Below are 54,287 nucleotides of genomic sequence, written 5' to 3' on the forward strand. Positions count from 1 at the left end.
GCTGCGGGTGGCGAACACCCTAAGCCGCAAGCAGCACCACGACTACTCCCACGAAGTTTATGACGCTATGGCGGGCTGTTTGGCGTGTAAATCCTGCGCGGGGCAGTGCCCGGTCAAGGTCAACGTCCCTCAGTTCCGTTCACAGTTCTTGGAGGTCTACCACGGCCGCTACCTGCGCCCGCTGCGTGACTACGTGATTGGCGGCACTGAATTTATGCTGCCCACCCTGGCCAAAGCCGCACCGCTGTATAACGCCGTGATTGGCCAGCGCTGGGTAGAGCAACTAATGCGCCGCACGCTGGGCATGAGCGATTCCCCTCCGTTTTCCCGGGCCAGTGTTAAAAAGCAGCTCAACGCCTGGGGCGTTGCCGAGGCGACGCCGCTCTCACTGGCCCTGTTAACCGAGCAGCAGCGCGCCAACAGCGTGATTATCGTGCAGGACGCCTTCACCACTCACTTTGAAGCCAAGCTGGTCATGGACGTTGTGGAACTGCTATCGCGTCTCAATCTACGCGTGTTCGTGATGCCCTATTCGGCTAACGGCAAACCGCTCCAGGTGCAGGGCTTTCTGGGTGCCTTCGAGCGCACCGCCGCCAAGCAAGCCGAACGGCTACGCACCTTGGCCCGCTTTGATATCCCCATGGTGGGCATCGACCCGGCGATGACGCTCACCTATCGCCAGGAGTACATCAAAGCGCTAGGCAATGAGGCGGTGCCGGAGGTGCTGATGCTACAGGAGTGGCTGGCGACCCGGATAAACACGCTTGCGCCCAACCAGCTTAAGCTAACCGACCCAGGGTTTAAGCTGCTCTCCCACTGCACCGAGAAAACCAACGCGCCGGGTAGCCCTAAAGCATGGCAGCAGGTGTTCGCGGCGTTTGGGTTAGAGCTTGAGCTGATGGCCACCGGCTGCTGCGGCATGTCGGGCACCTACGGCCACGAAACCCGCAATGCCGCTACGTCAAAAACGATCTACGCCCAGTCCTGGCAGCCCCAGGTGGAAGCCGAAAACAACGCAGGTAAGTTACTGGCCACCGGTTACTCCTGCCGCAGCCAGGTGAAGCGCTACTCTGAACAAGTTCTGCTACATCCTTTGCAGGCGCTGCTCATTGCCCTAAAGCGCAGCTAAAGTTTGTACAAACACTAAACCTTGTATAACGTTGAGGTAGCTAACGGCGTACAGCGCAAAAAGCTGTCACGCTGTTCATTGACTGTTATTTTTCAGGAGCTGCCTTGTTATCTCTACTTCCCTCTCTGACTCGTCTAGGCGCAGGCGCTGTTTTAACCCTGAGCCTAGCGGCCATGGCGGTCGCTCAGGAAAACCGTGTTGAGACGCAGGTAGTGGCGGACTCTCCTCGGATAGAGGTGTTGCCGTTGACCGGCAGCGTTAGCGCCCCACAAACCTCACAGCTGTCTAGCGCTGAAGCGGGTCAGGTCAGCGAGCTAACGGTTGAAATGGGCGACACAGTTACTCAGGGCCAGCCCCTTTTATCACTTGATACTCGCGATATTAGCCTGGAAAGCCAGCGGGCCCGCGCGGATCTTGCCCAGGCAGAAGCCGAGCGCGACGAAGCGCAGCGCTTAGTGAGCGAAGCCAATCAGCTCTCGGCGCAAAACTTTGCCGCCAGTGAACGACGCCAGCGTGAAAGCGCTTTGGCGGCGGCCCAGGCCACCCTTGAAGCGCGTCGAGCCGACTATAGTTTGGCCCAGCTGCAGCTTGAGCGTCACCAGATACGCGCGCCCTTTGACGGCATGGTCACCCACCGTGAGAGCAATATCGGTGAGTGGGTAAACCCTGGCGATACCCTGCTTACCCTGGTCGATTTAGCTTCCCTTCGCTTGGATTTCTCGGTGCCGCTCTCCGTCTATCAGCGCTTTGAAGGCTCTCAATTAGAGGTGCGCTTAGAAGGCAGCGATCAATGGCACCCGGCGCGCACCCTCGCGCGTATTCCTCTTGATGCCAGCTCAAGGCAGTTCCTGCTTCGCGCGGCGCCGGAAACACCACTTGAAATGCTACCGGGTATGGCGGTGGAAGGCCGTTTGCAGCTTAACGGCGAAAGCGGGCCCAGCGTGCCGCGGGATGCCCTCATTCGCCGTCCGGATGGCAGCGTTAGCGTTTGGTTAGCCCGCCAGAGCGAGGATACTTGGCAGGCGTTCGAGCAGCGGGTTGAGATCGGCAGCAGCTACCAAGGAGAGGTCGCTGTGAATGAGGGCCTGTCAGCGGGAGACCGCGTTATTGTCGTCGGAAATGAGCGGCTTGAAGAGGGACAAGAAGTGTCCCTGAGCGACGACTAAGGAGCGATACCCGCATATGTTTGCCGCTATTATTCGTCACGGCATCTTGGTGAGCGTTATTACGCTGATCCTGCTGATTCTGGGGATAGCTGCGATTTGGCGCATCCCGGTACAGATGATCCCCGACCTTGAAACCCGTGTGGTGGGCATCGAGACCCAGTGGCCGGGTGCCACGCCGCAGGATATTGAAAAGGATATCTTGATCGAGCAGGAGGAGTTCCTGCGTAATGTGCCCAATTTGCAGCGCATGGAGTCCACCGCCAGCAGCGGCAGCGCCGAAATCGAGCTGGAGTTCCCGTTTGGCGTAGACCTTACCGAAACCTTGATTCGGGTTAACAACGCGCTAAGCCAGGTACCCTCCTACCCCAACAATGTCGACCAGCCGCGCATTGTCGCTAACTCTTTTTCCGCTAACGCCTTTATGTACTTTAACGTTGGCCCACGGGAGGATAATCCGCGCCAGCTCGATATGCCGGCCATGCGCGATTACCTGGAAGATAACGTCCGCCCGCGCCTGGAGAGCGTTGCGGGCGTATCGGAAGTCACTGTTTCCGGTGGTGCAGAGCGGCAAATGCAGCTACTGATCGACCCCGAAGCGCTGGTCGCCCGTGAACTGAGTATCGCTGACATTCAGGACGCCCTTCAGGCCCGCAACCAGGATGTCTCCGGCGGCAACCTCGAGAGCGGCAAACGCCGCTACCTGCTGCGTACCGTGGGCCGTTTTGAGGATGTGGAGAGCCTTGAAGCGCTGATCCTCATCCGCGACGGCGACGCGGTCACCCGGCTAAGCGATGTGGCTGAAGTACGCCAATCCTACGCCGAACTCACTTCTCGCGCTTACAGCTCGGATGGACAGCCGGTATTGAGCGTGCAGGTGCGCCGGGAGCCGGGCGCCAATGTGATCGATATTAAGCGCGCCATGCTCGACGAAGTCGCAGCGCTTAATGAAGGTCTGCTAGCCGAGCAGGGCATGCGTATGACGCTCTCCAGCGACGACGTGCGCTACGTGGAGTCGTCGATTGCCAATATCTGGGTCAACCTGGGGCTGGGCGCGCTGTTTGCCACCTTGGTGATGTACGCTTTCCTGCGCTCTGCCCGAGCAACCCTGGCTGGGGTGATTGGCATCCCTATCTGTACCATTGCTGCCTTTCTAGGCCTGCTGCTAGCGGGCCGCACGCTCAACGTTATTTCGCTGGCGGGTGTTGCTTTCGCCATTGGCATGACCATCGACAACACCATCGTCGTGCTGGAGAGCATTGAGACCCAACGCCGCCGTGGGCTGGCGCGTTTTGAAGCGGCTCTCGAGGGCGTCAAGCAAGTATGGCCCGCGGTGCTCGCCTCAACGCTGACCACTATTCTAGTCTTTGTGCCGATCTTCTTTATTCAGCAGGAAGCCGGGCAGCTCTACTCCGATATTGCGGTGGCCATCTCGACCTCGATTATTGTCTCCATGGTGGTCGCCATTACCGTTATTCCCACTCTGGGCGCGCACATCGATTTTCGTGGCAAGGAGAGCACCTCAACCACATCGCCACGCTGGGTACGCGGTTGCCTGTGGGTGGTTGATGGCATGATCCGTACGACCTCCCGACGTTTTCTCGCTATCCTGCTGGGCATCGTGGGTGGTATCGGCATTTTTGTCTGGCTGACGCCCCCGGCTGAGTACCTGCCCGAAGGCGAAGAGGCCAAAACCTTTGCCAGTATGAACGCCCCTGCGAGTTACAACCTGGCCACCATGGATGCGATTGCCCAAACCCTGCAGCAAGAACTGGAACCCCATGTAGGCGCTGATCCAGAGGACTTCGAGCGCGGCGATACCGACATCCCGCCGATTCGCACCATGGGCATTCAAGCCGAAGCCCAAAGCCTACGGATCATTGCGGAAACCATCGACCCCACCCATATTGAAGCGTTAATGGACGCCCTCACCCTGCGCTTTGAAAGATACCCAGACATGCGCGCCTTTGCCGCTCGCGGCTCGATTATCTCCAGCAATGACGGCGGAACGCGCAGTATCACTTTGGATATTGCCGGTAACGATCTCAACGAGCTTTACACCACCGCCAATGCGATTTACCAACGTGCGCAAGACGTTTTCGATAACCCGCGCATCCAGTCACGCCCCTCCGCGCTGGATCTTGGCCAGCCGCTGATTGAGGTATATCCCAATTGGGAGCGCGCCGCAGAAGTCGGCCTTGATACCAGTGCCCTTGGCACCACCGTCGCGGTGCTCACCAACGGCGCCTACCTGGATGACTTTTATCTCGACGACGAGAAAATCGACCTTTACGGCTATGGCCCCGAGGCGGGCGATATCGACCTGGACGCCCTCGCCACCCTGCCCATCTATACGCCCTCAGGGATAAGCGTTCCGCTCAACACCCTCGCCGAAATTCGCGAAACCGTGGGAACGGCTACGTTGCGACGGGTAGACGGTCGCCGCAGCGTGACGCTGGACGTTATTCCACCGCGCAGCGTGGCGCTGGAAGCCGGTATCGAGCGGATGCAGCGCGAGGTGATCGACCCACTGCGCGATGAGGGCGTCATACCCGCCAACATTAATGTCAGCGTGACCGGCGCGGGGGATCAATTAGACGCCACCCGCCAAGCGCTTACCGGCAATGCGTTAATCGCGTTGGCGATTGTGTATCTGCTGCTGGTGGCGATTTTTGCCCACTGGGGTTACCCGCTACTTATCCTCGCCACTATTCCGTTAGGCGCCGCTGGGGGGATTGTGGGGCTATGGCTGATGAATACCGTGGGCGCTCAGCTGCCGAAAATTGGCTTGAATGCCATCAGTCAGCCGTTTGATATGATCACTATGCTGGGCTTTTTGATTCTGATGGGGACGGTGGTCAACAATCCGATACTGGTGGTTCATCAGGCGAGGGAGAATCTACGCACGGCGTCGATGGGCATTCGTGAAGCCGTTCAACAGGCGGTGGAGAGCCGTTTAAGGCCTATCGCCATGACGACTCTTACCACCCTGTGCGGCCTTTCACCGCTGGTGTTTCTACCCGGGGAAGGCACCGAGCTTTACCGCGGCGTCGGTGCCATTGTGCTATTTGGGCTGCTCGGCACGGCAATTGTCACCGTCACCTTCTTGCCAGCCCTTACCGTTGCCGTGCTCAGTTGGAGAACCCAACGGTCGGCGAACTAAAAACGGGTGGCGTTAGAAAAACAGCCTTTTCAGCGCCAATCCCGGATCACTTTCGCGCATAAAGGCTTCGCCGACCAGAAAGCCGTTAACGTTATGGTCGCGCATCAGCTCCACGTCATCGCGGGTATGAATACCCGATTCGGTAATCACCGTGACGCCCTCAGGAATGCGCGGCAGCAGATCCAAAGTGGTATTCAGGCTGGTTTCAAAGGTATGTAGGTTGCGATTATTGATGCCGACCAGCTTTAGATCCAGCGCCAGGGCGCGCTCAAGCTCCTCGGCGTCGTGCACCTCGACTAGCACATCCATACCCAGCTGATTGGCTTGCTGGTGCAAATCGCGAAGCTGTGCGTCATCCAGGGCAGCAACAATCAGCAGAATACAGTCCGAACCAATCGCCCGCGCTTCACACACCTGGTAGCCGTGGGTGATAAAGTCCTTGCGAATCACCGGCAGCGTGCAGACATCCCGAGCGGCAATGAGATAGTCTTCATGGCCTTGGAAAAAATCGGCGTCGGTAAGCACGGAGAGACAGGCAGCGCCGCCCTGGGCGTAGCTTTTGGCGATATCCGAGGGGTGAAACTCTTCACGAATAACACCCTTTGAAGGCGAGGCTTTTTTCACTTCGGCGATAATCGCCGGATCACCTGTTGCAATGCGCGTATTAAGCGCCTCAATAAAGCCACGCGGGGCGCTCTGCTGCTCCCCGAGGGTGAGCAGATCCGCCTCTGAAACGGCCTGACGGCGCTCAGCCACTTCTTGGTCTTTGCGAGCAAGAATGCGCGTTAAAATAGTCGGCGTTGCCTGTTGAGTCATGGTGGTCTCTTTTTTTAAAGCTTATCTTGTTTAAGCACCTACTGCTTAAAAACGCTGGTGAAGTGCGAAAGCTCTTTGAGTTTTTCGAGCGGCAGCTGAGAGGCCTGCGCGTCCTGAGCTACCATCACCCCCTCTTTTAAGGTATCCGCAACCCCCGAACAGTAGAGCGCGGCCCCAGCGTTTAGTGCGACCATATCGGCAGCGGCACCTTCACCGGAAAGCGCGGCCTTGACCAAGCGCAGACTGTCTTCGGCACTGGCGGCTTTCAGCGTTGAGAGGCTCTGGCGCTCAATGCCCAGCTCCTCTGAGGTAATGGTGTACTGGGTAATCTCACCCTCTTTTAGCTCAGCGACCAGAGTAGGGCTAGCCAGGGAGATTTCATCCAGGCCGTCCTCTGAGTGGACGACCATCACGTGGCGGCTGCCCAGCGTTTTCAGCACTTCCGCCATTAATGGCACTAATTCTGGGGCGTAAACACCCAGCACCTGGTTCGGTGCGCCAGCAGGGTTGGTCAGCGGGCCCAAAATATTAAACAGCGTGCGCACGCCCATTTCCCGGCGCGGGCCAATGGCATAGCGCATGGCCGGGTGGTGGTTGGGTGCAAACATAAAGCCTACGCCCACCTGCTCAATACAGCGCGCTACCTGATCAGGCTTGAGATCCAGGTAGATACCCGCCACATCGAACAGATCCGCACTGCCCGACGACGACGAAACGCTGCGATTACCGTGTTTGGCTACATGGGCTCCAGCGGCCGCGGCGACAAAACTGGCGGCGGTGGAAACGTTAAACAGGTTGGCGCCATCGCCACCGGTGCCGACAATATCCACAACGTTGTCAGCACTCAGCTCAACGCGCTTCATCAACTCACGCATTACCTGGGCAGCGGCGCTAATTTCCGCGGCGCTTTCGCCTTTCATGGCGAGGCCTACCAGCAGGCCGCCAATTTGCGCATCGCTTGCATCGCCGGTCATGATCTGACGCATTAAAGCGTGCATGGCATCGAAAGTGAGGTCTTCGCGGCGCATCACCGCATTAATCGCATCTCGCATTTGCATGAGCAGAGGGGCCCCTAAAAGCGTGTGAAACCGGCCATTAGCCGCGTTTTAAAAAGTTGGCCAACAGCTCATGGCCTTGGCGGGTAAGAATTGACTCGGGGTGAAACTGCACCCCTTCTATATCCAGTTCGCGGTGACGAAACCCCATAACTAAACCGGGGGTTACATCGTCATCGCCTGTCCAGGCAGTCACTTGCAAACAGTCGGGCAGGCTCGCTTTATCGACCACCAGGGAGTGATAGCGGGTAACCTCAACCGGGTTATCCAGCCCTTCAAACACGCCTTGGTTAGCGTGCAGCACGGCTGAGGTTTTGCCGTGCATCACCTGCGGCGCGCGCACGACCTTGCCACCATACACTTGACCAATCGCCTGATGCCCCAGGCAGACGCCTAAGATAGGCAGCTTGCCTGCAAAGTGTTTGATGGCGGCCATGGAAATTCCCGCCTCGTTGGGCGTGCAGGGACCGGGCGACACCACCAGGTGCGTCGGCGCGTGCGCTTCAATTTGCTCAATGGTGATGTCGTCATTGAGATGAGTGATCACTTCCGCACCCAGCTCACCCAGGTACTGTACGATATTAAACGTAAAGCTATCGTAATTATCCAGCATCATCACTCTAGCGCTAATAACTGGCTGATTAGTATCAACATCACGCATATCTTGTCTCGTCGTTACCCAGCCTGTTACCCAGGTGTGCTATCGGTTGAGCTTTTTTCTCGATTCTGAATTGTATCGTCTGAGCGTTGATGTCGCCATTCTAATCAGGCGCAAGGGATTATGAGTGCAAAGCGGTATCCACCAGGGTCGCGCCTGCCATGCGGTCTTGCGCATAACAAGCGGCTTTATCGCCTTCCTATGCTTACATTATCTATAATGGTTGCAGTCAGTCAGCAACCAAACAGCAACCACCAATTGCCGAAAGGATTTCAAGATGTCTATACAAGCGCGACTGGAAGGCGGGCCGTGGGATGGTAAGAGCCTAAAGCTTACCGCTGAGGTTCCATATCTCAATATGCCTGAGCCAGTGAAAATGCCTGAAATTGTGGGCCACGACAGCTTTGACAGCATTGAGAATATTTACCAGTACCGGCTTTATCAGCGTATGCCTGATGGCATGGTGGTATATCGAATAGCTTAAGAGCACGGCGGATTTTGAATCCGCGCAGCTATACTTTTGAGGCCGCGCTTGCACAAGGCTTTATAATAAAAACAGCATCTTACGGATTTACTATATTTACATACAGCACATTGGTCGCGCTGGTTCTGCGACCAAACTGCGACCAGTGGATTGCTACGCCGGATTAATCAGCTCCTCCCCCTGCCCTTCAGCCGGTTTATTAACCGCGGTACTCACCGCCCAGTGCTCGACCAGATTGGCATTGATATGCCGCACCAAACTGCGAATGGTCTCCCGATCCGTGATGTCAGGTGCCAGCCAGTGCTTAAGGCTATCGTCATCCAGTATCAACGGCATTCGATCATGCACTTCGGCAGCACGGCCCCGCCCGGGCTCAGTGACGATGGCACAACCCATGCTGCCATCATCACGCTCAGCGAATAACCCAGCGAAGAACAGCGGCTCTCGATCCTTACGGCAAATGTAATGCGGCTGCTTTGGCTTCGAATCTTTAATCCACTCATACCAACCGTCTGCCGGTATCAAACAACGGTGCTTTGAAAAAGCAGATTTGAAATAGGCGTTGGTGGCCACCGTTTCCACCCGGGCATTAATCGGTTGGCTGCCCGTGCTCTTGGCCCAGCGCGGCCTGTACCCCCACCACATCTCATCAATAATCGGCTGCTCGTTTTCTGAAGCCTGGTACATGACTGCGATCCAGGTACCAGGTGCCACGTTATAACGCGGACGCAAATTGCTGTCAGGCACACTTGCACCGACCTGCGCGGCCAGTCGCTCTAACGGGGTGAATAACGCGAATCGTCCACACATGCTTGAATCATAGTCGATGAACGGCGCTTCGCAGCCGCCCTTTCATATCAGCGCTTGCAGTCAACGATGATCTTCGCTTATCGTCTCCCCTAAATACTGTATATATCACCAGCATTCTAGGAGGCGCTTATGTCTAAATCATACGAGCAGCTAGTCAAGCGAGTGCAGAAACAGATCGGTAGTCCTAAAGCGCAATCTGAGCACTGCGTAGAACTGCAACGCCAGCCCGACGAAGCCCCGGAAGATTGGGCGCGCATGCTTGAAGACCTGGGAACCGTCGAGAACGTGACCATGATCCCACTGGATGACGCTGCAGAGCACATCCGCTTGCGCTGGAACCCAGAGGAGTCGATGGCATGAGCATGCACTTATCCATCCTCGGGCGAGTCGATACCACCGCCCCACCGCTTAAGCTGCCCCTAGCCGCTGGCGAAGTGCGCACAGGCTTCCCATCGCCAGCGGATGATTACCTTGAAGCCGAGCTGGATCTAGTCGCCCATCTCATTCAGCACCCTAGCGCGACGTACTACCTAAGGGCCAAAGGGACATCGATGACAGGCGCGGGGATCTATGACGGTGACCTACTGATTGTCGATCGCTCACTTGAGCCTAAGTCTGGCCATATCGTCATAATGAGCGTTGACGGTGAGCTCACGTGCAAAAAACTGGGGTCGATCGGCAACCGCCCATACCTCTTTGCCGCAAACCCTGAGTTTCGACCAATGCCATTAGAAGGCCGAGAGTGCCAATTGTGGGGCGTCGTCACACACAATATCCACTCGCTGGCCCCTGGGTTCGCCGTATGATCGCCCTAGTCGACTGTAATAATTTCTACGTCAGTTGCGAACGCGTATTCAATCCCAAGCTGGAAGGCAAGCCCGTTGGTGTGATGTCGAACAATGATGGTTGCGTGGTCGCCCGATCAACCGAGATCAAAGCACTGGGTGTCGCGATGGGCATGCCCGCACACCAGATCGACCCGCACATTCGCCGCCAGTGCATTCTGCTGAGCTCTAACTACGCCCTATACGGAGACATGAGCCGCCGCGTTACTGACGTTCTCAGCCAGCACACACCTCACGTTGACGTTTACTCAATCGATGAATCCTTCCTATCGTTTGAAGGTTTCGAGCCGGAAACGCTTGCGGAGCGGTGCCAGACAATGCGCCACCAGGTGCGCCGTGATACCGGCATTCCGGTTAGCGTTGGGCTGAGCACATCCAAAACGCTGGCGAAGATCGCTAACCATCGGGCGAAGAAAGAGCCGCACTTTAACGGCGTGGCCATCATGCATCCAGATAGTGAAGACACTCGTGCTTTCCTTGAGCATCTACCTGTTACTGAGATATGGGGCGTAGCTGGGCGTAGCGCTGTGAGATTGCACACGCTGGGCATTGAGAACGCGTGGCAGCTGCGCGAAGCCAGTCCAAAGCATTTACGTAAGCATTTTTCGGTGGTGATGGAGCGGATCGTCTGGGAACTGCGCGGCGTCGACTGTATCCATCTGGACGACATGACTCAGCCTAAAAAGCAGATCATGGTCAGCCGCAGCTTTGGGCGCCTAACTAGCAATAAGGCAGATCTGCATGAGGCGGTTCGCGTGCATTCCTCCCGTGCAGGCGAGAAGCTACGCAAGCAGTCAGGCTTAGCCCAGGCCATCATGGTGTTTGTGCGCACGAATAGATTCCGAGATGATCTGCCGAGCTACAGTAAAAGCCTGGTAATACCGTTGCCCCACCCCACTGACGACAGCCGTGAGTTGGTACGTGCTGCAATAGCCGGACTGGAAAGGATATTCAAGGAAGGTATCTGGTATCAGAAGTGTGGCGTGATGCTGATGGATCTGTGCGACCACGATAATGAACAGCTCGGGTTACTGGCTGAGCCGGTGAGTGATGAGCAGCGGGAAAGGAATGAGAAATTAATGGCGACGCTGGACAAGCTCAATAGAGAGCATGGCAAAAATACGGTGAGGCTGGGGATGCCGAGAAAGATCAATGCGTGGGAGCTTCGGTGCGAACATAGAACACCACGCTACACTACGAAATGGGATGAGCTAGCAGTCGCTAAATCATAGAGTATGCCATCCCTGGCAATAAACTGAGTCCCTTCTACATACACAAAACATCCGTGTCGTGACGCGTCCGACATGCTAAAAGCGGCGTTCCTGGCGTCACAACCCCCAGTATAGACACGATTTAAGCCCCTGTATGTAAGAGATCAACGACAGTTCTGTAAGAGATCTCTTACAACAGGCACAAAAAAACCGCTCAATGGCGGCGGGGTTTGGTGCGCGGGCGGGGGCTTACCAGCTAATCAGCTCAATCTCTTCCACTGCCTCAGCCGCCCGCACGGCTTTAACCAACCGCTGCCGCTTCCCGGTGAGCTGCTGAGCCTGGGTAAACACATCGGCATTCTCAAGCACCGCTAGGCTCAGATCGCGCAACGTTTCGGTGCCGTCTTCGCCGTTACGACCCAGCAGGATATTGTCTAGCACCGGCGTTGCCGGGGCGCCGCCCTGGTGGTTATCGTGCCACGCCAGGTAAGCGCGGGCTTCACTCTCCTGAGCCAGCCAGGTCGCTTGCTCGATTTCCGGATACTCTTTGACTAGCGGCGTTATCGTGGCAACATACGCGGCGTTGATCTCCTGAATTTTCCGCGCTTTAACATCGTTGAGAATTTCAGCTGCCGTGGGTTTTAGCTCCCAAAACTGCGCTGCTTCGCTCATTCCACCACCTCGTCTATCGGCTGTTCCTCGCCCGCTTCGGGCTCTTCCGGCTCTTCAACCACCGGCACGGTCACCGTCCAGCCGTCATCGCGCTTTTCATAGCTCGCGTTATCGGGGGCGGCGGTGGCCACGATGTAGCATTGCTCATTGTCAAAAGTGGCGGCGTCGATCCATTGGCCGGTACCAAACCAGTCATGGCTCCCGTTGACCGGCGTGCACTCATACAGCAAGCCTCGCTGGCCCAGCGTGACATGCAGCTCGCCCTCGATGCGCTCGACGTTATGAATGCCCGCCGCTGCGGTGTCAGCGTTGCCTTTGAACGTTGCATCAGCCGGAAAAACCGACAGGTCGATACCGTTAATCACCTCCCCGCTTATCGTGTAATCGTGGTGCGCGGGTTGGTCTACTATCAGCAGTTTCATGATGGCCTCCTATTTCCAGCGCGTCTCAATACTGACGCGAACATTCGAGAGGGAAGCGCTAAGGTCAAAGCCACGCCCCTCCTGCCTTACAAGCGTAAAAGAAACGCTGCTGGTACCACTGCCCCCATTGTCAAAAACGTTTGATATATCAAGCGGCTGACACAAGGTGTAATAAGTTGTTTGGACGGGGAGGCTGACAGACGCCACTATTGGAGCAGAAGCCAATCTGGGATAAGGAAGCGTCGCTGAGCACTCCATCACGATATTGTTACTCGCTGTGAATGTCAGTGGATTTAAGACAAGAACAAGCCGACCATCTGGGTAGAGATAATATCGGCCATTGCTGTTTGAGCCGGTGATCACGTCAACGCCCAGAGCAGCGCGCACCTGCGCAGGCGTTGAGGGGCGCATAAAATCAGTGCCGTCGGCTTCCCTCGCCGTGTAAATAACAGCGATATTGCTGTTTGTGGGCGTGTACGTTGAGCGGAAAAGCCTGGCTCTAATATCGCCAGAAGAATCCCGACCAGCAATCGAATTGGCATCGTCGTTAACGCTGCGAGACTGGCCGTTAAGCTGCGAAGCATTGACGTTAGTTAAGCCGCTACCGTTGCCATAAAACCCGCTTTGGGAGTGAAGATCCCCGTAAAAGTAGTGCTTCCCTGCCGAACTTGTGTAGTGCGTATAGCTAGTGTTTCGGTTACCAATTACAACAGACCCCGCCGAACGGGTTATCTGGAGCCCATCAGTCACCCCTCGAAGCGTGACGCCATTAAGTATGTCTAACCCATCCGCAGTTAACACACCGTCGAACTCAACGCCGCCTGCGGTGACGGTTATATCTAGGTTTTCAGTTGTCCAAAGTTCAGCGGGCGGTGACCAAACGCCGCCATGATTGCCACCAATCCATGCTCGGTTAGCCGTGTTTTGCCGAATAAACAAGTATTTATTGTAGTCGTCACTACTATAACTAGACCAAAAATAATGGCCGTTACTGCCATCAGGGGCGTTTGCAGCGCTCAAGCCGTAGTAAAAACCCGAAGCCCTACCCAGGTTCGTATCGTCTCGAATAGTGGGAGAGCGCCCACCCGCTTGTAGGGCAAACACCGAGGCTGCCACATCGGTGCCGCTAGGGCCCACTAAATCCATATTAGTGACTGCTTTTCGCCCGGTAACGTCAGCATTTCGAACACTTACGTTGCGCAGTTCTGCGCCGCCCATATCGAGCTGGCCAGCGTTATGGTTCCACCAAACTCGAAGCTGCCCTTCACCGTACGTTGCGGTGCTATAGCTGCCGATGTACATATACCCGCTGTTATGCGTCAGCCGGGCTTTTAGATCGTTGCTCCCTAGATCGGCACCGGTGCGGGGTACGTAGCCCTCAAGCTTTTCATCAATATCAACATTCGCATCTTGCGCGGCTTGCGTAGCTATTCCCGCTTGCTCAGTCGCTATCGCTGCCGATGATTCAGCCAAGCCCGCCTGCTCGCCAGCCGTTTGCGCGGCCTGCTGCGATTGCGTTTTCGCCGTGTTCACGGCGTCCAGGTCTTGATATAGATCTTGCGCGGCCTGCCTTGATTGCTCGGCCTGCCCCGCTGACTCGCCCGCCGCCTGGGCAGAGTCGGCGGCAGCTTGCTTGTCATCCGCCACCAGCTGGCGGTCATCGGCCACCTGCTGGGCGTGGTCGCTCACCTGCCCGGCGGTGGTGTCGATGGCTTGCTTTTGCTGATCAATGTGGATTTTAGTCTGATCAATTGACGTTTTAGCCTGCGTCACCGCCAACCTATCATCCGCCACTAGGCCCGCTTTCTGGGTAATATCGATGCGGGTATCTTCAACGTACTGAAATTCAATATTCAGCTCGTCACACATCGCCGCTAGCTGCACTGAAAAGTTATAGCGGTATTCGTTTAAAGCGTTTTGCTTGAATATCATTTCCTCTTGGTCTTCATATTCATAATCCCATTGGCGGGGATCTACTACTGTCGGCGCGGTGACCATGCTTTAAACCTCCACATAAGTAAGCGGTAATTTTCTATTTCTGGCTCTATCGTGCGTATAGCCGTAGCCGTCTTGACGCATAGCCGCAAAAGAGTGGATCGCCTCAATAACACCGCCCTTTTCGGGATAAACACTAATATAAACTTCGGTAGTGTCGTCGGTTTTATTCATTTCTTTTACAAAGTTTTCAAACTCATCATCTTCCAAATGATCAAACGAGAACGTCACTTCCCGCCAACTACCTTTACCAATCGCAATCAGCGAACCGCCTTCGGTGCGCTCTTTACGCGTAGCCGTTTTGTTCTGCACGTTAACGCCAAAACTGATATTCATATCCTTGGGCGGTGACCATGGCGCGCCCGCAAAAACACGCCCTATCTCTAAATAGCTTTTATCGTTAGTCGGGTCTTTAAGTGTAATGCGGTAAGCATTGGCAATTGTGGGATCAAACCTCGCTTCAAAACCAACAGTTGATAACCCGCTTAAATCGTGCCCGCCCCATGGGTCAATACCCACTCTAAAACGGCCTAATGGTATTAACTCTGCAACACCTTTAAAGCCTGTTTCCGCAACCGCATCGCCGTTCAATAAAAGCTCAACGTTAATCGTGCCCGCCGGGCTTAAGTTGTGCCCATATATAACCACCTTCGTCATATATAAGGCACTTCCTAAATCAGCGGTTAACGTTTCATTTTCTATACCCAGCGTTCTAAACAAGTAGCTGCCGCCACTTACTTGGGTATATTCGGGGGGTGACTGTTGGCTACTTGCTGTTAATGTGGCGGCATCGTGTTTATTATCAAACAATATTTCTATTGGATTCATACCCAAAGCCCTAAACTGGTCACCGCTTTAGTCGGCGAACGGCTGACATTAATTAATCGCCCAAGCTTCCCTTGTAGACGGCCATGATCCACCGCCGCCACCTGCCCGGCGAATACCGGCGGGAACCGCGCTTCAATGCTCCATGTGTTGCGCTGCACGCTGCGCAGAGACAAGAGCCGGTTGCGTTCGGTTATGGCATCCGCTTCGTCTTGAATGATGCTATCCCGCGTTATGCGCTCGGCCATGGGGTAGTCGCTAACGTCCTGGCTGGCGTAACTTTCCCGCCATTCAGTGCGTAGCCGCGTGGCCTCAGCGGGGGAGTCCTCATCCAGCGAAGCAGCCACGTTTGAGAGTGGCGAGTAGTTGCGGCCCCAACGCAGCGTTAAGCTGCGCCAAGGCTGCTCGGTGTCAGATAGAACCAACTTGCCGTAGAAAATATCGTCACGAACGATGGTCACATCAGCAGTAGTGGGCGCTTTATGCTGCCGCATCACTAACTCATTGAGTTCGTTTAGATACCAGTACGCACCAAGCCCCTCTTTTACCGCGTTGAGAATCTGCCGCCCGGTTACCTCGCCGGTGTAGAAAAGCCCGACCCGGTACGGCGGCAGGTCAATGTCTCCGATGGTGATGCCGTAGTGCGCAGCCACCCATTCAACAATCTTTTGCGGTGTGTTGTGGGGCTCTTCAATGTCGCCGGTTATATCGCCGTACTGCGCGTTGAGTGTGACCGTGCCCGCTGCGGTGTCGGTGCTATGCGTGAGCATGGCACCGTTCGCTTTTGCGGCGATGCTGGTCACTGGCAAATACGAACCGCGATACGTGAGCGTTTGGGTGTCGATGCGGGTCAACGGCGCGTTGTAAACGCTACCCAGTGCCAACGGCACCGGGCCTGCGTCGTTGGGTAGTTGCCCGGTATCGATCACCTCATCTAATACGCTGCTCTCATCATCCATCCGCAGTGTCAGCGCGCCCCGGCGCGCTTCCTGCGGGCCGCCGTTACGGCCTTGGGCCAGCAACCTAAAATCATCGCGCGCCCAATCCGGCGCACCCAAGTAAAGTTTAATGGGGTGGCCATGCCACTTAAACGAATGCCAATCCGCCGCCAGCTGATCACCCGTTAACGTGATCTCGCCAAACGTGGTATTGCCATCCGTTCGCGTCGTTATATCCACCGCTTTTTTAATGCAAGCAATGTAGGGGCGGTTGGGGTCGGCGTCGCTGGGTAGCGACATAAACGGCCCTGTCGCTACGTACTCAACGCCGCCCGCATGATGCAGCTCAGCAAGCAGCAAACGGTCTACGTTGGTCTTAGCGAGCCACGCCAGGTATTGGCCGTCGCTTATGCTCATGTTGTACGTATCTCCGTTTTGCTGTGCCTGCTGATAGTTTCCAGCTCATCGAGCTGATCATCACGCTGCCGCTCACTGCGCGCTGCCGCTTCCTCAATGGCGTCCACCGTGTCGCCGGTATTCTCGCCAATCAGCTCTAGCAAGCGCTTGTTTTCCTTGCGGGTTTCTTGCAGCTCTTTACGCACATCGTTAAGCACCTGCAGCACGTCGTTATTGCCCAGCGCGGGGAACTGCGGCAGCGGGGGCATTTCAGGCATGGGTAGCTGCATCGGGCCATCGGGCAGGCGCATAAGCCCGCTGGCATCAATACCCAAACGACCACCGGCTCCGCGTGATAGCGGCATGATGGCTTCGGGGTCTTCTTCGCCCATTTCACCAATGTTAAAAAACGTGGAGCGGCTAACAATCGAGTTAGTCGCCGGGCGGCCAAGTTCATCACCGCCCGCGAACATGCCGCCGTTGGCAAACTTCCGCCCTTCGGCAATACCCAGGTTTTTAGCGTGCCAAATCCCAAATTCGGTGGCGTTCGCCGCGCCACTCTGACGCTGCCAGCGCTCTTTTTCCGTGTTCCACGCGTTACGCACATCGGCATAGCGATTGATGTAGGCCGCACCACGAATAAAATCGTTCGCGGTGCCCATGCTTTTGCCGTCGCTGAGCTGGCCTGTCCAATATTCAAGATCCGCAACGGTCGCGCTGCGGCTGTGCGAGTCTTGATAGATGCCCTGAAGCTGATTACCCCACTGCTGGACTTGTGAGGTTTGTGATGACAACCATGCGTCAACCGCACTCATTGACCCGCCGCCCGTGCTGCCACCGGTCGACCCCCCACCGCTGTTAGCGCCAGGGTCACGGCCAACGTGTTGATTGATCGAATCGGAAATGGTTTTCAGCGATGCACCGGCCAGGAATTCATCAATCCAATACTGAATCCCCGGCAGATCCGGCGCCCGGCCCAACGCGTTTTCATACATGCCGCTGATTTGGCTAATCGCACTCTGCACATCGCCCGGTTGCTGCGATGCCCACAAATCAACTAGCGTGCTACTGCTAGCGGCAATGGCTTCAAGCTGGCTTAACTGCCCATCGCCGTTAGTGTCGATCAAACCGAAAATCTCATTCAGCGTTGAATCGGTGGCCATGCCCTCAAAAGTTTTGTTGAACTCGCTGTAATCAATCCAGCCGCTGCCATCTATATCTATCTGATCAAACAACGGCGCAATCGACGTAGCGATACCGCCGCCAAGCGAGTCAATGCGGGCATTGGTCAATTCCTGCCGGGTTATCATGCCGTCGCCGTTTACGTCCACGCGGGCAATCAGCCGGGAAATTTCCGCGTCTGTCGCGTGCGGGCCAAGGGCTGCGCGCACTTCGGACTCAGTGAGTACCGTTGCGCCTAGCTGGGTCATTTCGTGATGCAGCACGTTATTGAGCTGCTGCGTCGCGTTCCACTCGGCAGCAATAGCGCGCTCAATCGCGGATACCGTGCCGTCCGCGTTGAGGTCTAAAACGTCCGATAGCGTGACGGTTTGATCTTCAATCACGCCGCGAAACTCGTCAGCCAGGAACTGCTCTGGTGTGAGCAATTCCGGCAGCTGTTCCATGGCGTCCCGAATTTCATTGACGCCGTTAACGCCGGGGTCACTGCTGGCATAAAACTCTTGAAGGTTGTCGATAGCGCGGTCAGCAAATTGGGTAATGCTTTGCCGTGCGTTGCGGTCACCCGCCAGTGCTTTCTCGTACTGCGCCCAAAAGTCTCCGCCGGAAGCCTCCAGCCGTTCGCGGGGCGTTCCCATGCCCTGCTCTGTCGCGTCAAACTGAGCAATCCAGCTGTCTATGCTGTTACCGAAACCGGCAAGCTCCGATTTAGCGCGGGCCATGGCGTCAGCTTCTTGCTTGATACCGCTAATCCGCTGCTGCTGCCGCTGCTCAATTTCAGATAACCATTTCTGCTCATCTTCAAACAGCCAGTTACGTTGCTGCAGGGCGCGGTTGCTGGGGTCTAGCTCGGCCAGCTCGCGGCGGCGTAGCTCGGCGGTGTCGCCGATCATACGCAGCCATTCAGTATCGATTGACTCGCGCTCACGCATCGCCGCTTCAACGCTAGCCATGCTATCCGCCGCGCCGTCTGCCGCCGCGCTGGTATCGCCCAGCATGCCTTGCAGCTGGCTAAACCCGCTGCTCAGCTGCAGCAGCTGCACATAGTTACGCCCACCCGCCTCGGTGTTCTGGTTTTGCGCTTCCACCAGGGCGCGGAAACCCGCTTCGTTATCGGGCAGCTCTAGGCCCATGGCCGCTAGCGACTCGGTGAGATCCGCCTGCAAGTGCGCGGCGCGCTCAGACTCAGCAAAATAGTTTTGGTAGTAGCTATCTTGCAGGCTCGCCAGTTGATCAACGCCACCCGCCCACTCTGCGATGCTGCTGGCTGAGGCGTACGCTCCCTCAGCGGTTGAGTCAAACTGCAGGTTCAGCCGTTCCATTCCGGTGGCCAGCACGCTATGCGCCTGCCGGGCAACCTGGGCTTGCTGCACCACTTCTTCAATGCCGCCCCCTAACCCGCGCACGAACTCGCCAAAATGGCCTTCAAGCGCTTCCAGCGCGGCGCGGGGCCGCTCGTTGAGGGCAAACTCAATCAGTTCACCGGCGTTACTGCTCGATGCCTCAAGCCCTTGCACTACCGATTGCATGCCCTCGATTTCAGCGGTAGTGGTTGCCAGCGATGCGACTAAGTTATCCCGTGCAACCGCCTCGGCGGTCAGCTCTTCCGCCCAGCCTTTATCCTCGCCCATCCCTGCGCGTTGCAGCCGTTCAGTGCCGCGATCTAGGAACCCGGTGTAGCCCAGGGCGCTTTGCCCGTAAAAATTAGTGCCGTCGTCTTGATGCTCGAAAACGCCATCTTTACCGCTGCTTGCGTATTCCGAGGGGTCGTTGGTACCGGTGGTGCCAAAGCGGCCACTGAATTTAGTCTCTTTATCGAGGCTGGCCAGCGCTGAACCAATGAACGAACCGGCAGCGGCACCCAGCGGGCCGCCGAAATAGGTGCCCACTAGCGCACCTGCGGTTTCCAGCGTGGCGTTGTTACGGCCTTCGCCGAACATCGAGCGTCCGGCATAGCTGCCCGCAAAGCCTGCACCGGCAGACGCTAGGCCGGTCATGCCGCTAAAGTTGGCGGTAGAGCCGCCCAAGTAGCTAGTACCTTGGCTAGCTACGTTCATGCCTGCTGTCGCGTTACCGGCAAAGCCACCGCTATAAGCGGTAGGCGCGCCTGTCCACGCTATATTGCTCACACCACTTTGCAGGGCGCCCCAGCCGTTTTTGAGTGAGCCCATGGAGCCAACATCAAAGCCGCCACTTCCACCTCCCGGCATGCCGGTGGTGTCCAGCCCCATCATGCCCGCGACTTCAAAAGTCAGCTTTTGCGTGGTGAGCATGTGGGCGATGTTGGCGAACGTCTGTTCGAAAGCACGCTCTACGGTATCCAGCGCACTGGTTGAGCCATCCACCAGACCTAGCCATGCATCACGCCCGGTGTCGTCAACGCTGCGTAACGTGTTGTCCGCGACCGTGCCCCAGGTGGTGAAGCTGTTGGCGATGCGCTGGCTGGCGTCTTCGGATGCCTGGGCGGTTTTGTCGGTTTCTCGCTGGGCTGCCTGGAAACTTTCTTGCAGCAGCCCCATCGCCTGCATGTACTGCACGGTGTTCATCCGGCCCGTGGCCAGCGCCAGGTTTAGCACGCCTACGTCTTGGGCATACTGGCGGGCCGCGCGGCGGTTGGGCTGGATGCGGTCTAATAGGTTTTCGTAGCTGTTGGCGAGGGTGGTGGTTTCTTTGGCGGCTTCGCGGGTAGCAGCCGTATTGGCCACCGTCACTACTGTTGTCTGCTTGATCGCCTCGGCACGCTCATTAATCAGGCGAATGGCTTCCGCGATGTGGGAGCTCGTCGCAGCGCCACTATCCGCTATCGTAAGTGCCGCGGTTAACGCAACGGTCGAAAGCTGAGTTTGCACACCTTTCATCAAATTACTGAGCGTTGCGGCGTTTTGCAGCTGCGCCTTCACCATCGCCTCGGCCTCGGCGTAACGCTGGGCACGCTGCAAATGCGCCTGGGCCTCTTCGGCATTTCCTGCCGCTATGGCCTGTCGATAATCATTCAGTGCGTTGGTTTGACCTACGACGGCTCCGGCATGCTCCGCATAAACCCCCGTGTAACCTTGCTGCATGGCGGCATACTGAGCCGCCTCGGCAGCGGTCATACCCATTACATCGCGGGCTGCTTGCAACTTGCCGATGTAATCGTCCCAGTCTTCTCCACCGGTGCCTAGCGTGTAATTCAATGCGTCGAATTGCGTGGATGCTCCGCCGGCAGACTCGCCGGTGTCGAATAGCCACTGATCGAGCGTACGGAAAATACTGACGCCCGAGACTTGGGATTCGAGAAGATCGCTCCAGGCTTGGTCGTATTTGCGCAATCCTTCTTCATTGGCGGCGATGACACGGTTTTGCTCTTGCAGCTCTGCCATTAGGCCAGAAAGCTGACCAGATGAGGCGCCTGGCCGCCCCTGGTACATAACGTTTTCTTGCTGGCTTTGCTCTTGAAGCGCTTCGATCTGATCCTGAAGTTTCGCGGCCTCAACGCGGGCTTCTGCTAAGTCTTGCACGATAGAAACGCGGTTGTTGCGGTATTGCGCTTCCGTGTAGTTGTCCATGCTCTCAACGAGCTGATCTATATCTTCTTTAGTCTCACGAGCAGCGGCAGACGCAAAGCCAAGCGAGTCCCGGAAATAGTAGACAGCGGCGCCAGCAATCACCGCCGCTCCCATTGTCCCGCCCACTAACGAGAGCGCAGCAGAACCTGCACGAGTAGCGCCAGCCATTGCCTGGGCCGCTATAGTGCCGCGGGCCATGGCCGCGTTATGAGCATTCTGCGCTACGGTGTGGCTGGCAGTCGCTGCAATAGAGCGTTCGCGGGCTAGGCGCAAGCGCGCCAAAGCAGCGGTATGTGCATCCGTGCCGCGCGCAGCCTGTTCATCTAAGCGCGCCGAGCTAAGCAGCATTAAAGCGGTCTGCTTTTCAGCGGCGGCTCTGCGCAAGGTCATTTGCAGCGAGCGCTTATCCGCTGCTGCAGACGCCCTACTGGCCGCGTTTCGCTCAATCATTCGCTTGGTGGATTCAGCCAGCGAACCAGCATAACGGCCCGCCATAACGACCGCCGTCAACGTGGCCACATCTTTTACTTCATTGAGAATGCGGGACGCACCACCCGCTTCTTGAATGAATGAGTTCGTTGCTTGTAAGCCTGCCGTCATCGAAGGCACCAGCTCAGCCGCCACGGTTTGGCTTAGCCCTTGCGCCGCAAACTTGAGCCTATCCACCTCGTCGTTATAGGTAGCCATAGCGTTGGCGGTGTCTTGAGTAATCGTCAAACCTAGCGCATCCGCCTCCGCCCGCATGGCAGCGATGGCATCGGTGCCCTGGTTGACGATCTGCACCAGCTTAACGCCTTCGCTATCCCACAGCTTTTGCGCCAGCGCTACACGTTCGCTGCTGCTTTCCACGTTCTGCATCGCCTCAGCAATGCGCTCGAATTGCTCTTCCGGTGCTAACTGGTTCAGCGCTTGCGCGCTCAAGCCGAGTCGGTCTAGCGCTTCCGACGCTACGCCCGTGCCTGCTGCTGCCTCCGCGATCCGGCGGGTTTGGCGCTGCCATGCGGTGGTTAGCTGGCCGAACTCAAAACCTGAAAGCTTGGCTACGTAGTTGTACTGGCTGAGCGATTCGGTACTGGCACCGATGCGTAGATTGGTTTTCTGTAGTTGGTCGCCCCAATCAATCTGATTCTGAATGGTATTGGCCGCAAACATGCTGGCCAGCGCGCCAGCGATGGGCGCCGCAGCACGGCGAAGGGTCTCAAGCCCTTTGGTGGCTACACCCGCGCCAGTGTCAATTTCTCGAAGCTGGTGGCCTGCGCGAGCGGCGTCCGCACCAAACTTTTTGGATTGGCGGGAGCTGCGCCCAAACCCCTCATCCAGGGTTTTTAGCTCTTTGCCAGTCTTCTGAATGGCACGAATGCCACCACTGGCATCGCCGGTAAGGATGAAGCCAGCCTGATAATCACGCTTAGCCATGGAACGAACCTCAAATAGCGGGCACAAAAAAGCCCGCACACGGCGGGCTTTGATTAAAGTCCCTGATAACTCCAGGGCTTAATAGCGACTAGACTTAACAGCCAATAGGGTTGACGTCTAAGCGATCAAATCGATTTAGAAAATATCAACCATATGACCCCCACCAAAATAATTGCACCTATTATTTTCCCAATATTTTCAGCGCTCTGATTTCGCTTTTCTGTATCCTCAAGAATTTTTTGGGTGCTTGCCTCTACTTCAGCGTTCAATGCATCGCTTTCTTGGGCGTACATCTCAAAAAAACGCGTCTCCTCTTCAAGAGTCATGCCCGCTGTATGTTGCTCTGCCAAAACATCTTGCTGATCCAGTGAGAATTGGTGGGCATTCTCGCCGCGCTTAATAGCTTCAACCAATTCTTCATGATTTTTCTTTACAAGCTCCCTTACGGCTTGCCTGCTTATAGATCGACCACTCATTCCTCACCCCCATCCCATTATTCGCCTAATTTCACCTAATATTTCAGGGTATCTTAGCCAGCTCCCCCTGAACCAAAAGAGGTTGACCTGGCTTAAGGTGGATCCATTTTGTGTCGCTTTCGCCCGCGGGCGATTGAAACTCAATCTTGTTGGGCCCCTTAATTATTCGCGCGCCCAAGTCATCCACACTTTCTACCGTTTCGTCGTTGAGCCTAGTTATTAGGCAGCCGGCATATAGCACTTTTTCTAGCGGCGACTGAGAAGAAACATTAGTCAAACGCACCCCGTTTTCCCCTGACCGTTGTTCGGAAGCTGCATCGCCACCTTCTCTGACCTCTGCATATGCAGTCGATTTGAGTTGGTCGCATGAATTCTTATAGATACTATTAATCATACTAAAGAGTGCTGCGAGCAGCGTTGCACTCACCGCCTGGCCAATAGCAACCGACCAAATAAATACGTTAGGCTCAGTGACTGTCTCCATCCGGCCAAAGCTGTTTGGCCGGGTCACTTCAATAAACCCCGCCATGCTAATGGCTGCGATTCCTCCAATAACGGCAATCGCTGCCAGTATCCAAGCCAGTGCTACCCAGCCGATCCAGCGGTCTCTATCTGGTAACGCTCTGTTCATTGCTACGCCCTTTTCTACCCGTCTGCCCTCATGATCAACGTCCACTATGTCTCCACAGCCTTCGCATAGCATCGTGGTGGTTTCGCCGCGCTTGCATAACCCGCCCGCGTACTTGGCTGTTTCTGGCCCTAAGTAGCGTATTGAGCAGTCTCTGCAATATTCAGCCACGACAAATCCCCCGTTGAGTCACCCCAACAGGGAACGTATCGCACTTAGTTAAGTTTGGCTAGCTTTCGCGAGGCGCTTTTAACGCGATCAGCCGCTCATCCGCCTGCGGGGCCCACTCATTATATTCAGCTATTGCCTGCATCAATTCGAGGTCAGTCGCTTCGAGGGCCTTAAGCTTTTTGTAGGCTTCATCGGCGTTAAACGTGATGACCGTTGATGACATGATGGGCGGACTTCCTGAGGCGGCGAGCTGGCCTCTGAGATCGGCAAAGGCCCTTTGCCGGGTCGCTTTCAGTGTCTCGATTTCTTGGCTCAGTTTTTTGCACCGGCCCAGGGCCTCGTAATTGGTTTCCATATACCTTCCTCTTGGTTACCGCGCCAGCGTGTTTTGCAGGCAGCCGGTGGTTTTGGCGAGCGAGGCGACCAGGCTTTCTAGGTGCGACAGCTTTTCCTGGGCGCCGCGCTTGTTGATGCCGTTCATCGAGCAAAGGTGTGTCAGCGCTTTGAACTCTTCGCGGACATTATCAATGCTGCCGACTTTGATAGTTGCACCCGTGCGCGACGCTTCGGCCAGCTGCGTTAGCAGGCGGCGAATGTCCGAGTGATACATGGCGTCCATGCCCACCAGTTGATGCTCTTGCCAATCTTGCCACTTCCGCGTTAGCGGGTAGTCGATGGTTACCGCTACGGGTGCGGGCAGTGTTTGCTTGCCCAGGTAGTCGCCTTCTAGTGTCATGCGGTGAACGTACTCGACCGCTTCGGGCAATTGCTCGGGGCTTAGCTCGTCAATATGGTCAACGTTGAAACGGTGGTGCACCAGGCAGTAGGCGGCGCTGTGCATTAAGCCACGCTTGGTGGTGAGCATGGTGACGGCTGCTCGTAGGCCTGCGCGTTCGTCGGGTGTTGCGGTGCGCGGGTTTACCGCTTGGCCTTTTTGCCAGTAGTCGCTGAGTACGTCGAAACATTCAGATTGATACTCGACCAGACGCTCCTGAACTTCCGGTTTAACTCGGGCAGCATCAACGCCAAACAGCCAGCCGTTTAATTTGTTTAGCGGCAGCGTAACCAGCCTGCGATGCTGTCGCTCTCCTGGCACCTGCATGCGTATGACACGAATGCAGGTGCCTAATACCTTGTGACGCTTGATACGCTCAAGCTGCCCATTCCAAGCGATACCTATAGTGTCGCAGATAGGCTTCATGGCCACGCGAATGACACCCTCGACATTGAAGGTCGGGATATTGGTGCCGTGGAAATCAATAGAGATAGGGGTAAATGCTGTTTGCGCTGACATGGTCTGCTCCGCTTCTAAACGGTTGACCACCACGAATGAGGTGGCCGGGAGGTTAGAAGCCGTGCAGCACGGTGTGACTACTTTCCCTTGCGGGTCTTTTATCCGTCACCCTCCCGGCCATAAACTGGCTGGGTTACCCAGAAAACAGGCACAAAAAAACCACGTCTTTCGGGCGCGGAAAACCGGCTGCACTCGAGCTTCTACACTCTTAAGAATGACTCTACCCGCGTGCAGCAAAGGCGTCAAGCGTGAGACACCTACTCTAGCGCTTGGCGTATTTCCTCGACGGTCTTCCCTTTCGTATCCAGGTTATCGTTACAGCGAATAGCGGTAATTTCGGCGTCATTCAGCCCAAGTTGTCGCATTTCATCTACCCAGCGCAACAGACGTTCTCCTTGTGTACGTCGCGAGGCTTTCGGACTAAAGCCATTGAGCATTTCGCGCTCTCGCTCACACACCTCGCACATATCTTCGCCGCCATGCTTTTTATGCCACTTCCCCAGTTTTTTGCGAATCTCATACTTGCCGCAATCGCACCGCACAACCCAATAAGATGACTGACCATTACCAGTAGGTTTCAACCAGAATAGAGCTGTCATCCTCCCGTTTATCAGGCCCGTATAATCCCTAGCTGTTTTAGGGCGCTTCGGGCGCCTGGGAGGCGCATCCAAAGTTATCCTTCTCTTGGGGCGGTCTTCCGTAAACTCCACCTCAAAATGCTCACCCGGAAAAAAACCAACACGCAGGGCTTGGCGATCTACCGGAGCGCCATGGGCCGAATCAATCATGTGCTGCCTCCTTTGTGAAGTCTATACGGCTGACTGCGACCACTGTCCAGTTTACAACAGCCCCCCAGGGGCGAGCCAAGTAGGCGCAGGCGTCAAGCTGCCTGTTTATTATGGTGGCGTTGCGGTTGCTTCTAAAGGGGGTCGGTTGGCCTGTTTGGAATTACAGGGGTTTAGTGACCGGGCATTAAAAACCCCGCTAGGGCGGGGTTACGGTGTTTTATCTATTCGCTTATGGGTATCTATTCGCCTCATCACCGCGCATGCACCTTCTAGCTCAAAGCTAATCTTGTGTGAATGGTTGCTTGTAGCATGGATGGTGTAAATATCAGGGCGCCTGTAGCCTGAGAGCTTTTCCAGTCGAATCGACTTAGGCTGTGGGTCATGCAGTAGCTTTTTCAATGCTGCTTTCGCTTGCTCCCTCACTTCGATGGGCAGCTTCCCCAGCGCTTTGAGAAAAGAAGGGTAGCGCTCAAAGTCGATGGAGGTTATTAGCCTATTCACAAGCTGGCAAATACAGCATCAATCCCGTCTTCAGTGCTTACCGGAACGCTGCCACGGTTCACTGGCCCAACATCCACGTTGTACTCCTCCATGTACCACCGTAAAGACTCTAGCTCTCCATACACGATCTGCAATTCAAGCATTAGCATTTCGTGAGCAATAGCCACCCGGCGATCATTCATAAGTGCTTTAAGTGGCGGCTTTTCAGCGCTCGCTACATGCTGCTCATAAATAGCCTTGAAGTCATCTTGCATGGTAGCAATGGCTTCAAGGGCCTTGTCTGTAAAGGGCTGATCGCTTTTCAGAGTGCGCATCTGCACTCTCATCGATGTCACTTGGGCTCTAACTTTCCGCACGCTTTCGGCGGAGGCATCTAGCCGACGCTGCTCTGAACGAGCAAATCCTGAGTCTAGTCGCTTTCCAGTAGTCAAGAAACGAGCAGATTGAACGACGCCAGTTCGGTGTTTGGTCACAAACCGACTAGCCTCCTTCTCCAGCTTCCTCTCTTCTCTTTCAAGCTCTTCAATCATGATCACTGCGCCCCTGGTTAGCTGCAAAATGCGCGGCTAATGCTCGTATCTTACCATAATCGACCATTTTCACTCAGGCAAGTTCTGCTGATGCTCTAAAGTGGGCAGCCTAACGCTGCCTGTTCATTATGGTGGCGTGGCGGTTGGTTCTAAAGGGGGTCGGTGGGCCTGTTTGGAATTACAGGGGTTTAGTGACCGGGCATAAAAAACCCCGCTGGGGCGGGGTCTAGTAATTCTGTTTTGCTCTTACCTTCGGCGACTGTCTATGCTTACGACTTCGCCAGGATTGCTCTCTTCCATAAGGTCTATCTGACGCATATTGGAAGCCACATCGGCTAATGACTTCACTACGATGCCAACCGCTTCGGCTTTTTTGAGCATATCTTTGTCATGTGTCCAAAGCTCGTCACCACCATATGCTTGAGTCATCGCAATTATTTGTCTATCAAAGCTAATTTTGCTTCTGTCACTATCACCTTTTAACTGTTTAAGCTCAGCACTGTTGACCAGTTGAGCGCAGCTTATGGCACTAATTGCGTCAAAATTAATTAAGTCGAAGCGAGCGGTACTATTGATAGCTGCTAGATATTCACGATGAAGGTGTTGATCGACTCTTACAAGAATTTCGGACAAAGCCGGGGATGGAATCAGTATCCGATCAGCTTTAGCGGTCATGAGGTCAAGCAAGGCCTCCGCCCGCCCTTCTGGGTTATCAATCACCTTGCCCGTGCGTGGGCACTTTAAGTCGTTGCGACCACCTACCTTGAGGATCTGCATTAGTATATTGGCATCAACGACTAGCCGCACGTTAGCTCCTGTTATCCAGTATGTCGGAGTGAACTCCTTTATCGCTAGGTAGATTTATACCACCCAGCTCCCTGAGCTTATTGAAGACTGACTTGGGATCAAGGTTTTCGATGACGTCATAACTTTGAATCACTATCTTACGAAGCTGCCAGTCGCCACCGACTTCACGTTGTTCCCACTCCCCTTCACCATGCGCATGTATGTGCTTGAACAGATCCTTGCCCAACGCAGTAGCCAGGGCTTGATTTGACTCCCCCAAAACGGCCTTTCCCTCCATGTCTTCAATACGGATGGGGATGGTGTCGTCTTTACCACCCACCGAGTAAAGACGCCCTTTCACAGAACAAGCCATCTTTTGGATCAGCGCCTCGCTACGGGGGCTTCTTTTCTTGGTGGGCAAGCGAACTATCCGAACCTTCCCTGCATAGAACTCACCCTCGTAGCCATCTTTTTCGATTTGGCTCAAGAGTTTATTGTAAGGATCCATGTACTTTTGAGCGGCTTTACCATCATGAGCCTGAGTAATATGCAGTAAAGCTTCGTCATAATCGGCATCGTCAACGGCGATTTTCAAGCACGCACAACCCTGCTCTACTTCGGTAAGAGACTTGATCTCTTTGCCTCCGTAAAGCTTGTCCAGGCAACCTAGATATTTCGACAGGCTTGCCAAAGGCAGCGTGTCTGGATCTGTGCCATGTAACTTGAGCGTTAGGTGCTTCATCGCTTGTGACTTCTACCGTATGAGTACACTTATAGTGTCCTGCAAAATAGCGCATCCTTGCACGATACTCAAAAATATTTGTAGCTGATCTGGCAGCCTATACCGGTAACTGTAGCTGCATCCGATCCCGCCAATATTGCTCATTTCTTTCTAGCGGCTGTTTGCACCAGCGCCATGCAGCCAGCCCTCGCCCCTCCTCGCTCGCCTGCTCGCGGCGATCTTCCAGCGTTTTACGTGCCTGCTCCCATTGCTGCTTGGCGTATTCGCCACCCTTGGCGATGGTGTCGAGAATATCCAGTACCCAGCGGCGGAAGGCTTTGGCCTTTTTGGTGCGAGCAAACATGGCGAGCAAATGCGCGCCGCGAAGGGAGAAGATACGCGTTTTCTGCATGCCTCCACCACTCGGAAGCTCAACCACTGAAGTCATTGAGTCAGTGAACTCGTCTGCATTTCGCTCGTATAAGTCCCGTACTGCGCGGCGCGTATTTTTGTAGCCCAAGGCGTGAGCAATTTGCACACCCCTTGCCCACACTTCGCCGTCACGGGTAATCAGCTCGATCTCGGTTCCTTCAAATATCATCGGTTGCATGATGCGTTACCTCATTAGTAAAGAACCCCGTTGCCCAGAAACGCCAGCCCCGCAGAGAACAGCTGACGCTCTCCGAGGCTCTTTCTGATGAGGCTCTACGGTTTATCGCGCCGGGCATGGCGCATAAAAAAAGCCCCAGCGGATACCAGGGCAGTATTGATGTTGGTGGTCGGTGAAACGCGTTAAAGGTGGTGAAGATCGTTAGGCCACAAACGCCCCATCACTCCGGTAATCAGGCGGCAGATCCATCACGTTCATAAGCTCACGTACGTTGATGCGCTGGTTCTCTTCTTGCAGGAAAGAAAGCTCTGCGCGCTTCTCAATAACTTCCGCCACTTGCTGCCGCTGCTCAGCCTCCTGCTCTTCCAAGTGGGTTTGCTCATTAAACGCCGCGAGCGCGCCCGCTTCTATGTGCTGGATCTGGACTAGCAGTTTGTCTTGCTCGTCATAATCCAGGCGGGCAAATTTGGGGTGGCCATAGAGCGAGGTGTAGTCGATCCCCAGGCGTTGCCCGCCTGCCATACCTATGGCCGTGCGCCACTGGGTGCGCATGGCGAGAAACAGTTCCAGCGCTGGCCAGTGTTCTTCCCATACCTCGTAGTGCTTGGGCGCTTCGGGTATATCGGCGTCTTTCAGCCCCCAGCGGTCAGTGTCCTTCTTGCGCTGATCCCTGGGGGCTGGGCCACTGGCCCACCACTGGCCAGCGCCGCTTAGTTTTTTGCAGCGGCCTGGCTGCGCCCTTCCTGTGCGGCGTACCAGCTGAGGATCAACGGTCGGCGAATATAGGTTTCTTGCATTAGCTGCTCGACCAGCTCTTTATCAAACGGCAAATCCTTTTTGTCTTCGCCTTTGATACCGCTGATATTCACTAGATCTTCTAAAAACTCCTCATCTTTTTTCTTGCCTGACTGAGCCGCCTCAACATTGGCGCGGTAGTCGTCCCACTTACGCAGCTTCCACTCTGCCTGGATCGTTGATGCTTTCTTATCGCCCGGCACCTGGATAGGCACATCAACGGTAATGGTGGGGATTTTCTTCAGAATGAGAGACATGGTGTGTTCCTTTGATTAGCACAAACAAGCACCCCGCCCTTAGGCGGCGCGGTGTGGTTAGCGGTGGTGGGTTGCGTGATTAACTGAATACGTAGGCGTAATCACCATCGCCTGCCTCAGCGGACAACAAGCGAGTATCCATAGTGAAATGCTTGAAACCCTGCACTTCTGTTTCCTGCAGGTTCGAGAGCTGAACCCGGGCACATTGTTGCTTAACAATATTCCCCGGCGTTTTGCCATGGGTGAATGTCACCGGTGACTCAGTGGTGCCGTTATGCGATTCGACTTTTTCATAAATATTAAAGTCTTGAATACGCGGCGCCTCGATGTTGACCTGACCCGTGGCGTTACGATTCTGGATGTGGACGCCCTCGTAGTTAACGAGGTTGCGATGCTCCACCTGGCCACCCATATCAAACGACCAGGACTGCATGCGAGCTTCATAACCAAAGAAGGTGAATGCACTGTTCTGCTTGTTGATAGGCACTTCTTCTGCCTGAGGCTCTCTTGATGAACCCGCAGGCGGTGCTTCTCGGTATGGCCGCAGATACAGTCCCGTTAGGTTGAATTCAAAGTAGGGCATGCCTTTGGCGTCGGCGGTACGCGTTACGGTTCCGCGCACACCTGGTAGCACCTGCAGCTCGTCGTTATCCGTCCACCATAGCAATGAGATTGAGGCGAAGTTACTGGATACCGGTTCGTAGGTGACCATTTCTGCGCCTTCGGTCGTGTCGATGACTTCACTGTGACCGGAGCACAAAAGCAATGGCCGGTAGGATGGAGGCACCCCTGGTGTACCAGATCCCGCGTAAGGCACACGGATTTGACGTGTCGTATAGGGCGCCACATTCACCTGCTTATTGCTGCCAAAACCGGGCTTCACACGCTCAACTTCTGCCGTATCACCTTGGTAGGGGCTGGCGGCTTCCCTCGTCATGACATCAAAAAACACGGCAGTGGAGAGGTCTTCCGGCGTTACGCCGTACTCATCTTCGATAATGGCGGCCACCGTTAGGATCCGCCACGCCATTGGATCACTCATTGCCTTTTACCTCTTGCTTGGCCGCCGCCTTGGCGGGCTTGGGGGCTGCCGTTTCGGCTTTCACCGGCGCGGTAGCGGGGTTTGAATTAGGCGCTTTCGCGTACTTGGTGGGCGTAGGCTTTGTGCTGTGCACCAGCACACGCTTACCGTCACGGATGACGTAGCAGCCTCCTGCATTGGGCATGGGGGTTTCCTCCAGGCGTAAAAAAACCCGCACGCGGCGGGGTTTATGGGGTGGTGGTTGGGTTAGCTACGAATCATGCGGTCGTAGCGGTAGAGCTCACGCCAATAGACGTGGCTGCCGGAGACAGCAACGCGCTGCCCCCCTGCGTATTCCAAGGGTGCAACACCGTGAGGCGAGCTGTTCAGACCAAGTAAAGCGCCATCAATCGATTTTCGCTGCGCATCCACTTCGGCCTGCTCTGCCACCAGCACCACAGCGATGTGCTCGGTCACGGTCTGGCGGACGTTCATCGTTTCCAGTTCGTTGGGTGTCGTTGTGGCTTGCACGGGGTGCACAAAGGCGGCGGGCAGTGCAGGTGTGGCCATCGCCAAGCTGGTGGCTTGCAGTTCGAAGTGAGCGCGGTATTGCTTTTGGTCATATTCGTAATCAGTGGCGGCGTCGGTAATCTCCCACCCTTCACTGCCACTTTGCGCGGCGACTCGCTCGATGAGCTGGGTGCTCATGGTGCGTAGCGGGTCGAACTCGGGTGACCGCAGGCTGAGTACGTAGGTGTCCACGCGCCCCAGGCGATAGCCGTCTACCTCGATACCGCTTTGGCCTGCCAGGTTGTAAACGCCGTTGGTGCCGGGAGCATCCGCCGGTAGGTTGAGCGGCCAAAGGGCGCTGTTAACTACCGGATCCACCAGCGCAACCAGCCCGGGCACGGTATCGGCGCGGCTGGGGTCGGCTTCGCTGCTGGGGGCTGCGGTAATGCCTACTCCACTAAGTGCGGTAATGATGCTATCAATCACAATATCTGTCCTCGGTTACGCTGACGATCAAGATACGCCGCCAGTCCTTCGTAAAAGCGCCCTGCCGCACCACTGGCGTTTTTGTCAAAGGCGGGCTTCATGAATGGCTGTGCTTTCATTCCAGGAGCGTGATAGCTGTAGAAGGTATATTTTCCGTCCGCTTTCCAGCGCTGGTGTCCCTTTAGGTTTCTGCGAACCTCTCTGGTGCCAGCATCCACCCCATGCTCAACAAGGCGAGCCTTATAGTCCTGCGCATACCCTCTTTGTTTCGTTACCGCGCCTATAAACAAAGCAGGGTCATCTGGCGCTAAACCATGCTTTTGCTTAAAGCTTTTGCTGAGCGCTCGAGTGCCTATTGATCTCTTTAACTTCCCAGTACGAACCGTTACGCCGGCCTTCATGGCTGGCCGTATAGGCCTGGCGACCTCTCTTAAGCCAGCCGACACCGCCCTGGTCTTTATATTCTTCTCCAGGTCTCTCAGGTCGCGCTCCATCCGGTCTAGATCGTCAGCTGATAATTGAAAATCAAACCCACTCATGACACATCAGCTCCAGTTCTGTACGGCGCCCACCAAGGTCGATCGGGCGGCCCTCCAGTTGGTAGGTCATCCCGCCATGGCGTAGCCGTAGGGTTTTGCCTGTGGCGGCGGCAATGTCTGCCCGGTACCGCATGCGGATACGGGCGGTGGTTTCGGCGTTGGCTTCTTGTGCGGCGAATAGCGTACGCCCGCGCAACTGCTCGACCTCGGCCCACACTTTGCCACCGGGTTGCCACCCTTCCGGTGTTGCACCTGAGTCGGTGCGATCGCCTTTTTGCCACCATTCGAGGGTGACCTGATCTCGCTTCTTTCCGATCTGCATTGCTCACCCCACGGCATGGATTCGATGAGGCGCCAGCAGCATATCCACGCCCATGGGTACTTCTTGATACCCGCCTGATGAAACGCTTTCGCGGTTTTCGTACCAGTGGCCGATCAGCAGCAAGATGGCTATCTCCACATCTGGTGGGGTTTCAGCCTCGCCTGCCGTGGCGGTAATGGTGACGCTTTCGGGTTCATCGGTGGTGCTGGGCCAGCGGCTACCCCATTGCGGCGCCAGCAGCGGGTATATGGGGCGTGTGTCTAGCCGTAGCGTTTCAGCATCGAGTGATTGCTCGTTGCCTGCAGGGTCGATGTACTCAAGCGATTCAATGGCGGTTACCGGTGACCATGGCAGTTCAATGGCATCACTCCCCGCGGGGAAGCCGTCGAGCACCAGCGTTTTGGTGCGCGTGGTCAGCGTTGCCTGGGTGTAGTGCTCGGCGTATTGGTAGGCGCCGTTGATGAGCCCTTGAATAATCGCGTCTTCATCGGTGTAGGCCGTTGCTTCTTCTTCGGTAATAGCTAACCGAAGGTGCAGCTTGGCGCGGGTTAACGTGATCATTCAGGGGCTCTCAATAGTCAGAAACAGCTCATAGCCAGAAACAGCAACGCCGCCCGGGGGGCGGCGTTGGCATAGCGATAAAAGCAGCGAGGGCTAAACCTTATCGGCGCCTTCGGTGCCTTTGGCGGGTTTGTTCGCGCCAGCGGCCTTGGCCTGCTCGGCTTCGGCGGCTTTGTGCTCTGAAGCGGGGATAGCAATCTTGCGCTCTTTTAGCTGCTTGGCTTTGTCTTCCGGGAAGCCTGCGCGATCCGTACGGGAGTAGCGGCCATAGGGTTTTAGAAACACCATGGTGATCAGCTTTTCAGCCGGTTGTTTTGTGGTGGCCATGGGTGGCTCCTGTCATCAAAGAGGTAACGATTAAGGCCCGCACGCGGCGGGCCTTGGATGTGCTGGTTAAAGCAAGCCTTACCAGGTGACTTCGGTACCCATCACCAGGCCTTCTGGGTGGCGGAAGGCAATATCGTGCTCTTTCACCACACGCAACAGCGACTGATTACGGCTAAACGCGGAAACCAGATTGCCGCTGCCGTCTTTGTAGGTCGCTTCTCGGCTAAAGTCGATGGTCATTACATCGCTGTCACCGATAACGACATCATTGAAGTCAGCGAAGTAGATCTCGGTTTCGTTGTTATTGCCCGCCGTGGAGGTATCCAGGTTGACCGGGATGGTAGTGGTGTGGCGAATCGGGTAGCCCTTCAACTGGCCTTGGGCCATTTCGGGGTAAACCTTATTGCCGTTACCGTCGCGCATTCCGAACAGTTTCATGTAGGTGCGCGGTGACAGGCCCCAGCCCGGCTCAATTAGCAGGCTGTCACTTTCCATCAGTTTAAGCATCAAGCTATCAAGGTAGGCGTCAATCGTTTGCAGATCGGCGGTACCCGACCACGGCACAACGCGCCCTGCATCGACGCACACAGCGCGGAAGCCGGTGGGGGTGTCGTTGGTGCCGTCATCGCGAAGGAAACCTTTATCTTCACGTACGGCCATACTGGCGAGCATGTCGTTAAGGAAGATCTGTTCAACCTGAAAGCCTGCCCGCCCAATCAGTTGGTTGCTCATGGGCACCAGCGTGATCATGGTTTTGGCGTTCAGTTTCACGTCGTCAGTGTTGGCCTCGGTCGCCAGCACATCGGAGCCTTCACCCACATAGCTAGACGTTGCACCAGACGCCATGCGTGGAATGCTCAGGTTGCCATTCGGCAGCGGCATGGAGCGAGCACCCAAGGCACGCACAATGGTTTTAGGACGCAGCAATTCAATCACTTCGTTGTGCATGTTCTCTGGCACCAGCGAACCGCCGGAGCCTGCACTGGTGTCGATGGCCATCGCTACGTCAGCATCGCCAATTTCACCGCTGGCGAACTTGGACGCCAATTGCATATCGCCCTTACCCGCTGCCACAGCCATGGCCATACGCGCCACCTTGGCACCGGTGTACTGCTTAAGTTCGGGTTTGATATGCACCGCGGCCGATTGACCACCTCCAAAGGCGGGTACCTGTTCGGCGGAAGCGGCGTTCATACGCTCAATGTTTTCAGCGCGGGAAAGCTTGGCGCTGATTTCATCAAACTCGGTGGCCAGCTTTTCAAATTCAGCCAGTTGCTCTTCGTTCAGCTCACCCGCTTCCATTTCTATAGCGGCCAGCGCCTGCACTTGCGCGTTAATCTCGGCACGCTTGCGGCGGAGTTCTTCGATATTAGGCATGGTACTTCCTCTTCGTTTAGGCACAAAAAAGGCGGCTCATGGCCGCCGTGATGTCGCTCCGCCGCGTGGCTAGAGCTGACAACTGGTGTCGAACGCCCGCGCCTGGGCGCGAATGCTTCGGTTGTTTCGTGGGGTGGTACCGGTGTTTCTGGTGTAGCGCTGCGAGATAGTGTCGATGGCGTCTTGTGCGGGGGCGATCTCATCGATGAGTTTTAGGGCAAGCGCTTCTTTTGGCCGGAACAGTCGCGCTTCGGTATCAACGATCGCTGACACATCCAGCCCGCGGAAGCTGGAAACGGATTCTGTGAATTCGCTATAGGCGACATCCAACATTCCATTAATCTCCTGCACGGCTTGGTCGGTGATCGGCTCATGCGGGGAGCCGTTGTTCTTGTGGGCGCCGCGGTAGTAGGTGTTGAACGTGATGCCCATCTCCTGTTCCATGCGGCTGACTTCATAGGTTTCGATAATCACGCCGATGGAGCCAACGCCCGCGGTAGGGCTGGCGACGATGCGAGAGCAGGCCGACGCTAGGTAGTAACCCGCCGAGTAAGCAGCGAAGTTGACGATCGCCGTAATGGGCTTAATGGCCGTGCTGGCCCGGATGAAATCGGCGAGCTCTTTACAGCCCATGGCGTGACCACCGCCGGTGTGGAAGTCGAGCGCGATCTCTTCGACCATTTCATGCTTTAACGCGGCGGTGATTTGGCTACGCAAGCGCTCATAGGAAAGCAGCTCTTCACATGCAGCGGTGATGTGACCACGACGCGCCACCAACACACCGTGCACGGGAATAACCGCAATGCGACCTGATACCTGTAGACGCTGCATTTCGCGGTCTTCGCTGCTGCCTGACTCCATGCCCAGACTTTGCGGTAGGTCGTTAGCGCGCCCTAGCAAGCGAGGTTCCAGCACGTTACGCACTGCCTGCACTAGCGTGGGTGTTGCGTACAGGGGTGTCTTAAACACCATGGACGCGATGTGCGGGTAGTTGATCATTGCGTGCATGCGAGTATTCCCTCGATCTCTTGCATTTGTTGGGGTGTGGCATTCAGCGAGTTCTGCATCTGCTGTGAATCCACCATGTTCATGGGGCTCAGGTAGCGATCGCCTCCCTTGATAGGCGGCATGTTTTCCAGGCGCCGAATGTCGTTAACGCTGAGCCAGCCCCACTGGCGGGCGATGGCGTAGGCTTCAAAGCGTGACTTCTGGTCGCCGCGCAGCAGACCGGATACGTTGAACTCGATGTAAAGGTTTTTGCGCTCTGCCGGTATCAGCAGGTCGCGCATCATCGCGGCCTCTTTGCGCTTGATCCACGGCATCAAGGTGTAGATGACGAACTGCAGGCCAAGGTGCTCAATGTTGTTAAACGTGGCCTTGTCCAGGTGCTGGATCATGTTGGGCGCGACGCGATATAGCCGGCACACTTCCACCACCCCGAAGTTGCGTGACTCAAGCAGCTGGGCCTTCTCGTTATCCATGGCCAGTTGCTTGTACTGCATGCCCTCTTGCAGGAGGGCGACAGAAAAGGCATTGCGTAAGCCGCCGCCATGACGCTCTGTAAACTTGCTCAGCAGCCGATCAACGGAGCCTTGATCCTTTATCGCAGTTGCTTCACGAGGGCGCTCAATCACCCCGGCCATCGTGGCGCCACGTTGAAAGACTGCTGACGCGTGTTGCTCGGTTGCCATGGTTAAGCCGATGGTGTCGGCGTTGGTGGCAATAGGAGAAAGGCCTACAAAACCATCTAGCGAGAACGCTTTAACGTGATGCACGGAGCGCATCGGCAGTATCTGGTTTTTGTAATCCAGCAGTTGGTAATACGGCAGGCCATCCGGCCCTTTTAGCACCCCAACCTTCTTGGGGTGGACGGGGATTAGCTCTGTTGGGTAGCCAGCACCATCGCGTTCAATCAGTGAGAATTCATTTCCTTCCAACGCCAGGTGGCCCATGCCCTGTTCGTAATACTCGAACGTGGTGTCTTTTCGGTTGGGCTGGCTATGGATCACGTCATACAGCGGGTGATCGGTCGCACGCTCGCGCCCGCCTTTGTCGTCGCGGCGGTAGAGCTCACAGGGCAATTGCGCCAGCGACTCCGCCAGCAGGGTGACGCAGCCACGTAGCGCGCTAACGCCCAGGGCGGTTTCAGTGTTCACCATGGTGCCAGCGGCGCTTTGGCGGCTGGTGTTTGAGCTCACCCAATTGCCTGTCCAATCCTGGCTTTTCTGCGGGCTGCCGGTGGCGGCTGAGTTGAAGAGGCTAGGCCAGAACATTAGCTATCCTCTTCGTTTTTGGTGACCGGTGGTGGTTGGTTTGCCTGGGCGGCTGCTTTGGAGGCTAGCCACGACCAGAACAGGCAGAAGCTGCCCGCGACGATATAGCCCGCGGCGGGCAGTACCAGCCACGCGCCAAACGCGACTAGCCCGACACCCAGCAGGCCAACTGTGAAGGTGATGAAATTGATCAGCATGTAACGTCCGAGGTGTCGTAAATGGATTCTTCCGGCTCGTCGTTTTCGGTGAGCACGGCGCGACCGAGCGCCATCAAGATGGCGATGATGCCGTCGATCTTGTTGTCGGGCTTTTCTTTGCGTGGGTAGATGTTGTCTTTCGCGTCTGCCTTGGCGACCACGTTGCTGGCCATCCAGGTAAGCACCGGATCCTTGGCATGCCGGAAGCGCCCGCCTGTGATAGCGGCTTCCATTTCCCGCATGGCGGGGCTCATGTTTTGAACAGTGTTGCGGTACTCAACAATGCTGGCACCGTCTGCCATTAACTGGTGGGCAAGCTGGGTAGCACGCCAGGGGTCGTAGGCGATTTCGGTGATTTCGAATAAGCCCGCCAGGTCTTTGATGTCATCGCGAATTACATCGAAGTCCAGCTCTTCGCCATCGGTGATAATCAGATCACCGCTATTCACCCACGTTTCGTAAGCAGCCTTGTTGTTACTGGCCCGCTCCACCGCCCCTTCGGGTAGGTAGTTACGAACGAATACCGTCCAGCGGGTTTTCATGCGCCCTTTCTTATCGGGCACTTCGTCACGGAACAACAAAGCGATGCTCGCGATGTCGGTCTTACTGGCGAGATCCACGCCTAACCAGCAGGCCTTGCCGATGAAGTCTTCTATCTTTAACGACTCATCACCCAGCGCGTGCCAGCTGGCCATGTTGAGCCACGCGGTGCGCGCACTTACCCAGACATTTAGGTGCTTGGTGAGGAAGCTGTTTTGTCGGCTTGGGTAGCGAACGGCGTCGCGTTGGGCCTTGAGTAGAAACTCTTCACTGACGGATATGCCAAAGTTCGGGTTAGCTTTGCGCAGTACCGCTGGGTCTTTCCAATCGTCACCATCGTCGATGGTGTAGATGATGCCGAATAGTTCGTCATTGGGCAGCGCATCATCAAGCATCTGCTGTGCTTGGCGGCGCTTGTCGTAACAAGGGCCTGCTAGATTAAAGCCTGCCGTAGTGATGATGAACATCAACGGCTGGTCACGAGACCCCATGCCCGTCGCCATGGTGTCGTAGAGGTCGGGCGTTTGGTGTTCGTGGAATTCGTCAACGACTGCGCAGGATGGCGAGCTACCGTCACCCGGGTTCCCGATTAGTGGCTCAAGTCGTGAACCATCTTCGGGAATCGAGATGTTCTTCGCCATTATCTCGATGCCCGCCATGCTAACTAGCGCTGGCGATTTATTAAGCATCAATCGAGCGGGACGAAACACTTCCCAGGCTTGCTTCTCTGTAGTGGCACCACAGTAAACCTCTGCGCCGTACTCCCCATCTGCGCACAGCATGTAATTAGCGACGCCAGCTGCAATAACTGACTTACCGTTTTTACGGCCTACCTCGATATAGGCTTCAGTAAAACGGCGTAGCCCGGTTTTCTTTTTCAACCAACCAAAAGTGCTGGCAAAGATGAATAGCTGCCACGGCTCCAGCGTTATCAGCTTTCTTTCACGTGCCCACTTGCCTTTGGTATGTGGAAGCAGCTGAACAAATTCACAAACCCGCTCGGCTTCGTCCTTATCGAACCGGTACGGATATGACCGGGACTTCTGCGCCTTGAGATCGTCCAGATGGCGCTGGCAGGCCTGCCGTACCTCCTTGCACGCGGGAATCTTTTTGGCCACTACGTCCCGAGCGTACTTGTTCGCGGCGTTGACGTTCGGGTAGCTGGCCATGGAGCTTCATCGCTTTTTGCCTATAAGGTCTTTGAATGGGTTACCGGCTTCTTTCGCACCAGGTATGGCGAGACGCGAACGGCTAGAAGGATCCAAGCCTAAGGCGCTGCCAAACGTCACGAGCTGCTTAAGAGATTCATTCGCCACGGTGCAGGCGGGGTTCTTCACTTCGGAGTTCATGCCCTGCACCGTGATGCCGTTCTTAGCGATGTCGGCTTCAGCCTTTCGCCACCGCGCATAAGCAGCGCAGTAGGCTTCCAAGTTGGCAAGGTCAGATCCGGTAAGGATCTTGGAGCTCACTAGCCAAGGGCCAATTTTCTCCCACATCTGGATGCCGATCGGGTCAAGCCAATCAGGCGGAAGCGGCACTTCGGTAAGCTCATCGCCTTGGGGTTCATCGTGGTTAACAGCACGCTTTCCGGCGTTGCCTTGCACCGCTTTCAGGTGGCTCGGTTTAGGTTTGCGACCTCTTGTCATTTGCTAATTCCTCGCGCCGACCTGATTTTTCAATTTCGCGGGTATAAAAATAAGGCTAACGTGTCGGTGTCCAGGCCCGAAAGGCTCCAGAAAGTTACCCTCCCCTACCCCGGAAGCATTTAAATGCAAAAGATTGCCATTTAAATTTAATTACAGATGAATTCAACCTTCTTGCTCGACAGGCTTGCTTTTAGGGCCGGTGTTACCTTTTCGAGGAGAGAAAACATCGTTATGTGCCCAGCCCGCATTCATGCGGTACTCAATAGAAGCAACACTTATACCAAGGGTACGCGCCCACTCGCTCAGGCACATTGTTTTCCCATGGGCCGTGTATCGCCGACTGGATTGCAATCGCTTGGTTTGTTTCATCTTCTCGTGGCCGCGCTTTTGATTACAAAAAGCGCAGCTAGCTACAAGGTTTTTAGCTGAATTGTCATCACGAACATCATTAAGGTGATCAACATGCATGTCATCCCAAGTCACGATCTCGCGGCACCAGTAACAACTAAACGGCCCTTCACCGTGAACTTTATAAAAGACCTCGCGATGCTCATAAATCCTTGGATGCCTGCCTCGCTGCAAAGGATGACCAGGAGAATAAGTCAACATGTAGCCATGTGAGTGAACGAGATTACCTGGTATAACCACATTCTTTTTCTCTATCTGTCCATTTCTGCGCATTCGCATATAGTGCTTTTCACAAAGACCTGCGCCCACTCTATTCGCATGGCATTCGCAACCAGCAACAGAGCAAAGCGGCAAATCATTTCGCCTGTCCTTAGCATGCATCTGGTTAGAACTAACTTGACAAGCATCAGAGCAATACTTTCGGTCTTTACCGCGAGAAACTTTATAACTGAATTGCCCGCCGCAATGCGGGCAAGTACGATAGCGAGTAGCCATTGATGTGACTCCATAACAGTCCGCTGTGGTTAGAGCCGCCTTGGTGTTAGCGCACTTGGCGGCTCACTTAATCCTATCTAGTCTCCCCACTTTTCTCTATTTGTTTTGCGCTTGTGACAATCGCGGCTTATTGCACGCAAGTTGCTCATCAAATCCTTTCCGCCCCGAGATAACGGAATTATATGATCAACCTCATGGGCTGGAGTGATGCGGCTCTCTTTAATGCAGTCATCACATTGACACAAGTATCTATCACGCCGCATCACTGCATCCCGCAACCGACGCCAAGGGCGCCCGCCTCGGCCTGATCTTTTATGGTCTGGCTTCTTCCAGGCAACTGCTTGATCGGCGTGCTTGTCGCAGTAGCCGTGCTTGTGCGTGGTTTTGCCAGCGCACATGGGGGCGCGGCATGGGCGTGGCGGAGAGGTAGGCATTGCGCTAACCTGTTTAGGTAAATTTAACTTTTAAGAGGTTCTGTATGTCAGATATAGCGAATGCGCTGTTTCAGCAAATGCGTTTAACCATCCTCCTGACCGCCAAAGATGGCGTAGAAGAAAGCCCGTTCCATCCTGCCTATTTATTGGCTTGGGATGATGGCGTTTACCCAATCCTTGATGAGGGAGCTGATTGGCACCAGCCACATACTAAACAGTTCCGCGTGACCAAAGAGAAGGTAGATCGCATCTTCTCAATATTGTGTGACCACTGGGACGACAAAAAAGAGATCACTTTCTACGGGCTTGAAGAATTGCTTGGGATCCACGGCGCGGCCTATTCAACTGGGGACTTCCAGAGACATAATGTAATTAGTATCTGTCGCTACCTGTTCTTGCATGACCGCTTTGATAAAGAGTTTTGGTCAACTCTTTGCCGTAACGGGGAATGCCCATCGGAGGCGCATGTCATCGCTAGCGACCGGGAAGTGGACATATACTTCAACTAGTCCTCCCCCACATCATTCGCCATAATCTCCACCACCGCAGCCCGGTCAGCGTTGAACCGGCGGCGTAACGCCTCATACTCAGCCAGCAACAGCATCAAGCCTCTATTGCTATCCAGTATCAGCGCGGGTGCTGCTAGCTCAGTCGTTAGGTGCTCGGGCACTGTCGGGCCGTAACACTGCAGCTCCATCGGCTGAACGTTGGAGCTCACGCACCCAGTCAGTGATACCAGTAGGCCTATCGCTATCCAGCCACTCACGCGCTTCAGCATCGGATTCTCCCAGTGATTGAAGCGCCGATGTGCTGGCGCGTATATCGTCCGCGATGACCGTCAACGTTCGATCACGGTCAGCCATGGCGCTGCTTAGTGTTTCGATCTGCTGGCGCTGCCACTGCTGGTGCTCTTGAAGGATCTCGGCGCGATCACGCTGTCGCTCGGCTTCGGCTTGATATGCGTCTCGCTGGTCAGTAACGCGCTGCCAATAGAAGTAGGCAGCCACCAGGGAAAGGAGAAGCACGCCCGCACCTAAGGCTTTACTTTGGAGTTTGGCGAGCATGGCGCGCCCTCTCTGCGTTCGGCTGTTTGATGCTGCGCAGGATGACCGCTGCGCTAGAAAGAATGGCACCGGCCAACACAAACCAGCGATCAGGGATAATGCCATTCCAAAACGGCAGCAGAGCTTGTGCGGTGGTCACCGTTGCGAGGATCGCTGCATGATTAGACCAGAGCTTATGCCACTGCCATGCATCATCAGCTAGCTGTACTTTGATGCGTATCACTGAGCGCCCTCCAGCCGGTTCATACGGGACTCTAGTATCTCGATCTTGCTACGGGTTTCGTTGCGGTGAACTTCCGCCTCACGACGCGTAAGAAATTGCGAATCCATATCGCGCAAATCCTGGCGCAACTGCTCTGTCAGCGTTATCAAATGGCTAACGCGCTCATCTTGTCGAGCACTGCTCTCTGACAGCTTCAGAGTCGTGACGCCTTGCCAACCAATCAGGCCAGCAACAACGGCGAGCAGCAGTGTTTGCAGATGACGCTCTAAAATAGGTCTAGACCTCACGGCGTTATCGGGATTTTCTTCAGACATCCCGCCTCCTGGTGGGCCTGCGTGATTAATGATTAAGCGATGATCGCGTCCACTTCTTCAATCCAATGGCCATCCCACTCTTCAGGCGTATCAGCCCACAGATCGTGCAGCCCATCGCGATACGTCCGCCAATCAAAGCAAGGGCACCCGCGCGACTCATGCCCAGGGAATCCGTTGTGGCCCATGATGAGCGCCTCCGGATAGCGCTCGTGTAACTCGGTAAGCAGCGCATCAAGCGCGTTCCACTGAGCCGCCGTGAAGTTGTCTTCCGGCGTTACGCCGTCATCCTTCACGCCGCCAGCCATACACACGCCGATGTTGCCGGTGTTATAGCCGCCCACGTGAGCGCCTGTCTGGCTCTCGGGTCGGCCACGTTCTAGCGTGCCATCACGGCGGATAACGTAGTGGTAACCCACATCACGCCAACCACGCGCCAGGTGCCATTGGCGAATCTCATCCACGCCAATGTCCATGCTGGCCGTGGTGGCCGCACAGTGAATGGTGAGATAACGCATTAGCACCTCAGGAATAGAAAGGCCCCAACACGAAGGGGCAAGACGCGCCAGGTGGCAACGCAAGGGAAAGCAGAAACGCAAAAGCCCCGCCGGGTGACCGGCAGGGCTTTATGGTGTGTGGCGGCTAGCGTCATTGAGCGCCAGCCTAGAAACATAGTAGATCAGTCGTGGAATTAATACAACATGTGGTGTTTCATAACTGGGCCAAGAGTAAAAGCTCTACCCGCGCATGTTTGGCGGCATCCTTCACCGCCTGCCCATTCTTGAAGATAGGCACGCTCTTATGCTCATTGCGCGAACGGCGGTACGTTTCTTTCTCAGTGACCCGCACCACCTCAACCTCCCTGATCTCAGTCATGGTCGAGAGCGACCCCATTTGCAGCATGCGCGAATAGATCGGCAAGTGCTGAGCAATGAAATCATAGCTCTTGGCCCATAGCGCTTGCTGCTGCGCTGCCATTGGGTAGAGCTTGGCGGCACGGATCAACACCGCCAGACGAGCGCGTGGGCGCAATCGGGCAGATTCCAGCCACTGCTTAGCGAACTCATGGCCAGCATGCACCCGCATACCGCGATCATAGGCAATGGCCAGCGGATCAGCGGCAGACGTACCACCCCCAGGCTGCTCGCCCATCTTCGCCGCTGAGCTGAACGGCTGATAGCCCTGGTTCTCGTGCCAGTGCCAGGTTACGCGCTCCGCCTCCATATCCAGGATACGATCGACAAACGCCCGCGGCGCTTCCGGATCATGCTCTGGGTGGGTGCTGCGCGCATGCTCTCTCAGTTCACGAATGCCCATACGCTGATAGTCACGCGCCATAGATTCAGCCTCTCTCAACAATGCCATGCCCATTAGGCCTTTCTCCACTCGGTACCGCTTTTCAAATGCACGCGGGCGGTGTGGTGGTGGGCAGTGCGAACCAATGCCGCATACTCCCGCAACACCGCCTTAGCCTCTTCCAGCCCCACCGCCAACACGGCGCAGTAGCCACGGTCATATGCAAGCGCCAGCCAATCATATTGACTATCAGCCAGGGGTGCCGTGTGAGGCGGAGAAGCCTTGAATTCCATGTACAGCCCGAACCAGCCTCCTCGAGCATCCATAATCACCAAGTCACTCACACCCGACTTAACGCCCTGGCGCTTCATGGCCGCGCCGGTGCTCTTGCTACGCTGCCCACCGTTGGGCACGTGGTAGATGGCGTCGTACAACTGCCCTACCGGCTCTCCGCGCATCTTCTCCCCCAGCAGCCAGCGGATTAGCACCGCCTGCTCTTGGCCTTCCCAATCCACCGGGCGGGCGCGCGGCTTGCCGTCTTCTTTCAGCTTGCGCGGGCGTCGTGGTGTCTGGATACGTAGGCTCATGAATCACCCCGCTGACGCATCTTGCGCGCTAGATTTCGATCCATTTGGGACTGAACGCCATTAGCGAAGTCCTCCGGAAGCAAGCCTTTGTCACAGCAAGGGCAGACGGGCGTCATGTTTTTACTACGCCACACCTGGTCAAGCGCTTTAACGGCACGGCTACGGGCCTGGAATGACTCTGCCTCTTTTACAGCTTCCTCTCGGCGTTCTAGCTTGTTTTGGGCGCCATAATGAAACTCTGCCAAGCCCTTGAACGCATCGTATGCCTCTACCTCCTGCTCGCAGTCCTGGCACCAGATACGTCGCTCTTGATCGTCATAAACAATATCGAGATGCTTGCATGTGCCTCTCGGGCGCTTTGTCTGACCGCGCGCTATGCGCAGATCACCGATGTCAACGACCTTTAGGCCGTATATGTAATCTTGTGGCACTACCGGCTTATCGCTCACACCACACCCCCTGCCAAACGCTGTTTCAAAAGCTGCTGGCGCTCCCACTTGCTGTAATCGGCCATGATGCGATCAAGCATGGATCGGGCATCGTCGTTATGATCCAACTCGGCGCGGCTTTTCACGCCACACGCTGCGCGCAACCAATCCTCGCAATCTTCCTTGGTATGGGTGCCATCGGGCATTGAGCCATAGGCCATCTGATGGAAACGGCGGCGGCGATGGTCAAGGTAGAGCGCAAAGCGCGGGTTCTGGCACAGCATGGCGGCACGGCGGGCGTGCTGCCCTCCCTTTAGTTCACTCATGCCGCCTTACTCCTCTGCTGCCAATATCTAAGCGTTATCCCGCGCGCCATCGCTAACACTTGGCGATCCGTCATCTTTAAGCGATGCAGACGAGGCGCTGCGGTTATTTGCTTTAACCGATAACCGTGCGCCTTATGATTTCCATGCCTGTAGGGCTCGACCTCAAATAAGCCGGCATACTCTGGCAGTTCCTCAGGCTTAACGATGCCGGGGGCAGCCACTACCCAGAAATAGTTAGGCGTTGGCTCACGAGCGTAATTAAGATCAGAACCGCAACACTCGAGACCTTGCTTCCAAGCTAGCGCCAGCCCTTCCGCAATATCTTTAGCTTTTCCCAATCGACGGGCGCGAGATCGTTTTGCGTTACTGTCTTCAGAAGCAATTTTGCGAAGTTCTGCCAGCCAGTCTGCGCGGCTAACCTTGACCTCAAATTCATGGCCGAATCGCGTTTTGGTCATGCTGGCAACATCGCTTTCATACATGAAGGCGGTACCACAATTAGGGATAGTGATCTCGTGCTTAGCGGCATAGCAGTAGGCATAAACTACGTCTTGCACGATCGCCTCCGTCAGAGGCTGCAATGCATCATCCATGGTTACGCTCCCCGTGCTCGCTGATACCACTGGAGCCAGCCATAGTGGGAGGTGGCGGAGTCCGGAAAGGCGGCGCATGACCACACGGCTTGCTGCTGCTCTTACAAAAAGCGGCCGCCGCGCAGGCGATGGCAATAAACACACCGACCAGCACGCCGAAAAGAAACCACGTTACGCCGTCCATCGCTGACCTCCCGCCCGCTGGGCTTTGCGCATGCAGTGCTTGCAGGCGGGCAGCGCTTCGCCAGTAGCCGGGTCGCGAAACTCGCTGGCTGCCTTGCGGTACTGGCAAGCTGGGCACTTGGGCTGGGTGTAGGGTTGGCGGATCATGAGCCACCCCCAGCTATTTCAGAACGGCTAAAGATTCGCGTTTCCAATAGCTGGGCGCTCTCTTTAGGCATCGTGTAATAACTCTCCAGCAGCGGCACAGCAGGAAGCTCAACCGTGCCAAACGCCGTCAGCCGATAGGCAAAGCCTGGCGCGCGCTCGACAAACTCCTGCTCTACCAAGGCATCACAAGCAACGCGGATCTCATGCAGCGATACCGGTAGCTTGTAAGCATGCGCCAGCGTGGTGAGGTGAGCCGGGTTACTGGATGACATCCCCAGAAGGCGAAGCACTATGTTTTGGTGGTCGATGGGTTTTAGAGTGCTCACGACGCCACCCCTTTAGCCGCTTCCACCGCTAGCGCCTTACCGCTTTCAGTCAGCCCCAACACCTGGCGCGCTGGGGAATCGGCGCTCATGCCCGCGACCTCGATGTAATCCATATCGAGCAGCTCACGGCAGCGGCCGCAAATGCTGGCCAGCGGTAGGCCGGTCGCATCGGCTAGCTGGTTGCGGGTCATGGGGCCCTTACTCACTAGCGAGGCAGTCACTAGCCCACGCGAGGCGCTCAACTTGCCTGAACGGCGGTGATCGCTGAATGCAGCCCGTTTTACTTCGTTGCCGCTTGGTTGGAATGCGGTATTCATGATCAACGTCCTCCCATCGCAGCCAGCGGCACGCCAGCTTGTTCGAGTAATTCACGGCGGCGGGCCTCTTCACGCTCGCGGGCTTCGCGGCGCTCTTGGGCTTTCTGGTCACCGGGCTGGTTGATGATCTCGCGTAGCTTGCTCACCACCTGCTTACGCTGGCGCTTGCCTTCCGGCGTTACGGGCTTATCAGGTGGGGGTAGCATTTGACGTGCCGTATTAGGTGACAGCCTTCCTTCAGTCACGGCATCGTTGAGGACGATCTCGCGGCGCTGTGGGTCATGGCCTAGCGACACCTGCCACTCTGGCTGGCGCGCTTCGGCTTTCGCGGCGGAGAGCTCACGCTCATACGCGGCAAGAAACGACATGCGAGCGCCAACCTTGTCTCCACCGGCCAAAACCGGCTGAGCAGCGGCAAAGGCGCGGGCAATCTCCGGCGTCCAGACCACGGTCTCCTGCTCGTCGGTGCTTTTCAGCGCCAGCGCCCACGCCTCATTACCGCTCAAATGAGCGTTCGCACTGGGTAAGCGCTCAATGATCGCCGCCAGGGTCAGCTTGCCGTGAAGCTCGGCACGGCAGCGGGCCAGCGCTCTTGTGATCTCTGCAAATGGGTAGGCACTCAGGTCATCCGCAATCAGCATCCCCGCAGAGGGTCGCATTTCCTGCCCCAGCACCTCGGCCGTCGCGTAAACCAGTTCGAGCACCTGCTCGTGTTGCTCAGAGGTCAATGGCATGACGATGCCTCCCGTTTGGCTTGGCGCTCCCGAAGCATCGCTTTTGCCTGCTCCAGGTTGCTCAGGTTCGTTTGGGTGCTGTCCATCTGTCGGGACTGGGCATGGGTAACCTGCTGCCCCGTAGTGCACTGGGTGGCGATGGATTCGCAGTCGGCGAGCAGCAGCGAAACCGGATGAAGCTTGGTGAGATAAAACTGCTGATTCATCTGCAGATAGAACGCCGCCACCTTGGGCGCCAGCTCTGCCCCTACGCGGTCAACCAACTGGCCCAGCTGCGCAGCGGTTTTCTGATTCCATACGGGCCAAGTGCGGTAACGGTTACGGTATGCAATCGCGTAGTTGGCCCACGCCTTGAACGTCTTGGCGTTGGGGTCACGGGTACCGGGCATGTCGGCAGGGATACGCGCCAGCAAGTCAGCGCTGGATTCTGCTTTGCTGTTCAGGGTCGGTTCTGGCTCGTCAGCGCTCAGGTAATCGCCCTCCGAAGCATCGGGGCTTGCCCCCGGTGCAACAGTACTAACCCTGGTACCCTCAGAATGAACCCCTAAACCTGAACCCCTCTCTTCACGGTTTTCCGAATACCCCTCTTCGACATTTCGAGTAGGGTTCTCCCCGTTTTCCGAATACCCCTCTTCGGGATCTCGAATAGGGTTCTCCTTGTTTTCCGAATACCCCTCTTCTGTTTTTCGAGTACCCTTAGGCGCGGTATCTAACGGGCGCTTCATGAAGATTCGGCGCTCAACAATTTGCTTGCCTTCGCGGATCTGATCGACGCGCACCCAACCCTTTTTCTTGAGCGAACTGATCACCTCAGAGACACGGTTAGGTGACAGCCCAAAGAACTCGGCAAGCTTCTTGTTCGACTTGAAACAGCCCTTTTGCGGGTGCTGCAGGCTATCGATCTCGATCAGCATCACTTTCTCTTGCAGTGAGAGCTCGCGATTCAGCCAAATATCGGCGGGTATCCAGACACCGCGGAAGGCGCGTTCATCGGTCATGACGCACCCCCAAACACTGTACGCACAAACAGAGCCACAGCGCTCGCTGTGCTGTTTAGCTTGAATGCATATACTGAAATCATTACGACGCCACCTCATCTTGCGGGGGAGTCTCAAACACAGAGGGGCACAACTGGTAGCGGGTAAAGGCTCCCTCAGTAAGTTTTTCAGCGCGCAACGCAACAGCAGGAGACATGCCGTGCTTGCCACGCACCCAGTTAGAGACAGCGCCTTGGTTGACGTTAAGTGCCTCAGCGGTTTGGAGTTGACCGCCAAAATGATCAACCAGGCTTTGGAATGCGGTATTCATCAGACACCCTCTTATGCGAATGCTCATAGAATAGGCCATGAGCAAACTCATTTGCAAGGGTATGAGCGCTCGCATAATAATCACCGCATGGAACTCAAAGACAGAATCAAGCTGGCACGTAAGCGGGCAGGCCTCAGCCAGACAGGCGCGGCTGAAAAAGCGAACGTTGATCAAGCCACTATTTCGAACCTGGAGCGCGGCAAGCACCTGGGCTCTACGCACCTGCTCAAAATTGCGGACGCGTTAGGCGTTAGTTATCGCTGGCTAAGCGAAGGTGTTGGGGAGATGCAGGAAGGCACCCGCGACAATCTAGGCGAGTATCACGTCAATACCGCGCCAGCAGCCCAGCCCCTGCGTTACTTCAGTTACCCTGTCGTCTCTGAAGTTAACGCCGGGCTGTTCGCCGATTGCGTTGTGCCTTACCCTGCAGGCATGGAAGAACGCCATGAGACAACCGACTATAAAGCCCAAGGCCAAGCGTTTTGGCTGGAAGTGACCGGCGATTCGATGACAGCACCCACAGGCGTACGCCCCAGTATTCCAGAGGGCACGCTGGTGTTGGTCGATACCGGAAAAGAAGCGCTGCCCGGTAACCTTGTGGTCGCACAGCTAGACGAAAGCAACCAGGCAACGTTCAAAAAACTGGTCGTTGATGGCGGGCAAAAATACCTAAAACCTCTTAACCCCGCCTATCCGCTAATTCCAATTAATGGAAATTGCCGCATCATAGGGGTGGCTGTTAAGGCTCAAATGAACCTGTAGGGGGACGCATGGATAATTGGAAGGTGATAGGCACGATAGCGGCGGGCGTACTGATACTTGGCTGGATGCTCAATGACGAAACAGAGGAAACTGAGCCAACTGCCAGCAACGCCAGTAGCGTGGTCAGCGCCTCAGAGGCAGAGGAAGCGCCCAGCCCGGATGCTGACACCAACCAACCAGAAGAAGAGCCAGTAGCTCCCACTCCCCCTCCTGAACCTCAATCCCCCTGGTACGTGAGCGAAGAAGTCTCGCCGATGGATGATAGCAGGAATGTCTATCTATCCACCCGCTCAAGTGAGGCAGTCCCAGGCCGTTACGGCAGATCAACAGTCCGACCCACGCTATATGTTCGCTGCGTTGAAAACACAACGGCCTTAATTTTGCACATGGACGGCCATCACATGGCATCTAGCGAATATCACACATGGGGAGACGTCGATATGCGCATTGATGACGGTAAAGCATTCACCAAGCCAATGACGCAATCAACCAACAACCGATCGCTTGGGCTTTGGAGTGGTGGTACCTCAATCCCAGTAATTCGGCAGATGTTTGGCGCCGAACAGCTAACGGTTCGCGCCACGCCCTACAGCGAATCGCCTATGACCATGACATTCGATATAAGCGGACTGGAGGAAGAAATAGCGCCCTTGCGTGAAGCCTGCCACTGGTAACGAACCTCAAACCTACCGCCATTACTGAAGCCGCCCAATTACTGGGCGGTTTTTTTTATGCCTATCTGAAAGAAATATAAGCCCAATTATGGGGCAATCTTGCTTGCTCATAAAAAATATGAGCTTTCGCATTGACAGATAATATGAGCTTTCGCATACTGAGCTCATAAGTTAATGCAGCAAGGGATAAAACAATGCAAATCACAGCAGGCAGTTTTCAAGCAAAGATCAATCCGGAACGCGGCAGTCTCGGCTTCACCCGTACTGAAGCCATGGACATGATGTTGCTGGCCGCAGGCAACACCTACAAAGAGATTGCCAAGGCCACCGGCCGCTCACCGAAGACCGTGCGCGGCAGCATCGAAAAGGGTTACCACAAGCTGGGCGTTTACAAAGCCGCTGGCGCCGTGGCCGAAGCCATGAAACGCGGCTGGATCGCTCCGCTACTCGTCGCCCTACTGATCAGCGGCATCAACCCCGACATGGACGCCATGCGCCACCGCCAGCCAGTGCGTACCCGCACCCATAGCAGCGTTAGTGCGCGGATCAATCAGCGTTTGGATGGGAGCCTCTACGCATGAGCATTCACGAGAAAACCCTCAAGCAGTTAGTGCGTAATCAAGTGCACGAAGTGGCCAACATCGTGATGGACATGAACCTCATCCAGGGCCGTCACGTCAAGATGCGCATCTTCCCGGGCGGCGTTTCAGTCACAGAGGAACGGGAAGGTCATGAGCCTCACTTTGTATCTGCCTCTCTGCCGCCGTTAGCAATGCCCGAAGCGGCGCTTAATAACGTGGAGAGCTTGCTTTCAGTACTGCGCGGCCATTGGCGTTGGCAAGGCGGTGCCCAATGAACCACGTCATCAGCCTCAAGTTCGTCATCAATCACTGCCGCCTGTTCGCCATGCAAGACGGCTACACCCTGCACAGCACCGTGATTTATGCCGAGCCGGTGGTCGGCGGCGGCTACCTGCCCGCGTTCGTTGGCAAGGAAGGCACAAAAATCATCGTGCGCATGAACGCCCCGCTACCCACTGAGCTAGCCGCCCGTAACGCACTGCGCGATGTGCTGTGGGGCGCTCACGTAGAACAGCGCATCAACCTACAGCGCCACCCACTGGAAACCGATGGCCCAACACAGGAGCTAGCTGCATGAGTACCAAAACCCAACGGGCCATGCTCGCAGGCGCCGCCGTGGCAGCCGTCCTGGCGCTGGGCCATATCTCGAAAGGCGAAGCCGTAGAGCAAGACGATTGGCTGACCACCTACTGCACCGATGCCGCCGTGTGGGCAGCCGAAGAAGCACGCGGCGTGCCGCTAGAGCTACGCACCGGCCAGCCCGACTACAAGGGCATAGCCGAGGAAAGCTGTCCGGGTATGCGCCCAGCAGGCCCAGCGCTGCCCACTGACGTTTCCCCCGCACGGCTGGCCATGCCAGAGACCGTGCCGTTCAACCAGTTTGTTCAGTTTTGAGGTGATGACGATGAAAACTAATGCAGATTTAGCGCTAGAACAGTTCATGGAAAACGTAGCCAGCCACTCCATGGAAGTGCTGCAGGATGACGGCAAGTATCGCCACCTGCGCTTTAGCCATAACGGCTCATCGATCTACCACTTCAACATCGTTACTTGGCCTGGATACCTGGCCATCGCTGGCGACATGGGTGACTTCATGTTCAGCCGCCTTCCGGACATGTTCGATTTCTTCCGATCCGAAAAGCCAGGGCTTTTTATCAACGCCAGCTATTGGGCTCAAAAACTTAGAGCAGGAAGCAGCAAAGGCCCGCAGCTTGCCAAGGTATGGAGTGAAGAAGCCTTCAAGCGAAATGTTTTAAGGCAGTTTGATAACTGGGCGGAATTTCAGGACGACGAAGCCCGCACTGCCGAAATGCGCGCCAAGCTAAATCGCGATGTTCTTGAGTGCGGTTATTTCAAAGAGGAAGCGCAGCAGGCAGTGCTGGATTGGGATAACGAGCTCTTTGACCTCACCGAGGTTTGGGAACACGACTGCACCGACTTCGACCACCACTACCTGATTTGTTGCTACGCCATCGCGTGGGCTATCCAGCAGTACGACGCCGCTAAGGAGGAAGCATGAGCACCTTCCGCGTATACGGCATGACCGAATGCAAAGCCCTGCAGCTAGCCCGCGCTAGCTACATCGAACAGGCCAAGCGCTCACCGCTAGCGCGCCCGCTGAACCATATTGCCGACGCCGGAAAAATGATCGGAGGTGACCAGCATGTCTAAAGCCTTTATCAAAGCGATGGAAGAACGCCTGAGAGAGGTTAACGAAGAGGGCTTCACTGCTGAGCATGATGGTGCCTACATCCAAGGCACGCTTGCGACTGCTGCAGAATGCTACGCCCGGGCTGCCAAGCTGGTACTATAACAGGCGCCAGATACCCCTCTGCCGCCCGCTCCAATGACATGGCCCTGGCACCGTTCATGGTGGAAACCCAGCCCCGACCCTCAGCGAAACATCATCAAAGCCATGGCGCTCCTGGCAGCAGAATACGATGACATAGAACGAACCAAGTCGGTCGACAGCGAACCACCTGTAGCGCCAGAGCTTTTCTCTACGGATGATGAATGGCAAAGCGACATTTATGGCGACCTTCAGGAGTTAATCGAAGACCGAGAGCGCGAAGCGGGCGACGTTATTTACACGGGCACCAAGCGCCACGCACAGGCTACCGACTACACCATCAATCTGGCTGAGTCGGTAATTGAAAACATGCAGGTGCAGGCCGAAGACGACGCAGGCGAAGTCGGGGAAGGCTATCCCGAAGCCACCAAGGCACAAGAGCAAGTGCTGCAGGCGCTTATCGACGGGTGGGCAGAGCAATACTGCACACCAGACTTTTACACCATTGGCAACGTGAAGGACTACACCATCACTGCCGAGGATGTGGAGGTCAGCCAGTGAGCAACCTAAACCTCTTCGGCCATGAGCTCGTCGTTGATAACTTCGCCGGCGGGGGTGGTGCAAGCGAAGGCATCGAGCAAGCACTAGGCCGCTCGGTTGACTTGGCCATCAATGGAGGCTGTCAAATGAGCATTGAAATCAATGAACTGGAAAGCGGTGGGAGCATCACGGTCGCGACCAAGGGCCATGTAGATCCACAAAAGTTTGTTGAAGCATACGGCGAACGCTCTGGCGACCCTAAGGAAGACTGGCCAAGCATTGAAGAGGTGCAGCACGTCTACATGCGCAAGACGCCTCGGGATGGTTTCGAATCCTGGTGGACGCAGTGTGAAAAGGGTCGAGGCGCATTTCCTGCAACGATCATGGGGCCTTTCTGATGACCCAGCAACCCACACACACCCACCGAGAATCCAGCGGGAAGTTTTACGAGGTAGCCCAGCACCAGGGCACTGGCCCACTTGAAGGTCAGTGGCTAGTCATCTTCCACGACTTAGTAGATGGAATTGAAATGGCTACTACACAAGCTTACTGGGTACAGAACTGGCGTGAGATCTGCCCGGATGATTGCACTGTCTGCATGGGCACTGGATACGACCACATCAAGAACAACAAGGAAATGCCCTGCGGTGGCTGCTACGGCTTGGGCAAAGTGCTGGAAA

At 55.8% G+C, this 54,287-nt stretch carries 72 protein-coding genes (1 of these 72 running past the window's edge); 20 read left to right on the forward strand and 52 right to left on the reverse strand.

Annotation, left to right across the window (positions count from 1 at the left end; all coding sequences use genetic code 11):
• From JI62_RS11595 to JI62_RS11605, 3 genes are all read left to right on the forward strand, one after another.
• A partial coding sequence (locus tag JI62_RS11595) for a (Fe-S)-binding protein (RefSeq protein WP_141101321.1) occupies positions 1-1,129 on the forward strand: 1,129 nt, incomplete at its 5' end.
• A gap of 104 nt (positions 1,130-1,233) precedes the next feature.
• Entirely contained in the window at positions 1,234-2,295 is a 1,062-nt protein-coding gene (locus tag JI62_RS11600; RefSeq protein ID WP_088700314.1) for an efflux RND transporter periplasmic adaptor subunit, read from the forward strand.
• Positions 2,296-2,311: 16 nt separating this feature from the next.
• Entirely contained in the window at positions 2,312-5,455 is a 3,144-nt protein-coding gene (locus JI62_RS11605) for an efflux RND transporter permease subunit (RefSeq protein ID WP_088700315.1), read from the forward strand.
• 12 nt (positions 5,456-5,467) lie between these two features.
• Here JI62_RS11605 and trpC read toward each other — a convergent pair whose 3' ends face one another.
• The 3 genes from trpC to JI62_RS11620 are packed head-to-tail and all read right to left on the reverse strand — an operon-like array spanning position 5,468 to position 7,987.
• Complete coding sequence (gene trpC / locus JI62_RS11610) at positions 5,468-6,271, reverse strand: indole-3-glycerol phosphate synthase TrpC (RefSeq protein ID WP_088700316.1); 804 nt, start codon at positions 6,269-6,271, stop codon at positions 5,468-5,470.
• A 38-nt stretch (positions 6,272-6,309) separates the two neighbouring features.
• On the reverse strand, positions 6,310-7,329 hold the full coding sequence (gene trpD / locus JI62_RS11615) for an anthranilate phosphoribosyltransferase (protein ID WP_088700317.1): 1,020 nt from the start codon (positions 7,327-7,329) through the stop codon (positions 6,310-6,312).
• Between the two features lie 37 nt (positions 7,330-7,366).
• The gene (locus tag JI62_RS11620) at positions 7,367-7,987 is read right to left on the reverse strand and encodes an anthranilate synthase component II (protein ID WP_088700318.1); all 621 of its coding nucleotides are present in this window, start codon (positions 7,985-7,987) and stop codon (positions 7,367-7,369) included.
• Between the two features lie 274 nt (positions 7,988-8,261).
• On the opposite strand from JI62_RS11620, the gene JI62_RS11625 reads away from it, so the two are divergent.
• Positions 8,262-8,468: a hypothetical protein gene (locus JI62_RS11625; protein ID WP_088700319.1), complete on the forward strand. Its 207-nt coding sequence runs from the start codon at positions 8,262-8,264 to the stop codon at positions 8,466-8,468.
• Between the two features lie 153 nt (positions 8,469-8,621).
• Here JI62_RS11625 and JI62_RS11630 read toward each other — a convergent pair whose 3' ends face one another.
• Complete coding sequence (locus tag JI62_RS11630; RefSeq protein ID WP_088700320.1) at positions 8,622-9,278, reverse strand: SOS response-associated peptidase; 657 nt, start codon at positions 9,276-9,278, stop codon at positions 8,622-8,624.
• 129 nt (positions 9,279-9,407) lie between these two features.
• Between JI62_RS11630 and JI62_RS11635 the strand changes: the two genes are divergently transcribed.
• From JI62_RS11635 to JI62_RS11645, 3 genes are read left to right on the forward strand one after another with little or no spacing between them, the layout of a single operon-like run.
• Entirely contained in the window at positions 9,408-9,638 is a 231-nt protein-coding gene (locus JI62_RS11635; RefSeq protein WP_088700321.1) for a DUF1654 domain-containing protein, read from the forward strand.
• Positions 9,635-10,084, forward strand: coding sequence for a LexA family protein (locus JI62_RS11640; RefSeq protein ID WP_240513223.1), 450 nt, complete (start codon positions 9,635-9,637; stop codon positions 10,082-10,084). The genes JI62_RS11635 and JI62_RS11640 overlap by 4 nt, the downstream gene beginning before the upstream one ends.
• Entirely contained in the window at positions 10,081-11,355 is a 1,275-nt protein-coding gene (locus JI62_RS11645) for a Y-family DNA polymerase (RefSeq protein WP_088700323.1), read from the forward strand. Before JI62_RS11640 ends, JI62_RS11645 begins: the two co-directional genes overlap by 4 nt.
• A 228-nt stretch (positions 11,356-11,583) precedes the next feature.
• Here JI62_RS11645 and JI62_RS11650 read toward each other — a convergent pair whose 3' ends face one another.
• The 32 genes from JI62_RS11650 to JI62_RS23215 form a co-directional block, all read right to left on the reverse strand.
• A complete protein-coding gene (locus JI62_RS11650; protein WP_088700324.1) occupies positions 11,584-12,006 on the reverse strand; it encodes a hypothetical protein in 423 nt (140 codons plus the stop codon).
• On the reverse strand, positions 12,003-12,428 hold the full coding sequence (locus JI62_RS11655; protein WP_088700325.1) for a hypothetical protein: 426 nt from the start codon (positions 12,426-12,428) through the stop codon (positions 12,003-12,005). The genes JI62_RS11650 and JI62_RS11655 overlap by 4 nt, the downstream gene beginning before the upstream one ends.
• Positions 12,429-12,437: 9 nt before the next feature.
• Entirely contained in the window at positions 12,438-14,426 is a 1,989-nt protein-coding gene (locus tag JI62_RS11660; protein ID WP_088700326.1) for a hypothetical protein, read from the reverse strand.
• 3 nt (positions 14,427-14,429) lie between these two features.
• Positions 14,430-15,251, reverse strand: coding sequence for a hypothetical protein (locus JI62_RS11665; protein ID WP_088700327.1), 822 nt, complete (start codon positions 15,249-15,251; stop codon positions 14,430-14,432).
• Positions 15,248-16,603, reverse strand: coding sequence for a hypothetical protein (locus JI62_RS11670; RefSeq protein WP_088700328.1), 1,356 nt, complete (start codon positions 16,601-16,603; stop codon positions 15,248-15,250). The genes JI62_RS11665 and JI62_RS11670 overlap by 4 nt, the downstream gene beginning before the upstream one ends.
• Positions 16,600-22,725 carry an EF-hand domain-containing protein gene (locus tag JI62_RS11675; protein WP_088700329.1) on the reverse strand — a complete coding sequence of 2,042 codons (6,126 nt, stop codon included), beginning with the start codon at positions 22,723-22,725 and terminating at the stop codon, positions 16,600-16,602. Before JI62_RS11675 ends, JI62_RS11670 begins: the two co-directional genes overlap by 4 nt.
• 125 nt (positions 22,726-22,850) lie before the next feature.
• A complete protein-coding gene (locus tag JI62_RS11680; RefSeq protein WP_088700330.1) occupies positions 22,851-23,201 on the reverse strand; it encodes a hypothetical protein in 351 nt (116 codons plus the stop codon).
• A gap of 43 nt (positions 23,202-23,244) precedes the next feature.
• Positions 23,245-23,877 (reverse strand): hypothetical protein, encoded by a 633-nt coding sequence (locus JI62_RS11685; RefSeq protein ID WP_088700331.1) that lies wholly within the window; start codon positions 23,875-23,877, stop codon positions 23,245-23,247.
• A gap of 181 nt (positions 23,878-24,058) precedes the next feature.
• Positions 24,059-24,355 (reverse strand): hypothetical protein, encoded by a 297-nt coding sequence (locus JI62_RS11690; protein WP_088700332.1) that lies wholly within the window; start codon positions 24,353-24,355, stop codon positions 24,059-24,061.
• Positions 24,356-24,370: 15 nt separating this feature from the next.
• Positions 24,371-25,294 carry a phage antirepressor N-terminal domain-containing protein gene (locus tag JI62_RS11695; protein WP_088700333.1) on the reverse strand — a complete coding sequence of 308 codons (924 nt, stop codon included), beginning with the start codon at positions 25,292-25,294 and terminating at the stop codon, positions 24,371-24,373.
• A 257-nt stretch (positions 25,295-25,551) separates the two neighbouring features.
• Complete coding sequence (locus JI62_RS11700) at positions 25,552-26,082, reverse strand: hypothetical protein (protein ID WP_088700334.1); 531 nt, start codon at positions 26,080-26,082, stop codon at positions 25,552-25,554.
• Between the two features lie 497 nt (positions 26,083-26,579).
• On the reverse strand, positions 26,580-27,113 hold the full coding sequence (locus tag JI62_RS11710; protein WP_088700336.1) for a hypothetical protein: 534 nt from the start codon (positions 27,111-27,113) through the stop codon (positions 26,580-26,582).
• 246 nt (positions 27,114-27,359) lie between these two features.
• Positions 27,360-27,920, reverse strand: coding sequence for a PIN domain-containing protein (locus JI62_RS11715; protein WP_088700337.1), 561 nt, complete (start codon positions 27,918-27,920; stop codon positions 27,360-27,362).
• Position 27,921: 1 nt separating this feature from the next.
• Complete coding sequence (locus tag JI62_RS11720; protein ID WP_088700338.1) at positions 27,922-28,641, reverse strand: hypothetical protein; 720 nt, start codon at positions 28,639-28,641, stop codon at positions 27,922-27,924.
• Positions 28,642-28,738: 97 nt separating this feature from the next.
• Positions 28,739-29,230, reverse strand: coding sequence for a BRO family protein (locus JI62_RS11725; RefSeq protein ID WP_088700339.1), 492 nt, complete (start codon positions 29,228-29,230; stop codon positions 28,739-28,741).
• Positions 29,231-29,431: 201 nt separating this feature from the next.
• Positions 29,432-29,989: a DUF1799 domain-containing protein gene (locus tag JI62_RS11730; protein ID WP_141101322.1), complete on the reverse strand. Its 558-nt coding sequence runs from the start codon at positions 29,987-29,989 to the stop codon at positions 29,432-29,434.
• Positions 29,941-30,282, reverse strand: a complete 342-nt coding sequence (locus JI62_RS11735) for a hypothetical protein (RefSeq protein WP_088700341.1) — start codon at positions 30,280-30,282, stop codon at positions 29,941-29,943. Before JI62_RS11735 ends, JI62_RS11730 begins: the two co-directional genes overlap by 49 nt.
• Positions 30,283-30,361: 79 nt before the next feature.
• Positions 30,362-31,324, reverse strand: coding sequence for a hypothetical protein (locus JI62_RS11740; RefSeq protein WP_205737514.1), 963 nt, complete (start codon positions 31,322-31,324; stop codon positions 30,362-30,364).
• Positions 31,317-31,508: a hypothetical protein gene (locus tag JI62_RS11745; protein ID WP_088700343.1), complete on the reverse strand. Its 192-nt coding sequence runs from the start codon at positions 31,506-31,508 to the stop codon at positions 31,317-31,319. The genes JI62_RS11740 and JI62_RS11745 overlap by 8 nt, the downstream gene beginning before the upstream one ends.
• Positions 31,509-31,570: 62 nt before the next feature.
• Complete coding sequence (locus tag JI62_RS11750; RefSeq protein WP_088700344.1) at positions 31,571-32,299, reverse strand: phage tail terminator protein; 729 nt, start codon at positions 32,297-32,299, stop codon at positions 31,571-31,573.
• Positions 32,296-32,838 carry an HK97-gp10 family putative phage morphogenesis protein gene (locus JI62_RS11755; RefSeq protein WP_088700345.1) on the reverse strand — a complete coding sequence of 181 codons (543 nt, stop codon included), beginning with the start codon at positions 32,836-32,838 and terminating at the stop codon, positions 32,296-32,298. Before JI62_RS11755 ends, JI62_RS11750 begins: the two co-directional genes overlap by 4 nt.
• Complete coding sequence (locus JI62_RS11760; protein WP_088700346.1) at positions 32,825-33,160, reverse strand: phage head closure protein; 336 nt, start codon at positions 33,158-33,160, stop codon at positions 32,825-32,827. Before JI62_RS11760 ends, JI62_RS11755 begins: the two co-directional genes overlap by 14 nt.
• Before the next feature lie 3 nt (positions 33,161-33,163).
• A complete protein-coding gene (locus JI62_RS11765) occupies positions 33,164-33,721 on the reverse strand; it encodes a head-tail connector protein (RefSeq protein ID WP_088700347.1) in 558 nt (185 codons plus the stop codon).
• 93 nt (positions 33,722-33,814) lie between these two features.
• Positions 33,815-34,048, reverse strand: coding sequence for a hypothetical protein (locus JI62_RS11770; RefSeq protein WP_088700348.1), 234 nt, complete (start codon positions 34,046-34,048; stop codon positions 33,815-33,817).
• Positions 34,049-34,126: 78 nt separating this feature from the next.
• The gene (locus tag JI62_RS11775; RefSeq protein WP_088700349.1) at positions 34,127-35,425 is read right to left on the reverse strand and encodes a phage major capsid protein; all 1,299 of its coding nucleotides are present in this window, start codon (positions 35,423-35,425) and stop codon (positions 34,127-34,129) included.
• Positions 35,426-35,494: 69 nt separating this feature from the next.
• Positions 35,495-36,433: a S49 family peptidase gene (locus tag JI62_RS11780; RefSeq protein ID WP_088700350.1), complete on the reverse strand. Its 939-nt coding sequence runs from the start codon at positions 36,431-36,433 to the stop codon at positions 35,495-35,497.
• Complete coding sequence (locus tag JI62_RS11785) at positions 36,421-37,698, reverse strand: phage portal protein (RefSeq protein WP_088700351.1); 1,278 nt, start codon at positions 37,696-37,698, stop codon at positions 36,421-36,423. Before JI62_RS11785 ends, JI62_RS11780 begins: the two co-directional genes overlap by 13 nt.
• Positions 37,698-37,895, reverse strand: coding sequence for a hypothetical protein (locus tag JI62_RS11790; protein WP_088700352.1), 198 nt, complete (start codon positions 37,893-37,895; stop codon positions 37,698-37,700). The genes JI62_RS11785 and JI62_RS11790 overlap by 1 nt, the downstream gene beginning before the upstream one ends.
• Entirely contained in the window at positions 37,889-39,604 is a 1,716-nt protein-coding gene (locus JI62_RS11795; RefSeq protein ID WP_088700353.1) for a terminase large subunit, read from the reverse strand. The genes JI62_RS11790 and JI62_RS11795 overlap by 7 nt, the downstream gene beginning before the upstream one ends.
• A 6-nt stretch (positions 39,605-39,610) precedes the next feature.
• Complete coding sequence (locus tag JI62_RS11800) at positions 39,611-40,081, reverse strand: phage terminase small subunit P27 family (RefSeq protein WP_088700354.1); 471 nt, start codon at positions 40,079-40,081, stop codon at positions 39,611-39,613.
• 162 nt (positions 40,082-40,243) lie between these two features.
• Complete coding sequence (locus JI62_RS11805; RefSeq protein ID WP_205737515.1) at positions 40,244-40,984, reverse strand: hypothetical protein; 741 nt, start codon at positions 40,982-40,984, stop codon at positions 40,244-40,246.
• 77 nt (positions 40,985-41,061) lie between these two features.
• On the reverse strand, positions 41,062-41,418 hold the full coding sequence (locus JI62_RS23215; RefSeq protein WP_088700355.1) for an HNH endonuclease: 357 nt from the start codon (positions 41,416-41,418) through the stop codon (positions 41,062-41,064).
• A gap of 44 nt (positions 41,419-41,462) precedes the next feature.
• On the opposite strand from JI62_RS23215, the gene JI62_RS11815 reads away from it, so the two are divergent.
• A complete protein-coding gene (locus JI62_RS11815) occupies positions 41,463-41,927 on the forward strand; it encodes a hypothetical protein (protein WP_088700356.1) in 465 nt (154 codons plus the stop codon).
• Between the two features lie 138 nt (positions 41,928-42,065).
• Here the strand turns inward: JI62_RS11815 and JI62_RS11820 are convergent, their stop codons facing one another.
• The 16 genes from JI62_RS11820 to JI62_RS11890 form a co-directional block, all read right to left on the reverse strand.
• Complete coding sequence (locus JI62_RS11820; protein WP_088700357.1) at positions 42,066-42,482, reverse strand: hypothetical protein; 417 nt, start codon at positions 42,480-42,482, stop codon at positions 42,066-42,068.
• Positions 42,460-42,705, reverse strand: coding sequence for a hypothetical protein (locus tag JI62_RS11825; RefSeq protein WP_088700358.1), 246 nt, complete (start codon positions 42,703-42,705; stop codon positions 42,460-42,462). The genes JI62_RS11820 and JI62_RS11825 overlap by 23 nt, the downstream gene beginning before the upstream one ends.
• Entirely contained in the window at positions 42,702-43,019 is a 318-nt protein-coding gene (locus tag JI62_RS11830; protein WP_088700359.1) for a hypothetical protein, read from the reverse strand. Before JI62_RS11830 ends, JI62_RS11825 begins: the two co-directional genes overlap by 4 nt.
• 32 nt (positions 43,020-43,051) lie before the next feature.
• Positions 43,052-43,534 carry an N-acetylmuramoyl-L-alanine amidase gene (locus JI62_RS11835; protein ID WP_088700360.1) on the reverse strand — a complete coding sequence of 161 codons (483 nt, stop codon included), beginning with the start codon at positions 43,532-43,534 and terminating at the stop codon, positions 43,052-43,054.
• A gap of 193 nt (positions 43,535-43,727) precedes the next feature.
• Positions 43,728-44,387: a hypothetical protein gene (locus JI62_RS11840; RefSeq protein ID WP_088700361.1), complete on the reverse strand. Its 660-nt coding sequence runs from the start codon at positions 44,385-44,387 to the stop codon at positions 43,728-43,730.
• Entirely contained in the window at positions 44,387-44,899 is a 513-nt protein-coding gene (locus tag JI62_RS11845) for a VRR-NUC domain-containing protein (protein WP_088700362.1), read from the reverse strand. Before JI62_RS11845 ends, JI62_RS11840 begins: the two co-directional genes overlap by 1 nt.
• Positions 44,896-45,348 (reverse strand): hypothetical protein, encoded by a 453-nt coding sequence (locus tag JI62_RS11850; RefSeq protein WP_088700363.1) that lies wholly within the window; start codon positions 45,346-45,348, stop codon positions 44,896-44,898. Before JI62_RS11850 ends, JI62_RS11845 begins: the two co-directional genes overlap by 4 nt.
• Entirely contained in the window at positions 45,345-45,653 is a 309-nt protein-coding gene (locus tag JI62_RS11855; RefSeq protein WP_088700364.1) for a hypothetical protein, read from the reverse strand. Before JI62_RS11855 ends, JI62_RS11850 begins: the two co-directional genes overlap by 4 nt.
• A complete protein-coding gene (locus JI62_RS11860) occupies positions 45,650-46,246 on the reverse strand; it encodes a hypothetical protein (protein WP_088700365.1) in 597 nt (198 codons plus the stop codon). Before JI62_RS11860 ends, JI62_RS11855 begins: the two co-directional genes overlap by 4 nt.
• Positions 46,239-46,430 (reverse strand): hypothetical protein, encoded by a 192-nt coding sequence (locus tag JI62_RS22740; RefSeq protein ID WP_088700366.1) that lies wholly within the window; start codon positions 46,428-46,430, stop codon positions 46,239-46,241. Before JI62_RS22740 ends, JI62_RS11860 begins: the two co-directional genes overlap by 8 nt.
• Positions 46,418-46,576 (reverse strand): hypothetical protein, encoded by a 159-nt coding sequence (locus JI62_RS22625; protein WP_170938542.1) that lies wholly within the window; start codon positions 46,574-46,576, stop codon positions 46,418-46,420. The genes JI62_RS22740 and JI62_RS22625 overlap by 13 nt, the downstream gene beginning before the upstream one ends.
• A complete protein-coding gene (locus tag JI62_RS11870; RefSeq protein ID WP_088700367.1) occupies positions 46,573-46,902 on the reverse strand; it encodes a hypothetical protein in 330 nt (109 codons plus the stop codon). The genes JI62_RS22625 and JI62_RS11870 overlap by 4 nt, the downstream gene beginning before the upstream one ends.
• A complete protein-coding gene (locus tag JI62_RS11875; protein ID WP_088700368.1) occupies positions 46,899-47,219 on the reverse strand; it encodes a MarR family winged helix-turn-helix transcriptional regulator in 321 nt (106 codons plus the stop codon). Before JI62_RS11875 ends, JI62_RS11870 begins: the two co-directional genes overlap by 4 nt.
• A gap of 2 nt (positions 47,220-47,221) precedes the next feature.
• Positions 47,222-47,953 (reverse strand): hypothetical protein, encoded by a 732-nt coding sequence (locus JI62_RS11880; RefSeq protein WP_088700369.1) that lies wholly within the window; start codon positions 47,951-47,953, stop codon positions 47,222-47,224.
• Positions 47,944-48,951, reverse strand: coding sequence for a helix-turn-helix domain-containing protein (locus JI62_RS11885; protein WP_170938543.1), 1,008 nt, complete (start codon positions 48,949-48,951; stop codon positions 47,944-47,946). The genes JI62_RS11880 and JI62_RS11885 overlap by 10 nt, the downstream gene beginning before the upstream one ends.
• 82 nt (positions 48,952-49,033) lie before the next feature.
• On the reverse strand, positions 49,034-49,261 hold the full coding sequence (locus JI62_RS11890; RefSeq protein ID WP_088700371.1) for a Cro/CI family transcriptional regulator: 228 nt from the start codon (positions 49,259-49,261) through the stop codon (positions 49,034-49,036).
• An 87-nt stretch (positions 49,262-49,348) separates the two neighbouring features.
• Here JI62_RS11890 and JI62_RS11895 point away from each other — a divergent pair, with 87 nt between their 5' ends.
• The 12 genes from JI62_RS11895 to JI62_RS11940 all read left to right on the forward strand — a co-directional run.
• Entirely contained in the window at positions 49,349-50,023 is a 675-nt protein-coding gene (locus tag JI62_RS11895) for a LexA family protein (protein WP_088700428.1), read from the forward strand.
• An 8-nt stretch (positions 50,024-50,031) separates the two neighbouring features.
• Entirely contained in the window at positions 50,032-50,697 is a 666-nt protein-coding gene (locus JI62_RS11900; protein WP_088700372.1) for a type VI secretion system-associated protein TagO, read from the forward strand.
• A 194-nt stretch (positions 50,698-50,891) separates the two neighbouring features.
• Positions 50,892-51,278, forward strand: coding sequence for a LuxR C-terminal-related transcriptional regulator (locus tag JI62_RS11905; protein WP_088700373.1), 387 nt, complete (start codon positions 50,892-50,894; stop codon positions 51,276-51,278).
• Complete coding sequence (locus JI62_RS11910; RefSeq protein WP_088700374.1) at positions 51,275-51,553, forward strand: hypothetical protein; 279 nt, start codon at positions 51,275-51,277, stop codon at positions 51,551-51,553. Before JI62_RS11905 ends, JI62_RS11910 begins: the two co-directional genes overlap by 4 nt.
• Positions 51,550-51,855 carry a hypothetical protein gene (locus tag JI62_RS11915; RefSeq protein WP_088700375.1) on the forward strand — a complete coding sequence of 102 codons (306 nt, stop codon included), beginning with the start codon at positions 51,550-51,552 and terminating at the stop codon, positions 51,853-51,855. The genes JI62_RS11910 and JI62_RS11915 overlap by 4 nt, the downstream gene beginning before the upstream one ends.
• On the forward strand, positions 51,852-52,172 hold the full coding sequence (locus tag JI62_RS11920; protein ID WP_088700376.1) for a hypothetical protein: 321 nt from the start codon (positions 51,852-51,854) through the stop codon (positions 52,170-52,172). Before JI62_RS11915 ends, JI62_RS11920 begins: the two co-directional genes overlap by 4 nt.
• A 10-nt stretch (positions 52,173-52,182) precedes the next feature.
• Positions 52,183-52,797, forward strand: coding sequence for a hypothetical protein (locus tag JI62_RS11925; RefSeq protein ID WP_088700377.1), 615 nt, complete (start codon positions 52,183-52,185; stop codon positions 52,795-52,797).
• Positions 52,794-52,949, forward strand: a complete 156-nt coding sequence (locus JI62_RS22630) for a hypothetical protein (RefSeq protein WP_170938544.1) — start codon at positions 52,794-52,796, stop codon at positions 52,947-52,949. The genes JI62_RS11925 and JI62_RS22630 overlap by 4 nt, the downstream gene beginning before the upstream one ends.
• A complete protein-coding gene (locus JI62_RS22635) occupies positions 52,942-53,091 on the forward strand; it encodes a hypothetical protein (RefSeq protein WP_170938545.1) in 150 nt (49 codons plus the stop codon). Before JI62_RS22630 ends, JI62_RS22635 begins: the two co-directional genes overlap by 8 nt.
• Before the next feature lie 33 nt (positions 53,092-53,124).
• A complete protein-coding gene (locus JI62_RS11930) occupies positions 53,125-53,628 on the forward strand; it encodes a hypothetical protein (protein WP_088700378.1) in 504 nt (167 codons plus the stop codon).
• A complete protein-coding gene (locus JI62_RS11935; RefSeq protein ID WP_088700379.1) occupies positions 53,625-54,005 on the forward strand; it encodes a hypothetical protein in 381 nt (126 codons plus the stop codon). Before JI62_RS11930 ends, JI62_RS11935 begins: the two co-directional genes overlap by 4 nt.
• Positions 54,005-54,287 carry the 5' portion of a hypothetical protein gene (locus JI62_RS11940; protein WP_088700380.1) on the forward strand. 233 nt of this gene lie beyond the right edge of the window, so the window shows 283 of its 516 coding nt (coding positions 1-283); its start codon is at positions 54,005-54,007; the stop codon falls past the right edge of the window. Before JI62_RS11935 ends, JI62_RS11940 begins: the two co-directional genes overlap by 1 nt.

This window comes from Halomonas campaniensis, from assembly GCF_002211105.1.
In the GTDB taxonomy this organism is placed as follows: Bacteria; Pseudomonadota; Gammaproteobacteria; order Pseudomonadales; family Halomonadaceae; genus Vreelandella; species Vreelandella campaniensis_A.

Bases quoted from the DNA above. Each gene is read 5' to 3' on its own strand.
- JI62_RS11660 (WP_088700326.1), bottom strand. From the start codon at position 14,426: ATGGTCACCGCGCCGACAGTAGTAGATCCCCGCCAATGGGATTATGAA.
- JI62_RS11645 (WP_088700323.1), top strand. From the start codon at position 10,081: ATGATCGCCCTAGTCGACTGTAATAATTTCTACGTCAGTTGCGAACGC.
- JI62_RS11725 (WP_088700339.1), bottom strand. From the start codon at position 29,230: ATGCAACCGATGATATTTGAAGGAACCGAGATCGAGCTGATTACCCGT.
- JI62_RS11760 (WP_088700346.1), bottom strand. From the start codon at position 33,160: ATGCAGATCGGAAAGAAGCGAGATCAGGTCACCCTCGAATGGTGGCAA.
- JI62_RS22740 (WP_088700366.1), bottom strand. From the start codon at position 46,430: ATGGACGGCGTAACGTGGTTTCTTTTCGGCGTGCTGGTCGGTGTGTTT.
- JI62_RS22630 (WP_170938544.1), top strand. From the start codon at position 52,794: ATGAGCACCTTCCGCGTATACGGCATGACCGAATGCAAAGCCCTGCAG.
- JI62_RS11830 (WP_088700359.1), bottom strand. From the start codon at position 43,019: ATGTCTGAAGAAAATCCCGATAACGCCGTGAGGTCTAGACCTATTTTA.
- JI62_RS11805 (WP_205737515.1), bottom strand. From the start codon at position 40,984: ATGGCTACTCGCTATCGTACTTGCCCGCATTGCGGCGGGCAATTCAGT.
- JI62_RS11800 (WP_088700354.1), bottom strand. From the start codon at position 40,081: ATGACAAGAGGTCGCAAACCTAAACCGAGCCACCTGAAAGCGGTGCAA.
- JI62_RS11860 (WP_088700365.1), bottom strand. From the start codon at position 46,246: ATGGATGATGCATTGCAGCCTCTGACGGAGGCGATCGTGCAAGACGTA.
- JI62_RS11665 (WP_088700327.1), bottom strand. From the start codon at position 15,251: ATGAATCCAATAGAAATATTGTTTGATAATAAACACGATGCCGCCACA.
- JI62_RS11790 (WP_088700352.1), bottom strand. From the start codon at position 37,895: ATGCTGATCAATTTCATCACCTTCACAGTTGGCCTGCTGGGTGTCGGG.
- JI62_RS11655 (WP_088700325.1), bottom strand. From the start codon at position 12,428: ATGAAACTGCTGATAGTAGACCAACCCGCGCACCACGATTACACGATA.
- JI62_RS11920 (WP_088700376.1), top strand. From the start codon at position 51,852: ATGAGTACCAAAACCCAACGGGCCATGCTCGCAGGCGCCGCCGTGGCA.
- trpD (WP_088700317.1), bottom strand. From the start codon at position 7,329: ATGCAAATGCGAGATGCGATTAATGCGGTGATGCGCCGCGAAGACCTC.
- JI62_RS11845 (WP_088700362.1), bottom strand. From the start codon at position 44,899: ATGAGCCTACGTATCCAGACACCACGACGCCCGCGCAAGCTGAAAGAA.
- JI62_RS11700 (WP_088700334.1), bottom strand. From the start codon at position 26,082: ATGATTGATTCGGCCCATGGCGCTCCGGTAGATCGCCAAGCCCTGCGT.
- JI62_RS11770 (WP_088700348.1), bottom strand. From the start codon at position 34,048: ATGGCCACCACAAAACAACCGGCTGAAAAGCTGATCACCATGGTGTTT.
- JI62_RS11905 (WP_088700373.1), top strand. From the start codon at position 50,892: ATGCAAATCACAGCAGGCAGTTTTCAAGCAAAGATCAATCCGGAACGC.
- JI62_RS11855 (WP_088700364.1), bottom strand. From the start codon at position 45,653: ATGAGTGAACTAAAGGGAGGGCAGCACGCCCGCCGTGCCGCCATGCTG.
- JI62_RS11755 (WP_088700345.1), bottom strand. From the start codon at position 32,838: ATGAGTGGGTTTGATTTTCAATTATCAGCTGACGATCTAGACCGGATG.
- JI62_RS11620 (WP_088700318.1), bottom strand. From the start codon at position 7,987: ATGCGTGATGTTGATACTAATCAGCCAGTTATTAGCGCTAGAGTGATG.
- JI62_RS11895 (WP_088700428.1), top strand. From the start codon at position 49,349: ATGGAACTCAAAGACAGAATCAAGCTGGCACGTAAGCGGGCAGGCCTC.
- JI62_RS11630 (WP_088700320.1), bottom strand. From the start codon at position 9,278: ATGTGTGGACGATTCGCGTTATTCACCCCGTTAGAGCGACTGGCCGCG.
- JI62_RS11720 (WP_088700338.1), bottom strand. From the start codon at position 28,641: ATGAAGCACCTAACGCTCAAGTTACATGGCACAGATCCAGACACGCTG.
- JI62_RS11625 (WP_088700319.1), top strand. From the start codon at position 8,262: ATGTCTATACAAGCGCGACTGGAAGGCGGGCCGTGGGATGGTAAGAGC.
- JI62_RS11680 (WP_088700330.1), bottom strand. From the start codon at position 23,201: ATGAGTGGTCGATCTATAAGCAGGCAAGCCGTAAGGGAGCTTGTAAAG.
- trpC (WP_088700316.1), bottom strand. From the start codon at position 6,271: ATGACTCAACAGGCAACGCCGACTATTTTAACGCGCATTCTTGCTCGC.
- JI62_RS11780 (WP_088700350.1), bottom strand. From the start codon at position 36,433: ATGCACGCAATGATCAACTACCCGCACATCGCGTCCATGGTGTTTAAG.
- JI62_RS22625 (WP_170938542.1), bottom strand. From the start codon at position 46,576: ATGATCCGCCAACCCTACACCCAGCCCAAGTGCCCAGCTTGCCAGTAC.
- JI62_RS11815 (WP_088700356.1), top strand. From the start codon at position 41,463: ATGTCAGATATAGCGAATGCGCTGTTTCAGCAAATGCGTTTAACCATC.
- JI62_RS11740 (WP_205737514.1), bottom strand. From the start codon at position 31,324: ATGAGTGATCCAATGGCGTGGCGGATCCTAACGGTGGCCGCCATTATC.
- JI62_RS11880 (WP_088700369.1), bottom strand. From the start codon at position 47,953: ATGCCATTGACCTCTGAGCAACACGAGCAGGTGCTCGAACTGGTTTAC.
- JI62_RS11765 (WP_088700347.1), bottom strand. From the start codon at position 33,721: ATGATCACGTTAACCCGCGCCAAGCTGCACCTTCGGTTAGCTATTACC.
- JI62_RS11835 (WP_088700360.1), bottom strand. From the start codon at position 43,534: ATGCGTTATCTCACCATTCACTGTGCGGCCACCACGGCCAGCATGGAC.
- JI62_RS11785 (WP_088700351.1), bottom strand. From the start codon at position 37,698: ATGTTCTGGCCTAGCCTCTTCAACTCAGCCGCCACCGGCAGCCCGCAG.
- JI62_RS23215 (WP_088700355.1), bottom strand. From the start codon at position 41,418: ATGCCTACCTCTCCGCCACGCCCATGCCGCGCCCCCATGTGCGCTGGC.
- JI62_RS11695 (WP_088700333.1), bottom strand. From the start codon at position 25,294: ATGTCAGCGCAAACAGCATTTACCCCTATCTCTATTGATTTCCACGGC.
- JI62_RS11890 (WP_088700371.1), bottom strand. From the start codon at position 49,261: ATGAATACCGCATTCCAAAGCCTGGTTGATCATTTTGGCGGTCAACTC.
- JI62_RS22635 (WP_170938545.1), top strand. From the start codon at position 52,942: ATGTCTAAAGCCTTTATCAAAGCGATGGAAGAACGCCTGAGAGAGGTT.
- JI62_RS11650 (WP_088700324.1), bottom strand. From the start codon at position 12,006: ATGAGCGAAGCAGCGCAGTTTTGGGAGCTAAAACCCACGGCAGCTGAA.
- JI62_RS11775 (WP_088700349.1), bottom strand. From the start codon at position 35,425: ATGCCTAATATCGAAGAACTCCGCCGCAAGCGTGCCGAGATTAACGCG.
- JI62_RS11820 (WP_088700357.1), bottom strand. From the start codon at position 42,482: ATGCTCGCCAAACTCCAAAGTAAAGCCTTAGGTGCGGGCGTGCTTCTC.
- JI62_RS11795 (WP_088700353.1), bottom strand. From the start codon at position 39,604: ATGGCCAGCTACCCGAACGTCAACGCCGCGAACAAGTACGCTCGGGAC.
- JI62_RS11930 (WP_088700378.1), top strand. From the start codon at position 53,125: ATGACATGGCCCTGGCACCGTTCATGGTGGAAACCCAGCCCCGACCCT.
- JI62_RS11915 (WP_088700375.1), top strand. From the start codon at position 51,550: ATGAACCACGTCATCAGCCTCAAGTTCGTCATCAATCACTGCCGCCTG.
- JI62_RS11670 (WP_088700328.1), bottom strand. From the start codon at position 16,603: ATGAGCATAAGCGACGGCCAATACCTGGCGTGGCTCGCTAAGACCAAC.
- JI62_RS11675 (WP_088700329.1), bottom strand. From the start codon at position 22,725: ATGGCTAAGCGTGATTATCAGGCTGGCTTCATCCTTACCGGCGATGCC.
- JI62_RS11840 (WP_088700361.1), bottom strand. From the start codon at position 44,387: ATGGGCATGGCATTGTTGAGAGAGGCTGAATCTATGGCGCGTGACTAT.
- JI62_RS11885 (WP_170938543.1), bottom strand. From the start codon at position 48,951: ATGACCGATGAACGCGCCTTCCGCGGTGTCTGGATACCCGCCGATATT.
- JI62_RS11690 (WP_088700332.1), bottom strand. From the start codon at position 24,355: ATGGAAACCAATTACGAGGCCCTGGGCCGGTGCAAAAAACTGAGCCAA.
- JI62_RS11640 (WP_240513223.1), top strand. From the start codon at position 9,635: ATGAGCATGCACTTATCCATCCTCGGGCGAGTCGATACCACCGCCCCA.
- JI62_RS11635 (WP_088700321.1), top strand. From the start codon at position 9,408: ATGTCTAAATCATACGAGCAGCTAGTCAAGCGAGTGCAGAAACAGATC.
- JI62_RS11605 (WP_088700315.1), top strand. From the start codon at position 2,312: ATGTTTGCCGCTATTATTCGTCACGGCATCTTGGTGAGCGTTATTACG.
- JI62_RS11925 (WP_088700377.1), top strand. From the start codon at position 52,183: ATGAAAACTAATGCAGATTTAGCGCTAGAACAGTTCATGGAAAACGTA.
- JI62_RS11875 (WP_088700368.1), bottom strand. From the start codon at position 47,219: ATGAATACCGCATTCCAACCAAGCGGCAACGAAGTAAAACGGGCTGCA.
- JI62_RS11900 (WP_088700372.1), top strand. From the start codon at position 50,032: ATGGATAATTGGAAGGTGATAGGCACGATAGCGGCGGGCGTACTGATA.
- JI62_RS11710 (WP_088700336.1), bottom strand. From the start codon at position 27,113: ATGATTGAAGAGCTTGAAAGAGAAGAGAGGAAGCTGGAGAAGGAGGCT.
- JI62_RS11735 (WP_088700341.1), bottom strand. From the start codon at position 30,282: ATGTCTCTCATTCTGAAGAAAATCCCCACCATTACCGTTGATGTGCCT.
- JI62_RS11910 (WP_088700374.1), top strand. From the start codon at position 51,275: ATGAGCATTCACGAGAAAACCCTCAAGCAGTTAGTGCGTAATCAAGTG.
- JI62_RS11745 (WP_088700343.1), bottom strand. From the start codon at position 31,508: ATGCCCAATGCAGGAGGCTGCTACGTCATCCGTGACGGTAAGCGTGTG.